The following is a 57,671-nucleotide window of genomic DNA, read 5'->3' as shown; positions in this document are numbered from 1 at the left end:
TTTGACGATTTTATCTATCACGATATTTAATTGCCCCCGCCAGCCATTCGCCACCTGTTGGCACTGACGGCGTGTGTTATTCATTTTTTTGATAACATCCCGGGCTTCTTTGATGAAAACCACCCCAGCCTGAGTCAATTCGACATCGCGATGACGCCGCTCAAACAGAGGAACTGCCAGCCACTCTTCCAGTTGGCGCACGGTATAACTGACGGCAGACGGCACGCGGTGCAATTCTTGAGCAGCCGCACTGAAGCTCCCGGTGCGTGCCACTGCATCAACCACATCCAATGAGTATTCAGACCACATTATTTTCTGCCTCTTTATATTCAATTATTTGATATCAATTTTTTTGATAGCTTCTCGCAAATATTACTGTTTCACAACTGATTATCGCAGCGGATAGAATGCCCTCCGCTATAAACCCCTAATTATAAAGCTGTCTAAAGACAGCAAATTGCCTGCAAAATTATGATAAAGAGAAATAAAGTATGAAAACGTCAGCAAGTTTCATGTTCTATCTGGCGGGTTTGAGCATGTTGGGGTACTTGGCCACCGATATGTATTTACCCGCCTTTGGTGCCATGCAACAAGAATTACAAGCCTCCGCCGGTTCCATTAGTGCCAGTCTCAGCATCTTCCTCGCCGGTTTCGCTATCGCCCAGCTTATTTGGGGGCCAGTCTCCGACAAGCTGGGCCGCAAACCAGTGCTATTAGCTGGATTGGGATTATTTGCCATCGGCTGTTTGGGGGTGTTGTGGGTTGAGACAGCAACACAACTCTTGGTGCTGCGCTTTATTCAAGCTGTGGGGGTCTGCTCAGCAGCAGTGAGTTGGCAAGCATTAGTGGTAGACCGCTACCGTGACGGTAAAGCCAACCGGGTCTTTGCCACAATTATGCCGTTAGTGGCGTTATCTCCGGCACTCGCCCCATTATTGGGTGCCTGGCTATTGAACCACTTCAGCTGGCGCTCAATTTTCGTCGTACTGTTGGCCGTGACACTGTTACTTTTGATCCCCACTGCACTACTGAAAGAGCGGAAAAATGCCCCATCAGATAATACGGTGCAAAATAAAAGCGCCATTAGTTTCTGGCAGCTCCTAAAATCGCCAGTATTTAGCGGCAACGTGATGATATTTGCGGCATGCAGCGCGGGGTTCTTCGCCTGGTTAACCGGCTCGCCTTTCATTCTGGGTGAGATGGGATATAGCCCCAATGCCATTGGTTTGAGTTATGTTCCACAAACTTTGGCCTTCCTGCTGGGGGGGTTTGGTTGCCGCAGCGCACTGACTCGGATTAAAGGCAATACCCTGCTGCCTTGGCTGTTGAGCGGCTATGCCATCAGCATGGTTGCGCTCTATTTGATCGCAACATTGACCACGCCAACGCTGATAACTTTACTTATTCCATTCTGCTTAATGGCGCTTGTGAATGGTGCCTGCTACCCTATTATCGTAGCAAATGCATTAACCCCATTTCCGGCTAATACGGGTAAAGCCGCAGCACTACAAAATACGTTGCAGCTCGGTTTGTGTTTTGTCGCCAGCATGGCGGTTTCGGCTTATATCAGCCAGCCCTTGTTGGCCACAGTCACAGTGATGTTATCGACCGTTATTTTGGCATTTCTGGGTTATGGCATTCATTGCTACGCTTTGCGCAAAGAAAAAAGCCACACTGACAGTACTGGCTATAATTGCACTGAGTCATAATTACCAATAAAAATAGTCACTAACGAACATGCTGGCCGGGAACGATTTATTATTGAGAAAGCGTCCCGGCAAGCCTATACTCGATTTAACCGATAACGATATCATTAAAAAAAAGCATTATCTTAAGCATTTTCTGTGCGCGTGGATTGCGTCACATTTACTCTTATGGATGAGTCGCCCTAACTCCAAGAGTCATTAGGGTTTCTTCTTAATCTTCCTCTTTACCTGAAGTAATGGGAGCTGCAACAACACTGCAACTTCAAATACCAAGGGTATGTCCGTAAAGGACATCAGACACCAAGGTCACGACAACCTATTTGGTATGTATTCGCGTATATCGACAGTGGCGCGGGTCATAAGTCAGAAGAAAGTGATGGAGAAGCTATGAGTTCATCCTGTATTGAAGACCAGAGTATTCAAGAAAATCCGTGGTTCCGCATTGTGCAAGAAATGCTGACTCGGGCTGATATTGAAATCAATGGCTCACGCCCCTTCGACATTAGAGTTAATAACCCAGACTTTTTTAAGCGGGTATTACAAGAAGGATCTTTGGCATTAGGTGAGAGTTATATGGATGGCTGGTGGGAGTGCGACCGCCTGGATATTTTCTTCCAGCGAGTACTCAGAGCCGGCTTGGAAAAACAACTGCCACATCATCTCAAAGATACTTTACGTATTGCCGCTGCTCGCATTATCAATTTGCAATCAAAGAAAAGAGCCTGGATTGTCGGTAAAGAACATTATGACTTGGGTAATGACTTATTCAGCTTAATGCTCGATCCCAATATGCAATATTCTTGTGGCTACTGGAAAGATGCCACCACACTTGAGCAAGCGCAGGAAAATAAATTGCAGATGATCTGCGAGAAACTGCAATTAGCTCCGGGTATGAAGCTGCTGGATATTGGTTGTGGTTGGGGTGGGCTTGCCGCTTATGCCGCCCGTCACTTCGGGGTGTCTGTCACCGGTGTCACCATTTCTGCTGAACAGCAAAAATTGGCGCAAAAACGCTGCGAAGGGTTGGATGTCACGATTTTGCTGCAAGATTATCGTGACTTAAATGAACAATTCGACCGCATCGTTTCTGTTGGGATGTTCGAGCACGTCGGGCCGAAGAATTATCACACCTATTTTGATGTGGTAAATCGCAATCTAAAACCTGATGGTTTATTCCTGTTACATACCATTGGCGCCAATCGTACTGATCTCAGTATTGATCCGTGGATTAATAAGTATATTTTCCCCAATGGCTGCCTACCGTCAGTGAAGCATATTGCCAACGCCAGCGAACCTTATTTCATCATGGAAGACTGGCATAATTTCGGTGCAGACTATGACCGAACACTGATGGCATGGTATGAACGTTTTCAAGCTGCATGGCCAAGTCTGGCAGAAAACTATTCACCACGATTTCAGCGGATGTTTAGCTATTATCTGAATGCCTGTGCGGGTGCATTCCGCGCCAGAGACATTCAATTGTGGCAAGTATTATTCAGCCCAAATGGTGTCGAAGGCGGTATTCGGGTTGCTCGTTAATCTCTTCTCTTAAGTTAGCAAGGCAGCGGGCCATTAGCCCCCTGCTTTGCTCTCTGTTAGCTAGCTCCGCACAGTTTTTTCTACTGCTGCTGCCGCAGTAGCAATATCGCGCTGTGCCAAAACTCGCTCGACAGTGTCAACTACCGCTTGGGTCTGTGGATCTATTTCGATATTAACCCGATGCCCTAAGCGCTTTTTACCTAATGTGGTCCGCGCCAGTGTTTCGGGGATCAAATGCACACAGAAACGATTCCCCACGACTTCACCGATAGTCAGGCTAATACCATCAATACCAATGAAACCTTTATGCAGTACATATTTCATTAAATCATCACTGGGCATGCGGAACCAGATCTGGCGGTTATTTTCTGAGGTGTATATCTTGGCAATTTCAGCAGTACAAATAATATGCCCGGACATAAGATGCCCACCAATTTCATCACTGAATTTAGCGGCCCGCTCCAGATTAACCACGTCACCAACCTTAATATCCCCCAGATTAGTAATACGCAGCGTTTCTTTCATTAAATCAAAACTGACCCGATTCCCATTCACTTCAGTCACTGTCAGACAGCAGCCATTGTGGGCCACAGAAGCGCCTAAAGCTAATTCAGGCAATAGCTCACTCGGCATTTCCACCACATGGGTGCGGAAGTTGGATTTTTCCTCGATTGCAACCACTGGCGCGGTGCCTTGCACAATACCTGTAAACATACGCCATGCCTCTTATCTGTTATCTATAGAAAGAAAAATGCTATGTCTTGATTTTGCCTCAGAAGATAAGGAAAACCAAACCACTTAGACGAAAAAGGCACTTCCGTGGTATTTCATTGATTAAGCTTGGCGAGTAGGTACAATCTTTATACCCTTTGTACTTGAAGTTACAGGGGTGTTAGCTACGCTCACTCCCCCGAATCACTTACTTGAGTAAGCTCCATCGGGATTCGTTCGCTTGCTGTCTACCTGTAACTCCAATTACTTTGGCTATATTTATTTCCCATTGCTTTATTTGTCGTAAATCGCACGATAAATAATCACTATTAAAATGATAAAAGGTGCATACGTGCAGAAGTATATTGTAGAAGCGCGTAGCTTATTGGCTCTCGCTATTCCCGTTGTCATCGCGCAATTATCGCAAACAGCCATGGGCGTGGTTGACACAATTATGGCCGGCTCTGTCAGTGCAACGGATATGGCCGCCGTGGCTGTTGGTACCTCAATTTGGTTACCCGCTATTTTATTTGGCCACGGACTATTATTGGCGCTGACCCCGACGGTTGCTCAACTCAATGGCTCCGGACGGCGGAATCAGATTGCGCATCAAGTCAGACAAGGTTTTTGGCTGGCATTGTGTGTTTCGCTGCTCATTATGGTGGTGCTCTATAATAGCGACCACGTTATTAAGCAGATGCATAATATTGATCCGGTGCTGGCCGATAAAGCCGTGGGTTTCTTGCATGCCATTATGTGGGGTGCGCCCGGCTACCTATTTTTCCAGGTTCTGCGCAATCAGTGCGAAGGATTATCCAAAACCAAACCCGGCATGGTGATTGGCTTTGTTGGGTTATTGGTGAATATTCCGGTTAACTATATCTTCATCTACGGCAAGTTTGGTGCGCCAGCCCTAGGAGGCGTGGGTTGCGGGGTGGCAACCGGCACCGTTTACTGGGTGATGTTCCTGATGATGCGTTGGTACGTCAACCGCGCCCGCTCTCAGCAAGATATCAAGCTAGAAAAAGGTTTTGCCATGCCCGACTGGCAGGTGATGAAACGCTTGGGTGGTTTGGGGCTGCCGGTTGCATTAGCACTGTTTTTCGAAGTCACACTGTTTGCCGTCGTCGCCTTATTGGTGTCCCCACTGGGTATCGTCGCGGTGGCTGGGCACCAAATCGCCCTCAACTTCAGCTCACTCATGTTCATGCTGCCGATGTCACTGAGTGTAGCGGCGACAATTCGAGTCGGCTTCCGTCTTGGGCAAGGGTCGGTTGAGCAAGCTAAAGTTGCATCTTATACCGGCATCGCGGTCGGCTTAATGCTGGCGTGCGTTACCGCGATATTTACCGTGACTTTCCGTGAACACATTGCTCTGCTGTATAACAAAAATCCTGCCGTGGTAATGATGGCCTCCCACTTAATGCTGCTGGCGGCTATCTATCAACTATCTGATGCAGTTCAGGTTATCGGCAGTGGCGTGTTGCGTGGTTATAAAGATACTCGCTCAATCTTCTTTATTACTTTTACTGCATATTGGTTGCTGGGATTACCAAGTGGCTATCTGCTGGGGCTGACTGACTATATTGTTCCCGCCATGGGGCCAAGTGGTTTCTGGATAGGGTTTGTTATTGGTCTCACATCGGCGGCTATTTTGATGGCGCTGCGTATTCGTTGGCTACAAAAACAGCCGCCCGCTTTTATCCTGCAAAAAGCGGCCCACTAACGGCTTAAAGTCTCTGGCGCTAATTGTTGCTATCGCCGCTAACAATTAGCGCCAACCAAAGCAAAAAGATGGAGAAAAAAACAGCGCAATGGATAAAAGCACAGCAATTACGTGAGTTTGCGGTGAATATTATGTTTTTCCCCTTGCCAGCAGACGGGCAGCTCGTTAATATTCGTCCCCGCTGTCAGCATTGATGGCAAGTAATAAAGGATGCGTCCGTAGCTCAGTTGGTTAGAGCACCACCTTGACATGGTGGGGGTCGATGGTTCGAGTCCATTCGGACGCACCAACATTACTTTTGGCACTACCCGCAGTATGATTAATGAAGAGTATAATGTGCGTCCGTAGCTCAGTTGGTTAGAGCACCACCTTGACATGGTGGGGGTCGATGGTTCGAGTCCATTCGGACGCACCAACATTACTTTTGGCACTACCCGCAGTATGATTAATGAAGAGTATAATGTGCGTCCGTAGCTCAGTTGGTTAGAGCACCACCTTGACATGGTGGGGGTCGATGGTTCGAGTCCATTAGAACGCACCACTCTGCAACCTCCCGACGTTATCATCTCTCGCAACCTGTCTATATTTTGACCACGACACTTTCGCTATTTATTATAAAAAGTTCGTAAAAAATGTTAAAACACACAGCAGTTGCGCAACAAACTAGGCATTATTCTCGGTGTTTGCGCGACGAATCGCCCCTTTTTATAAAAAACGGCAATGAGTTTCTGTTTTCTATTTCATTTCCGGCTACTTACCGCCTATAATACGAACCGTCGTTTCAGTTGAATGGTTTCAGCATCTTGATCTGTAGATACGCTAAAAAAATACAACTCGCATTTACGCCATCGTACTCCGATCATGCGTTTAGCCTCGTGCTAAAGTTTTCCGCTCAACTTCCGCAACTGTCATCTATTCTTAGTAATGTTTTGCTTCTTGGTAACGTTTCGCTACACCAGACACTAATCAGATCCCACTCCGTTGCCGTACGTAACGGAACTTTCGCTTTTTATCCATCACAACTTGTAGAAAAAATCCGTCATGAAAAAGACTAAAATTGTTTGTACTATCGGTCCAAAAACCGAATCTAAAGAAATGCTGACGAAGCTGCTGAATGCTGGCATGAACGTTATGCGTTTAAACTTCTCCCACGGTGACTATGAAGAACATGGTCAACGTATCAAGAATATTCGTGCTGTTATGGCAGAAACTGGCCTGAAAGCCGGTATCTTGCTGGACACCAAAGGTCCTGAAATCCGCACCATGAAACTGGATGGCGGCAAAGATGCTGCACTGGTTGCAGGTCAGACTTTCACTTTCACCACTGATCAAAGCGTTATTGGCAACAACACCATCGTTGCTGTGACCTACCCTGGCTTCGCTGCTGACCTGAAAATTGGCAACACTGTGCTGGTTGACGATGGTCTAATCGGTATGGAAGTGACTGAAGTCACCGAAAGCACTGTGGTATGTAAAGTGCTGAACAACGGTGATTTGGGCGAAAACAAAGGCGTTAACCTGCCAGGCGTGTCTATCCAACTGCCAGCGTTGGCTGAAAAAGATAAAGCTGACCTGATCTTCGGTTGTGAGCAAGGCGTAGATTTCGTTGCGGCATCCTTTATCCGTAAACGTTCTGATGTATTGGAAATCCGCGAACACCTGAAAGCACATGGTGGCGAGCACATCCAGATCATCTCTAAAATTGAAAACCAGGAAGGTCTGAATAACTTCGACGAAATCCTGGAAGCCTCTGACGGTATCATGGTTGCCCGTGGTGACTTGGGTGTTGAGATCCCAGTAGAAGAAGTTATCTTCGCGCAGAAGATGATGATTGAGAAATGTAACCGCGCCCGCAAAGTTGTTATCACTGCAACTCAAATGCTCGATTCCATGATCAAGAACCCACGCCCTACCCGCGCAGAAGCAGGCGACGTTGCTAACGCCATTCTGGACGGTACAGATGCCGTGATGCTGTCTGGTGAGAGTGCTAAGGGTAAGTACCCATTAGAGTCTGTGACCATCATGGCGACCATCTGTGAGCGTACAGACCGTATCATGCCTAGCCGCATCGAAACGCTGAATGACAATCGCAAAATGCGTATCACTGAAGCTGTTTGCCGTGGTGCTGTAGAAACCGCCGAAAAACTGGAAGCCAAAGTGATTGTTGTGGCAACTGGCGGCGGTAAATCTGCTAAATCAGTACGCAAATACTTCCCTACAGCCACTATTCTGGCGCTGACCACCAATGAAACCACTGCCCGTCAGTTAATTCTGACCAAAGGTGTTGTCACTCAGTTGGTCAACGAGATTGCTTCAACGGATGATTTCTATCGCATCGGTAAAGAAGCAGCTCTGGCTAGCGGTCTGGCACAGAAAGGCGACGTTGTCGTTATGGTTTCTGGTGCTTTGGTTCCAAGTGGTACAACCAACACCTCTTCCGTGCACGTCTTATAATCCCGAACCGCACGCTAGAGCACTAATTAAAAACGCCGCTTTCAATAGCGGCGTTTTCTTTTTAAACCACTGCAAAATAAACTTTCTGAAAAATCCACTTTATCCTAAGAGCGCTAAAGTTTTTTTCTCAGTAAGACTTATCTGAAAGAATCCGGCTGTTTTGCCTCGTTTTTTTAACTTTTTTTTAAAACAAGATGCTTCTTTGAGCGAACGATCAAAATAAACCCCTCTAATACTAAAAATTTATTCTCTTTCGAAAAAACTTTGTGTAATACTTGTAACGCTACATGGAGATTAACTTAATCTAGAGGGTGTTAATAATGAATCGTACTAAACTTGTACTGGGCGCGGTAATTCTGGCTTCTACTATGCTGGCTGGTTGTTCAAGCAATGCTAAAATCGATCAACTGTCTTCTGACGTTCAGACTCTGAACGCTAAAGTTGACCAACTGAGCAACGACGTGAACGCAATCCGTTCTGACGTTCAAGCAGCTAAAGACGATGCAGCACGTGCTAACCAACGTCTGGACAACCAAGCTCACGCTTACAAGAAGTAATATTACTTCCTGAATGAAAAATGGCGCACATTGTGCGCCATTTTTTTTGCTTCGCTGAAACCCGTTTCTGACAGTGACCTTCCTTGATGTCCCCTTCCCTTTTACTACTCACTCATCAACACATTTCACAATACGACTGCGCTATAAACTTTGCCATGGCAAACATCTGGCTGCCATGGCAAAGGTGCGGCTAAGACTTAATTGGCGGCGGAGTAAACCGGGCCTGGCTGAACCAGCTTAGGAGCGGCTTCTTCAGTCGGTTGCTGCTCTTCGTTCTGTGGTTGTGCCTGAGGCTCGCTCTGAGGCGCTACAGCAGCCGGAGCTTGCACAGGGGCAGTCTCACCTACAGTGACGATAACTGGCATGCCAGCGCGGCGTACAATTGCATCCTGAACCACTTGTGCATCAGTCTGGCTGTCGTTGATAAACTTCTGCAAGCTACTGCTGATAGCAATTGGCATGGTTTGCGGGTCATCACTGTCTACACGAGACAACGGCTGATGAACTTCCACATAACGTTTGCCATCGGGCTCTACAGAATATTTAACCGGCTCATTGATAATCTGGACGCGAGTACCTTTAGGTACGGATTTGAACAGCGCTTCAATATCATCTGGGCGTAAACGAATACAACCCGAGCTAACACGCATGCCGATACCAAAGTTGGCGTTGGTACCATGAATCAGGTACTCACCACCACCCGCAGCCAAACGCATGGCAAACAGACCCATAGGGTTTTCCGGACCCGCAGGAACTACCGCTGGCAAGGTAACACCCTCAGCCAAGTAGTGCTTACGGATATTCGCTGTTGGTGTCCAGGTTGGGTTCGGGATTTTCTGGCTGACAGACGTTGTCATAGTTGGGGTATTACGCCCTAACTGGCCGATACCGATAGGGTACACAATCACTTTGTTCTGGCCTTTAGGGTAATAATAAAGACGCAGCTCAGCCAGGTTGATGACGATACCTTCACGTGGGGTATCTGGCAGCAACATCTGGGTCGGGATTGTTAATACTGAGCCCGGTAATGGCAAATACGGGTCAGCACCTGGGTTAGCTTCCAGCATCCCCAACAAACCGATTTTATAATCGGCAGCAATAGCCTCAAGCGGACGGCCATCATTTGGAACGGTATAAGTAGTATTTTCACCAATCAGACGGCTATTGGCTGGAGGTAGAGGATACTCGGTCGCATTGGCAGCGGTGATACTTCCCGCCATACAAGTTGCGAATAACATACCAATCAAAGTTAATGCACGTTTCATGCTTAGTTCCTACATCACTTCTTAAAATTCGGTTTACACGGCTATCTACGTTAATTTTAGCAGCCAATAATAAGGCCACCATATAGTAACAGCCCTTATTATAAAGGCAATTTATATCTCTAAAAATCAAGGTGTTACAAAGTAATTTATTATGCTTCTTCCAGCAGGGAGGACGATTTAACCTGCTGAAATTTCACCATTTTAATACTGTGACTCATGACGCAAAATTGCTCAGTCACCTATGAATAAAGCACAAAATGTTGGTGCGGATCAGCCGACGTTTAGGGCCGCAGCTTTAGTACGAATAGCGCGGATCATCGCTTCAAGCCCTTGAGAGCGCGAAGGCGTTAGGTGCTGACTCAAGGCTAAATCTGCAAAAAATGGCCGAACATCCAAATCCACGATCTGTTGCGGGGTCAAACCCTGATAGAGAATAAACACCACGGCGACCAAACCTTTGACGATTGCGGCATCACTGTCACCGGCAAAAGTCACCTGCCCCGTTGGTGAAAGGGTCATGGCGATCCAAACCTGGCTCTGGCAACCAGAAATAAGATTCTCTGGCTGGCGCTGTTGCTCAGTTAGCGGCGGCAACTGTGCGCCCAGTTCGATCACATACAGGTATTTCTCTTCCCAATTTAAACAGCGGGAAAAGTTGCGAATCAATTTATCTTTATCTGGCAAACCCGCCATAACATGCTTCCTATTACTGAAGTTACCCGTCATCTTTCAAGCCGCAGCGGTGTTGGCTGCCATCATTTACTCAAGTCGCTGAGTTCATTTTGTTACCGCCTCCCGGCAGCTCAAAATCGATTGGGTATAAAAACTAAAATAAAAGCCGACTGCTTAAAATGATAGTCGGCTTTAGGGGGCATTGTCGCGAACTGTCTGCGCTTAGCCCAGCAATTTTTCGATGCGTTGTAACCCACTCACCAGTCTATCGACTTCTTCCGGGGTATTATAAAGCGCCAGTGATGCACGGCACATACTAGGCACCTGATAGAATGACATCAGCGGCATCGCGCAATGATGCCCGGTGCGAATAGCAATGCCGTATTGATCAAGGAAGCTCCCCACATCATAAGCATGATGTGGGCCAAGGTTGAAGGCAATCACCCCGGCCCGTTTTGCCGGACCATAGATTTTCAGGCTCGGGATCTGCCCCAACTGCTGCAATGCATACTGCATGAGTGATTGCTCATATTGCTGGATAGAGGCAAGCCCCAACTGATTCACATAACTGATTGCCGCGCCAAGCCCCATAATTCCCGCGGTATTGGGAGAGCCAGCTTCAAAGCGCCATGGCGCATCGGCAAACGTGGTGCCTTGAGTCAGACTCACGGTTTTGATCATCGAGCCGCCGCCTTCCCAAGGTGGCATTTGTTGTAACAGAGCACTCTTGCCATACAAGATGCCAATGCCCGACGGCCCATACAGCTTGTGCCCAGAGAAGACATAAAAATCACAACCCAAATCCTGCACATCGACACTCTGATGCATGATAGCTTGCGCGCCATCCACCAGCACCACCAAGCCAGCCGCTTTGGCCTGCGCGACCATCTGTTTGATAGGATTAACCGTTCCCAGCACATTGGAAACCTGGGTAATCGCCAGTAGCCGCGTAGTGTCATCAATCAAGCCTGCCAACGCACTTAACGCCAGCTCACCTGTTGCGGTTAACGGCCATACCCGAATTTCGACGCCCAGATCGGTTGCCAGCATCTGCCAGGGCACAATATTAGCGTGATGCTCCATTTCGGTGATGATAATGCTGTCGCCCGCTTTCAGACTATGGCGGCCATAGCTGTTAGCCACCAGATTGATGGCCTCAGTCGTGCCCTTAACAAACACAATTTCTTCGGCAGATGCGGCATTAATAAAGTCGGCAACCTGACTACGTACCGCTTCCATCTGTTCCGTTGCTTGCGCGCTCAGCGTGTGAATGCCCCGATGAACGGCTGCATAACCCTCACGATAGAAATTAAGTTCCCGGTCGATCACCACTTGTGGCTTCTGCGCACTGGCGGCACTGTCCAGATACACCAAAGGCTGCCCATTAACCTGACGACTCAGCAGCGGGAAATCAGCTCTTATTTGTTCAATAGGGAATGGTTCAGTAGGAAATGGTTCTATAGAAAATGATTCACTAGGGAACTGTTCAGTAGGAATACTCATAGCGATGCCTCAGCCAGGCGCTCAGCAATGCGCGCTAAGACTATTTTGCGGATAGTTTCGTCATGGATGGCTTCGGTTAATTCAGCCGCAAAGGCAAAAATAATCATTTGCTGTGCATCAGCTTGATTGATACCGCGTGATTGCAGATAAAATAGCTGCTCGGCATCAATTCGCCCCACTGTGGCACCATGACTGCATTTCACATCATCAGCATAGATTTCCAACTGTGGCTTGGTATCCACTTCCGCCAGCTTGCTCAGCAGCAAGTTATTATTGGTCATCTGGCCGTCAGTTTTCAGAGCATGCTGAGCCACTTTAATCATGCCATTAAAGATAGCTTTGCCCCGCTCGCGAACAATGGTTTTGTGCAACTGGCGGCTTTCACAGTAGCCTTTGTTATGCTCCAGATAAGTGCGGGTGTCGCAAATCTCACGCCCTATCGGTAACAACAGACTATTAATGGAGAGCGTCGCACCCTCGCCATTCAACTGAGCGCTGGTGTTATGGCGGGACAGCCCGGCACCGAGCAAGAAACTATAACTCCGCGCTCGCGCATCGCGCCCTAGCACTAAATCATTATGAGCAAAGTGGTAACTTTGTGCGGTTTCAAATGCCAGTTTGCAATGGCTCAATTCGGCATTATCACCGACAGCGATGGTCAGCCGTGCACCGGTAAAATGCGGCTGCTCATCAAGACTGACAAAATGCTCAATCACTTCAGCCTGTGCATTGGCTTCAATGGTCAGATGATGGCGATAGTGGCTGGTGTTCACTACATCGGAATCATTACCTGAGCTGATATGCAGCAAATAAAGTGGTTTATCACTCTGTTTCCCTGCTGGCAGACGAAGGTGCCAGCCCTCTTGAGCCAGACTTTCGGTCAAATGCAAAAAGACTTCCGGCTGGATGGCGGCGGGAAACTGTGCATTCTCTGTCATCGAGGTCAGTTGGTACGGGCCGCACTCACTGTCACTTAATTGCGGAGAATACCGCCCATCAATGAAGACTAACCGATGAGCATCTTGCACCAATGACAGGGCATCGCGCTGGGCGAGTGTTACCGCCGGGGCGCGGGCAAAATCAAAGTCATGGGCCAAGAGGCGCTCGAGTGGCGTGTATTTCCAGTCTTCATGTTTAGCCGTAGGAAAACCTAATTGCAGCACCTGTTGCCAATGGCCGGCGGCCGCAGCGGAATAACCATTCTGGCGCTGTTTAAATAGCTGACCGAAGTGCTTTAATGCATCAATACGCTGTTGCTCCAGAATACGTTGTTGTTCCGAAAGGGTTTGCTGTTCCTGCATTTTACTGTTGGTCGGTAAGCCAGCCATAACCTTGCTCCTCCAACTGTTTTACCAGTGTAAAATCACCCGATTTGATGATTTTCCCCTGATACAGCACATGGACAAAGTCAGGTTTGACGTAGTCAAGGATGCGCTGATAGTGAGTCACAATAATAAATGCGCGGTTTTCATCACGCAGCGAGTTAACACCGTTTGCCACGATTTTAAGTGCATCGATATCCAGACCTGAGTCCGTTTCATCCAGAATGCATAAAGAGGGCTCCAGTGCCGCCATCTGCAAGATGTCGTTGCGTTTCTTTTCACCGCCGGAAAAACCTACGTTAACCGAACGGGTCAGCAGATCGGCTGGCATTTTGAGCAACTCAATTTTCTCTTCAATAAAGTCGGCAAAATCAAAGCGATCCAAAGGTTCCTGTTGGCGATATTTACGCACGGCATTAACCGCCGTTTGCAGGAAGAAATGGTTACTCACCCCGGGAATTTCCACCGGATATTGGAACGCCAGAAACACACCTTCGCCGGCGCGATCTTCTGGGTCCAACTCGAGTAAATCTTTGCCTTTGAACGTCACACTGCCCTCGGTGACTTCATACTCTTCACGCCCAGCCAACGCCGCTGACAAGGTACTTTTCCCTGAGCCATTCGGCCCCATGATGGCATGCACTTCACCGGGTTTGATCTCCAGATCTAACCCTTTAAGGATTTCGTTACCTTCAACACTGACTTTTAAATTCTTGATGCTTAACATAGGTTTCCTTGGTGCGCCTGAGCGCAAAACTTTACTTATGCAGCGAACGCTTAGCCGACACTGTGTTCCAGGCTGATAGCGAGCAATTTCTGTGCTTCGACGGCAAACTCCAGCGGCAACTCAGAGAACACATCCTTACAGAAGCCGTTCACAATCATTGAGATGGCATCATCTTCACTGATACCGCGCTGCAAGCAATAAAACAGTTGGTCATCGCCAATTTTTGAAGTGGTCGCTTCATGCTCCAATTGCGCCGAGCTATTACGCACTTCCACATAGGGGAAAGTGTGCGCGCCGGAGTCTGGGCCAATCAGCATTGAGTCGCATTGGGTGAAATTACGGGCGTTATCCGCTCCGGGTAGAATTTTAACCAAACCACGATAGGTATTTTGGCTATGACCGGCAGAGATCCCTTTGGCAATAATGGTTGATTTGGTGTTTTTGCCGATATGGATCATTTTGGTGCCAGTATCTGCCTGCTGATGACCATTGGTCAGCGCTACCGAGAAGAACTCGCCAATTGAGTTATCCCCTTGCAGAATCACACTGGGGTATTTCCAGGTAATGGCTGAGCCTGTTTCAGATTGAGTCCAGGACATTTTCGACCCTGCCCCTTCACACAAGGCGCGCTTGGTGACAAAGTTGAGAATACCCCCGGTGCTGTCGGCTCCGGCAAACCAGTTCTGCACGGTTGAATATTTCACTTCTGCATTTTTATGCAGAATAACCTCGACCACCGCCGCATGCAGCTGATAGCTATCACGAACCGGTGCCGAGCACCCTTCGATGTAGCTCACGTAGCTGTCTTCGTCAGCAATCAGGATGGTGCGTTCAAACTGGCCCGTTTTCGCGGCATTAATCCGGAAGTAAGTCGATAACTCCATCGGGCAGCGCACCCCTTTAGGGACATAAACAAAGGTACCGTCAGAGGCCACCGCCGCATTGAGTGCGGCAAAAAAGTTATCTTTTGCCGGAACCACCGAACCCAGATACTTACGCACCAGATCCGGATACTCCTGAATTGCTTCACCGAATGAGCAGAAAATAATGCCCTGCTCGGCCAGCTTGCCACGATAGGTGGTGGCAACAGAAACTGAGTCAAAAATAGCATCGACCGCCACTTCTGCCCCTTCACGTACCGGAACACCTAACTGAGCAAAAGCAGATTCGACCTCGGCAGTGAGGTACTCGTTAATATTGTGCTGCGACATATCCTGCGAGGTGGTGCCATCCGCTGACGATTGTTGCACCGCTCCAGGTTGCGAATCACAGCTATCATCACAACTGCCGCAGGATGGCGCGGAGTAATAGCTATAATCCTGATAATCCAGGCTCTTATAATGTGCTTTCAGCCAGTGCGGCTCTTCCATTTGTAACCAACTTCGATAAGCACCCAAACGAAACTCCAGCATCCATTCAGGTTCATTACGTTTCGCTGAAATGGCGCGAATGACATCTTCATTGATGCCTTTCGCCAACTCATCAGTAGCAAGCTGAGTAAAGAAGCCCTCTTTATAGCGACCGTCGCTGACCCAAGCCTGCACATCATCTGGAACTTCTACATTGCTTCGTGTCATTTCGTTTACATCGCTCAAACGCCAAAACTCTCGCCACACCCGCAGGAATGCTGAGCTTTAGGGTTATTAAATTTGAAAATTTGATTGAGCCCTTCACGGACGTAATCCACCTCAGTGCCATCGATAAATGGCATCGCTTTGAGGGGGACGTAAAGTCTGGCGCGGCCATGCTCGAAAACCAAAGCATCGCTGGCTGGCTCTTTCGCCATATCCATAACATAGGCAAACCCGGCGCAACCGGATTGCTTGACCCCAAGCTGTAACCCTTTGACTTCCGGGTCCTGCTCCATGAGACGGGTAATTTGCGCAGCAGCGCTGTCGGTTATCGTTACGCCTTGCCAAACGTTGTCATCGAGTGAGAATGTCCCGACGGATTCCTGTTGCATATGCCCTACCTTTTTCTCGCTGATAATTGATAAATCAACACAGATTGATCACAATGGTAGTGATAATAATTATCACTTCAACCGTTTGTTTTGCAGGGATATTAAGAAAAGTGTCGTTTAAACCCCGAATGAGGCGGCAACGAAGAGAACATGCTGCGATGGCCGAAGAAGTCGGGAGGAACAAGTACACTTTTATCACTATGAAATAACACGATAATTTCCACAGTGACACTCGAATTCCTTGCTGTCTCAGAGGCTAATCGCAGTCAGTCTCCGAGTTTTTTAAACATTCATAAAAAATACCTATTTCTCCATTAACTTTAGCTGAAAACCTCCGCAGGGGAAACCTATCGTAGAGATTCGCCGCATTTATCGGATAAACAAAATTGTCAGTCGATTGAGAGAAAAAGTAAGTGGCTGGAAGTTGAATTGCTCAAGGCCGCTGAATCGCCCTGAGCAAAGTAATGACTTGTATTTTGTAGGGTTATTTATTGTTAGCGGGTTAATACTGCGGTGGTTAAGCGGGAAGTGCAACACAGGTTATCCTGCTCGTCATAGATTTCAATCTGCCAAACCTGATGGCTGCGGCCAACATGAATCGCCCGACAACAACCACGGACTTTGCCAGATCGCACCGCCTTAAGATGGTTGGCATTGATTTCCAACCCCACCACTTGTTGCCCCTCGACAGTACACAGGTAACCGGCCATAGAACCCAATGACTCCGCCAACACCACCGACGCGCCGCCATGCAGCAGACCAAAAGGCTGAGTTGTGCGGTTATCTACCGGCATAGTCGCTTCCAGTTCGTCATCTGAGAATCGGGTAAACTCGATGCCCAAATGCCCTACCATGCAGTTTTGGCTTTGCTGATTTAGTTGTTCTAGTGTCGCGGTGCGTTTCCACAGCATTCTGTCTCCCCTTTAGCCTTCGTTCTTGAAATTGCAGCGTTGTTAGCTGCTCTCGTTACTCGGCCCATCCATGGGCCTCGCCTCTGCGAGGCCGCTGCAAGCAGCGTTCAAATCTGCTCCCGGCAGATTTGTCACTTGAACCCACGAGTTAAACCAGCTCAAGCAAAGCCTGTAATGGATGGCGCAAGCCACTGCCTTCAACCCGCTTAACTTGGCTACGGCAAGAATAGCCGGTGGCTAAGCAACGTTTTCCTGGCAGTTTTTGCAATGCTTGCTGCCAGGATAGTGCATAGATACCCAATGAATTATCGATGTTTTTGGCTTCATGACCATATGTTCCGGCCATACCGCAGCATCCTACACTGACGCTTTCCAGTTTGGCACCGTAACGGGAGAATATCGATATCCAATGCTGGCTACTGGCTGGCAGTGCGGTGGTTTCAGTGCAATGACCAAACAGATACCAGGATTCGCCACTCATTTGCTGTTCTGGACACTCCGGCTGCTCCGCCAGTGCCACCTGCAACCACTCATGCACCAGTTGCACATTGAAGTCACCGCGGCTCTCACCCAGAATCTCTTTATATTCATCGCGATAACAGAGCACCAGCGCCGGATCAACCCCCACCATTGGCATGCCCAATTGTGCGATGCGATTCAGGAAATCCGCTGTTTTGCGCGCGGTTTTCGCAAATCGTTGTAGGAATCCTTTGATATGCTGAGCTTTACCATTCGGCGAGAATGGCAGTAATACCGGATTAAAGCCCAGTTTTTCCACCAGCCGGACAAAATCAGCCACCACCTGAGCATCATAGTAGCTAGTGAAAGGATCCTGCACGACTAACACATGTTGGCGTCGCTCCGCCTCCGGCAGTTTTTCCAACTGCTCCAGTGTCATGGTGCTGGCATAATGCCCCGACAGCGACTGCTTTAACGTGGGGCTGGAAAGCAGGGGTAAATCCACCATTCCAATGCTTTTACGGCTTAATTCACTGACCCAAGGTTGCTTCAAGAAGAAGTTAAACAGTTTCGGCGTTTTCGCCATCAACGGAGCATAACTTTCAACCCCGGCAACCACATAATCGCGCAGTGGCCGATGATAACGAGTGTGATACAGCTGTAGGAAACGGGAGCGGAAGCCCGGCACATCAATTTTTATCGGGCACTGGGTCGAGCAAGCTTTACATGCCAGACAGCCCGACATCGCCTCTTTAACTTCATGCGAGAAATCATAATCGCCTTGACGGGCGGCCCAGCTATTGCGGGTCTTTTCAATCAAACCACGCAGACTTGGGCGCTGGGTTGCCAGCCCTTTCTCCAATGCCACGGGATCAACACCTTGGTCGGACAGTAGCCGTAACCACTCACGCACCAACGTTGCCCGGCCTTTGGGGGAATGAATTCGGTCGCCCGTTATCTTCATGGATGGGCACATTGGGCTGCGAGCATCAAAATTGAAGCATAATCCGTTGCCATTACATTCCATCGCCCCACGGAATGAGGTTCTGACTGCCAATGGAATACGTCGGTCCAGTGTCCCGCGCTTATCCGAGGTATCCACTTTCATCATCGGGGCATCACTGCCCAATGGCGAACAAATTTTCCCCGGATTCAACCGATTATCTGGGTCGAACGCGGACTTAATACGGCGCAGTTCGCTGTACAGCACTTCACCGAAAAACTCCGGGCTGTATTCTGCGCGGAAGCCTTTGCCGTGCTCGCCCCACAGCAGGCCGCCATAGCGCGCCGTCAGTTGCACCACTTGATCAGAAATCTGCTTCATCAGCATCTCTTGCTGAGGATCGCACATGTCCAGCGCCGGACGCACATGCAACACCCCGGCATCCACATGGCCAAACATGCCATAAGCCAGATTATGGCTATCCAGCAGTTGGCGGAACTCAACAATATAATCAGCCAAATGCTGCGGCGGCACACAAGTGTCTTCGGCGAAGGGGATCGGCTTGGCCTGCCCTTTACTGTTACCGAGCAAACCCACCGCTTTTTTGCGCATACCATAAATACGCTCAATACCGGCTAATTCGCTGCAAATCTGATAACCAATAACCCCCCCCTCTTGGCTGGACATCAAATCGTCCAAACGTTGGCAAAGCGCCTCCATTTGGCTATCGATGAGTGCCTTATCATCACCAGCGAACTCAACAATATTCAGCCCCAGCATCTCTTTATTGGGAACATCAGTAATGAGTTCTTTGACCGAGTGCCAGACAATATCTTCTTTCGCCAGATTAAGGACTTTTGAGTCCACCGTCTCGACGGACAGCGCTTTGGCTTCCACCATAAAAGGCGCATTGCGCAGTGCTGAATTAAAAGAGTCATACTTTACATTCACCACACGGCGAACTTTGGGCAATGGCGTGATATCCAGCGTGGCTTCGGTGATAAATGCCAAAGTCCCTTCGGCCCCGGTTAAAATCCGCGTGAGGTCAAACGTTTGCAAGTCATCACTGAAAACATGGCGCAGGTCATAACCGGTGAGAAAACGGTTTAATTTAGGGAATTTCTCTAGGATCAGCGCTCGTTGGTCGCGACAGCGATTCAATACCGTCTGGTAGATTCGACCGATGACCGAATCCTCCTGCGCAATCGTTTCCGCCAGTGCCGTCGGCATAGCGCGGGTATCTAGCATCTCACCGCCGAGTAAAATGGCACGTAACCCCAGCACGTGGTCAGAGGTTTTGCCATAGACCAACGAACCCTGACCGGAGGCATCAGTGTTGATCATGCCGCCCAATGTGGCGCGGTTACTGGTTGATAATTCTGGCGCGAAGAAATAGCCAAATGGCCGCAGATATTCATTCAGTTGGTCTTTAATCACCCCGGCTTCAACCCGCACCCAACCTTGCTCGGGGTTAATTTCCAAGATGCGATTCATATGGCGCGACATGTCCACCACAATACCGGTGTTCAGCGCCTGACCATTGGTCCCTGTCCCGCCGCCACGTGGCGTAAAGACTAAGGTTTTAAAATTATCCTGCCCAGCCAGACGGCCAATCAGTGCCACATCTGCCGTCGAGCGCGGAAAAACCACCGCATCGGGCAACAGCTGATAAATACTGTTGTCCGTCGCCATGGTCAGGCGGTCAGCATAGTTAGTGGCGGTATCGCCGGTGAATCCGTGTTGCTTCAAAGCATCCAAAAAATCCAGCACCAACTGAACAACACCGGGTGCCTGAGAAATCTGTGGGATCATTAGTGTGACCCTATCTATATGTGTGTTTGTTTTAAGAACTGTTCCTTGAGAGATTATCTGGTCGCGACAACCTTTGTCGAATAATTTATGCCAATTCAGAATGATGGGAAAGTGATGGCTATCGACCAAGGATAAATACGGCTATAAACTCTTGAGTATCAAAATTTTATATTGTGCAAATAATGTTCAAGCCCTGTCGGGAGCTGATTATTTCGGCACATTTATGACTATCGGATTTTTATTATTCCAGGGACGTTGACCTTTTTTGATAAAATCGCGGCAGTAAAAACGTCAGCTTATCTGTTAAAAGCTGAAGAAATACACCATGATTACTGTTGATACTTAATTAGATTGTGCAAATACCTCATTAGCACAAACTCTAATGAGTTACAGTGCGATGGCCACCTTGCCATGATTTCCGAAGTGAGAACCCACTGATGAATTACCCGCAGCTACGTCGTTTCGATTTACCTAAACTGATGTTTGGGGTGATATTCATTATGATAATGATTGTCGCCAGTTTTTGGGTGGTGCAGCCCTTCGTGATGGGATTTGCCTGGGCTGGCATGGTGGTTATTGCCACCTGGCCGCTGCTGATTAGACTGCAAAAACTGCTCTGGGGTAAGCGCTGGCTGGCGGTGATTGTGATGACCCTACTGCTGATCTTGCTGTTCGTTATCCCCATTGCGTTGCTGGTCAGCAGTCTGGTTGAGAATAGTGGGCCACTTATTCAGTGGGCCTCCAGCCCTTCTAATTTGCACATGCCGGATGTCACCTGGCTGAAAACAATCCCCATGGTCGGCAATAAACTGTATAGCGGCTGGCATACATTAATAGCTGGTGGTGGCAATGCCATCATTGCCAAAGTTCAGCCCTATATTGGTGCGTCCGTAACTTGGCTGGTGGCACAAGCTGCACATGTTGGCTATTTCTTGATTCATCTGGCATTGATGTTGTTGTTCAGTGTGCTGCTTTATTTCCATGGCGAGCAAGTCGGTTTAGCTATTCGACATTTTGCGGTGCGGGCGGCGGATAAACGCGGTGATGCCGTGGTGGTATTGGCCGCTAAAGCTATTCGTGCCGTGGCGTTAGGGGTGGTGGTGACCGCGCTGGTTCAGGCGGTGTTGGGTGGGATTGGCCTGGCGGTTTCCGGGGTACAATATGCCACATTATTTACAGTATTAATGTTTGTCTGCTGTGTCGCCCAGCTCGGGCCACTGCTGATACTCATTCCTGCGGTCATTTGGCTCTACTGGACGGGGGATTCAACTTGGGGCACCATTTTATTGGTGTGGAGTTGTATCGTCGGGACAATGGACAACGTATTGCGCCCTTATCTGATTCGCATGGAAGCCGACATGCCCATGATTCTCATTCTCTCTGGGGTTATTGGCGGCTTGCTGTCATTTGGAATGATTGGGTTATTTATCGGCCCAGTGGTGTTGGCTATTTCCTACCGCCTGACTGCGGCTTGGGTCAGCGAAGCACCGGAGCCAGAAGAGAGCATTACCGAAGTTGCTAAACATTTAGAAGAACTTTAACAGTTATACCCGCTAAACTTTAAAATGACGGCGACAGGGGTTTGGTAGTTATGCTACTGAACCCCTATTATCCAGCAACATCCGCTATTATAAATAAACAATAGCCGTTTAAATTCCCACATTCATATTCTTGACGACCAATTATATCAGGTATTAAATAAGATAATTATTAATAACCGAATGAAATCACTTCTGCCGTAAGTATTTATTTAATCTATTTTATTCAGACAATTCTCAATGACTAACTCACGGAATTTATTTACTATTATGCTGTAGTAATGATTTCCCCTGAGACATTTAAATAAATCATCTCGTAATGGCTTATTTAAATATCTGTAATCGAATACACGTATTGCTGTGTGTAGTCTTTGCCTGTCACCTAAGACGGGCTTTTTTTTTATTATATCCTTTCTGCATGCGCGTTGGCTGCACTCAATCACCCGAATCGCTTACTCAAGTAAACTCATCGTGATTCATTCTCTTGCCGCCTTCCTGCAATTCGAATTATTTTGGCTATATTAGCTTTAATGACTATTTGCTCTTTTTTTAATTTATCTTCTCTGTGTCCTAAATTAAACCATTGCATGACTTTATCTTGCTAATGCAATTAATTGTCATTTAAAAATGATAAAAAAAATCCGCAACCTGAGCTGCGGATTAATTCAATATATTGGAGAATTAGTGCTGAGTATGTTGCGCCAGACTTAACCAGGTTTTCACGACAGTATCAGGATTAAGAGACAAACTATCGATCCCTTGCTCCATCAACCACAAAGCAAAATCTTCATGGTCTGAAGGGCCCTGACCACAAATACCCACGTATTTCCCCTGCCGTTTAGCCGCTGTAATCGCCATTGATAACAATGCTTTTACTGCTTCATTGCGCTCATCAAACAATTCAGACACTACACCAGAGTCACGATCCAGCCCCAACGTTAGCTGAGTCATATCGTTAGAACCAATGGAGAAACCATCAAAATGCGCCAAGAACTGGTCAGCTAGCAGCGCATTCGATGGGATTTCACACATCATAATGATCTTTAAGCCATTCTCACCGCGTTTAAGGCCTTGTTTCGCCAACTCGGCAACCACTGCCTCAGCCTGAACCACTGTGCGTACGAAAGGCACCATCACCTCAACGTTAGTCAGCCCCATCACATTACGCACCCGTTTCACCGCCTCACACTCCAGAGCGAAGCAATCACGGAAGCTATCAGCGACATAGCGGCCCGCCCCACGGAAGCCCAGCATTGGGTTCTCTTCGTGTAGCTCATAAGCTTCGCCACCGACCAAATTGGCATACTCGTTAGATTTAAAATCTGACAAACGCACAATTACACGTTTTGGCCAAAATGCCGCGCCCAGGGTAGAAATCCCTTCGGTTAAGCGACCAACATAAAACTCGACGGGATCGTCATAGCCGTTCATCAGTGCTTTGATCTCGGCTTGAATGGCCGGTGGCTGAATATCGAACTCCAGCAGTGCTTTTGGATGCACGCCAATCATGCGGTTGATGATAAATTCCAGCCGAGCCAACCCGACACCTTCATTGGGCAGACGAGCAAAGTCGAAAGCCCGGTCTGGGTTACCGACATTCATCATGATTTTCAACGGCAAGTCGGGTAATTCTGTCACTTGTGAACTTTGAATCGAGAAATCGAGCAGTTCATGATAAACGTAGCCAGTATCCCCCTCCGCGCAGGAAACCGTGACGTTTTGCCCCTCATGCAAAATATCGGTGGCATTACCACAACCCACTACCGCAGGTATCCCCAACTCACGCGCAATAATGGCCGCATGACAGGTTCGTCCCCCCCGGTTGGTTACAATGGCGGAAGCCTTTTTCATGATAGGTTCCCAATCAGGGTCAGTCATGTCTGTTACCAGTACATCACCAGCCTGAATGCGATCCATCTCGCTGATATCATGAATCACCTTAACCGGCCCTGACCCAATGCGATGCCCAATAGCACGGCCTTCAACCAGCACATTGCTTTGAGTATTCAATTGGTAGCGTTCCATCACCTGCTCGTTGGAGCGCACGGTTTCTGGACGTGCTTGCACGATATACAGCTTGCCGCTATGACCATCTTTTGCCCACTCAATATCCATCGGGCGGCCATAATGCTCTTCAATCAATAAAGCTTGGTGGGCCAGCGCTTCAACTTCATCATCACTTAGAGCGAAACGATTGCGTTGCAGCTCTGGCACATCTTCAATTTGCACTTGTTTGCCATGGTCTTGGCTATTGGCATAAACCATACGAATCTTTTTCGAACCCATATTACGCCGCACAATAGCCGGTTTGCCATTACGCAGAGTGGGCTTATGCACATAGAACTCATCTGGGTTGACCGCGCCCTGCACCACCATTTCCCCCAAACCATGGGCGGCGGTGATGAAGACCACCTGATCAAAGCCCGACTCGGTATCAATAGTGAACATCACACCGGAAGAGGCCAAGTCTGAGCGCACCATGCGCTGCACCCCGGCAGACAGAGCAACACCGCGGTGGTCATAGCCCTGATGTACCCGATAAGAAATGGCCCGATCGTTAAACAGGGAAGCAAAGACATGTTTGATGGCGATCATTACCGCATCAATGCCTTGTACATTAAGGAATGTTTCCTGCTGACCAGCAAAGGAAGCATCGGGCATATCTTCAGCGGTTGCAGAAGATCGAACCGCAAAAGAAGCCTCTGGCTCGCCCTCTGCCAACTGCTTATAAGCCTCGTGGATTGATTGTTCGAACTCAGGGTGGAATGGTGTCTCAATGACCCATTGACGAATCTGCGCACCGGCTTTGGCTAACGCGGCAATATCATCCACATTGGTTTGATCCAATAATTGATAGATACGCTGGTTAACGCCGCTTTGCTCCAGAAAGTCGTTAAACGCCTGAGCTGTGGTGGCGAAGCCGTTAGGCACCGAAACACCCAGTTCAGAGAGATTGGTTATCATTTCACCCAGGGAGGCATTCTTGCCGCCAACCCGATCAACATCGTGCATGCCAAGCTGGTTGTACCAAAGCACATTACACAGATTTAGGCCATTGTTGGACATCGAAACAATCCTTTTACATTATCGTTAATGACGGACTTATCGTTAATTACGAACATTCAGTAGGGTATAGCGAGAGATTATTGGGGCTGACGAATCAGCAACACCAGTGTCAGACTAGCACAATGCTCCATAGCCCATGGACAGGTGAATCGATCAAGCCAACAAGAAAAGTTTTTTTCAGGCTATTCTGACAGTGAACGCTTTACCACTATGCCGAATAAGGCACACTGGCTGCGCTACACTTATGGCATTCAGCAGTAAGTCACTAGCATGGTTCAATCAGCAAATACTCAGGAGTTAGCGTGGAAAGAAGTGTGTTTTATATTTCAGATGGCACAGCAATTACTGCAGAAGTCCTCGGCCATGCCGTTTTATCCCAGTTTCCGATTAAAGCCACTACCTTCACGCTGCCCTTTGTGGAAAGTGCAGCCCGCGCCCAAGAAGTCTGTGAGAAAATCAATGAAATATATCGGGAAACCGGCGTCAGACCACTGGTTTTCTATTCGATAATCAGTCCTGAAGTACGGGAACTCATCCAGCACAGTGAAGGATTTTGCCAAGATATCGTGCAGGCGTTGGTTGCGCCACTGCAAGGTGAGCTGGGGGTGTCACCCCAACCGGTACTCAACCGTACACACGGTCTAACTGAAAGCAATCTGGGCAAATATGATGCGCGCATCGCCGCTATCGACTATGCGCTGGCCCATGATGACGGTATTTCTCTGCGCAATCTGGACCAGGCGCAGGTGATTTTATTAGGCGTTTCCCGCTGCGGTAAAACTCCCACCAGCCTCTATCTGGCGATGCAATTTGGTATCCGGGCAGCAAACTACCCTTTTATTGCCGACGATATGGATAATTTACAGCTCCCTGCGGCATTAAAACCCTTCCAGCATAAGCTGTTCGGGTTAACCATTAATCCAGAACGACTGGCCGCGATTCGTGAGGAACGACGTGAAAACAGCCGTTATGCTTCCTTGCGTCAATGCCGCATGGAGGTGGGAGAAGTCGAGGCACTGTTCCGTAAAAACCAGATTCGCTATCTGAATTCCACCAACTACTCGGTTGAAGAGATCTCAACCAAAATTCTGGATATTTTAGGGATGAGTCGTCGGATGTTCTGACTCGAAATATTCACCAAGAATATTATTTATGGTTTATTTCATCAGAATTTCTATGAATCATGACTGTGGCGGTTGAATTCATTTAATTTTGGTTTATTGTGATCGCCATCACTTCCCGGTATTCCTGCCGTAGAGAAGAACAGATTTAGAGAATCTTCATGCACAAAACAGATGAACTGCGGACCGCGCGCATCGATAGCTTAGTCACGCCGCAACAACTGGCGGAGAAGTTACCGATTTCAGAAGCGGTAGCAGACAACGTGACAGCGTCACGTAAGCGAATTGAAAAAATATTGACCGGTGAAGACTCCCGCCTACTGGTGGTCGTTGGCCCTTGCTCTATTCACGACCTTGATGCTGCAATTGATTATGCCACGCGGCTGAATGTATTACGTGAGCGCTATCAAGACCGTCTTGAAATCGTGATGCGCACCTACTTCGAGAAACCTCGCACCGTGGTGGGCTGGAAAGGATTAATTTCTGACCCAGCACTCGATGGCTCGTGTCAGGTCAATCTGGGTATTGAGATGGCTCGTAGATTGCTGTTAGCAGTCAATGAGTTAGGACTACCAACCGCCACTGAATTCCTGGATATGGTGACCGGCCAATATATTGCCGATCTGATTAGCTGGGGTGCCATTGGGGCGCGAACCACCGAAAGTCAAATTCATCGCGAAATGGCATCGGCTCTATCCTGCCCAGTCGGTTTCAAAAATGGTACCGACGGCAATACCCGCATTGCCATTGATGCAATCCGGGCGGCACAAGCCAGCCATATGTTTTTATCGCCGGACAAAACCGGCCAGATGACCATTTATCAAACTCGCGGCAATCCATACGGGCACATTATTATGCGCGGTGGGAAAACGCCCAACTATGGTGCGTCAGATATTGCCGCGGCCTGTGATAGCCTGCGTGAATTCGATTTGCCGGAACATCTGGTGGTAGATTTTAGCCACGGCAATTGCCAGAAAATGCATCGCCGCCAGTTAGAAGTCGCCGCTGATATTGGTCAGCAGATCCGCGCCGGATCAACCGCCATTGTCGGAGTCATGGCCGAGAGCTTCTTGGTTGAAGGCACGCAGAAAATTGTTGCCGGGGTTCCTTTGACTTATGGGCAGTCCATTACTGACCCTTGCCTGAACTGGGCAGATACCGAGCAACTATTAAGCTTGCTGGCCGATGCTGTTAGCAGCCGTTTTAATTAATTCCTGTTTTGCTTAAAATAAACACAGTGGTTGAATGGTATTTGATTGCCATTCAATCATTGAATTAATCCTCCTATCGCCTGCCGACTCTTTGTCTTATCAATTCCTCTCAGATCCTTAATAGCGCCTGTGATTAATGAAAAATAAGGCTTTGGAATAACCACTAATAGCGATTAGCTTGAAGTCACACATAAACGCAGATGATAATCATTATCAAATAACTAATGACATGAACTGCAAAAAACCTTATGCATAATGCTACGTATCAAACTCAAGCGCTAAACACTGCGACAGACCCAATACACTCGCTGGCGAAATCCCCATGTATTAATAGCCAACAACTTTTAGGGCAACATGATGTGGTGGCGATCAATCACCGAGGCCAGCTCTACTATTTACGCCAAACCAGAGCTGGAAAACTCATACTGACTAAATAATTTTTAGTCATCTTTTATTATCAACAAAACACCCCGCCAGCCACCTAATACTTAGCATTACGGCAGCCAGCAATCCATTGATTATATTAAACAATATATGGAGAGTTGCTTATGCCGCGTTTCTTTCGTTTATCCTCCTGCTGTCTGGCGGTCACCTTTGCTCTATCTTCGGTGGCAACGGCCAGTCTGGGAGCAAAACCTAAAAACGACACTTTAGTGGTTAAGGGCGCCCAAGTGGCCACAGACAGCTTTAATACCCCCGGCACTTTGACGGTCATTGATGCCTCACAGCCCCAAAAACAAACCGCCACCACCGCGGTGGAGATGTTCAAGAATCTCCCGGGGGTCAATGTTACCGGTGTCGGGCGCACCAATGGACAGAATGTCAATATCAGAGGTTATGATCAATATGGTGTTTTGGTGTTGGTTGATGGCATCCGCCAAGGGATCAATGGCACACATTTTAATGGCACCTTCCTTGACCCGGTTTTAATCAAACAAATTAAGGTCATTCGTAGCCCATCGACCTCATTATTTGGCAGTGGCGCTATGGGTGGCGTGATTGCCTATCAGACCATAGATCCTGCCGATTTACTGGCTAAGGATCAAAATTTCGGTTTCCGCGTCAGTAGCTATGGCGCGAGTGCTTATCATAGCCAAGGTATCGGAATGTCTGCTTTTGGTCGTACTGACAGTCTGGACGGAATCATTGCCTTGAATACACGTAAGGTTGGCAATATAAGTCAAAGTAATGGTTATGAGGCACCGAATCATGAAAACATTAATAACCTGATGATTAAGAGCACCGCCTACCTTTCTGACAGCCAATCATTAACCGCGGCCCTGCGCTATTACAATAATCGTGCCTTAGAACCAAGGATGGCTCATAAGAGTGTGCCAGACCTAATGATAAGTCCGATGATGAAACGCTCAACTATTCAACGCGACGCCGAACTCACTTACCGCCTGCAACCGCAGCAACTTAATTGGCTGGATGCTACCACTCAACTTTACGTTTCCGAGATTAATGTTAACGACGACGTACGCAGCGAGGGGTACGGCAGCCGGAAACAAATCACTCGCGGTTTAAAACTGGAAAATCGCAGCCGGTTATTGGCCTCAAGTCCGGCGGGGCACTTATTCACATACGGCGCTGAAACCTATCACCAACAGCAGATTCCCGCTGGGGTTACCCGCAGTTTTCCTCCGGCTGAAATTAAGTTTGCTTCGGGTTGGTTACAAGATGAAATCACTTTGCGTGACCTGCCAGTCACCTTGCTGGCGGGTACCCGCTTTGATCACTATGAAAATAGCCGCGCAGGCTTTGCTGATAAAGAAGCCAAAAGTTGGTCAACACGTGGGGCAATGACCGTCAATCCCACCGACTGGCTGATGATGTTTGGTGCATACAGTCAGGCTTTCCGCACCCCGACACTGGCAGAGCTTTATAATGACTCACGGCATTTCGCGATCAACTATTGGCGGCCTAACCCCAACTTAAAACCGGAAAGCAATGTCACCCGAGAAGCCGGTTTGGGTGTGCATTTTGATGATTTGCTGACTGATAACGACTCAATTAAGTTTAAAGCCAGCTATTTCCATATTGATGCCAAAGAGCGTATTACCAGTAAAGTCAGCTGGTTTTCTTCGACTTATATCAATATTCCCCGCAGCAAAACCTGGGGTTGGGATGCCACACTAGATTACCAAAACAACTGGTTCGACTGGCATCTGGCTTATAACCGCACCCGCGGCATTAATCTCGATACTCGCCAATTTATTAACAGCATCAACCCGGATACCGTCACCAGCAGTTTGAATATCCCTATTGCTAACAGTGGGTTTAGTGCCGGTTGGGTCATGACCATGGTCGAAAATACCAAGTTCATGAAAAATAATGATGCCCCAAAAGCACCCCATAAGCCGCAAGCCGGTTATGCCTTACATGATTTTTATCTAAGTTATCGTGGGCAAGGCGCATTCAAAGGCGTTACCACCACGGCGGTACTGAGTAATGCTTTTGGTAAAGAATATTACTCCCCACAGGCGATCCCCCAAGACGGACGTAATGCCAAATTCCTGGTCAGCTATCAGTGGTGATATATCACTCTTTTTGTCTATAGCCCCACAGTTATAAGCTAGCCATACTCAAATGAATTAATGGAACTCTGCCGCTAACGGCCGCACCGGTTAAGGCACAATACTAAAGGAACAAATATATGGAAATACCATTGTATCAACGCTATCTATCAATGAAGCAAGAAAACCCAGCGCTTCTCGCGGCTGATCTCGCACAGAAGATGAATATCAGTGAGGCCGAACTGGCCTATGCTCGTGTCGGCAAAGATACAGAACGCCTAGATATCAATGCCAGCACATTGCTTACCGAGTTAGCGAGTGTCGGTGTGACCCGCTCTGTCACTGCCAACCACTCTGCAGTACACGAGCACACGGGCCAATATCAGAACTTACGTTTACATGGGCATTTGGGCTTAATCCTCAACCCGCGCGCGCTGGACTTAAGGCTGTTTTTTCGTCAATGGGGTGCGATTTTCAGTTTGCGCGAAACCACCGCGCAAGGTGAACAACTGAGTATTCAATGCTTTGATCTTCAGGGGCATTTAATCCATCAGATTTATTATACCCATGAGACCGACCACCATGCCTGGCACGCATTGGTGGCAAAATATCGCACCCTGAACAATGCGCCTCTGGTGCTACCACCGGCAGATGAGGAGTCCAGTCCCGAATTGCCCATCGACAATGCCGCCATTGATAGCGAATGGCGTAAAATGAGTGATATTCACCAATTTTTTATGCTACTGAAACGCAATAAAATCACGCGGAAACAAGCCTTCCAGGCAGTTGGGGATGATTTGGCCTATCAGGTTGATAACCAGTCAATACAGCAAATACTCGACGCCGCACAAACTTGTCAGAATGAAATTATGCTCTTCGTCGGCAACAGTGGCTGCATGCAAATATTCACCGGGGTTATTGAGCAATTTACCCGGATTCAAGATAAACAGCCCTCTGATAATCATTGGATAAATGTTCTGAATCAGCGTTTTAGTTTGCGTTTAGACCTGAAAGGCATCGCTGAAAGTTGGGTGACGCGTAAGCCAACTAAAGACGGTTTTGTCTCCAGCCTGGAATTGCTCGATAGCCGAGGAAAACATATTTTGCAGGTCTTTGGTCAACGCGCTGAAGGTCAACCAGAGCAAAACCAATGGCATCAGCAATTGGCTCAGTTGACCGCGATAGGCACTCACTAGATGAATAAATGGGTCGCAGCATTCATCTTCCTAATTTCAATGAGTAGTCTTGCCAGCCAACGTATCGTGACCATTGGTGGCGATGTCTCTGAAATTACCTATGCACTCGGCGCAGGTAACCACATTGTGGCGCGAGACAGCACCAGTTTGAATCCCGCAGCGCTGAGAGCCCTACCCGATATCGGCTATATGCGCCTACTTAATGCGGAAGGGATTCTGGCCATCAAGCCCACCTTGATTTTGAGTACCGAGCGCGCGGTGCCGTCAAGGGCGTTGCAGCAGGCGGCCAACCTTGGGATTAAGCTTATTTATGTTCCCGCCGATAAATCTGCGGAAAAGGTGGCGGACAAAATACGCGTGATTGCCGCGGCCCTGAATCAACCAGAAAAAGGCCAACAGCTGATACAGCATTACCAACAGCAGTTAGCTACAGTAGTCTCGAGCCCCTTGCCGGTGAAAGCCCTGTTCATCATGAATCACGCAGGAATTCCCCCGCTAGCGGCCGGCTTGAATACCGCCGCCGACAGGATGTTCAGGGCCTCTGGACTGCAAAATGCACTACAGGAATTTAGTGGTTACCGCCCACTATCACAAGAAGGAATTATTGCCAGCGCCCCGGATTTACTGATTGTCACCACCCACGGGGTGAAATCACTTAATGGCGTGGAGAATGTTTGGCGTTTACCCGGTATAGCACTGACACCAGCAGGTAAGCAAAAACGGCTGCTGGTGCTTGATGATATTGCCTTGCTGGGTTTTGGCCTGCAAACACCCGATATTCTAAAGCAACTGCGCGCGGCGGCAGAATCAAGTTGAGAGGAAAGACATTTCAGAGAAAAACGGTGGCTAGGAGTTCCCTTGCCACCGCTATTGGGTTTGATTGAGGCTATTTTGTTAGAGCAGATTAACTGGAGCAGGATATTTCCAGATGTTTTCCCCAATCGGGCGGTAATTCAGCCAAATCATTAAATTCGGGTTGCTCAGCAAAAGGTTGCTGTAAAGCCTGATGCAGGCGTGTTAATGGCTCAATATCATCTTTTTCAGCATGATCAATGGCAAGCTGAGCCAAATAGTTCCGCAAGATATACTTAGGATTTGCTGCTTTCATTGCTTGCTGACGCTGAGCATCATCAACCGGCTCTTGTTGCAAACGCGCACGATAACGGCTGAACCAACTATCAAAAGCGGCTCTATCAATAAAATCATCCCGTAATGCTGAGTGCGTTGAGTGCATTTCCACTTCACTCAATAAGCGGAATGTTCGGGTATAATCCCGCCCTTCTTTAATCATCAAACTCAATAACCCAGTCAATAGGTCATTATCCTGACTGTCACTCTGCGAGAACCCTAATTTGGCGCGCATCTGCTGACCATAGGCCGCCATCAATTCCGGCTCATAAGCTTCCAGCGCCTGTTGTAATTGCGCCGTAGACATTAAACCAGACAGCGCTTGCCCCAACCGATGCAGATTCCATAGCGCCACGGCAGGTTGATTATCAAAAGCATATCGCCCCTGATGGTCGGAATGGTTACAAATATAACCTGGCACATAATCATCCAGAAAACCGAATGGGCCATAATCTATTGTGATACTCAATATCGACATATTGTCGGTATTCATCACACCATGAGCAAAACCCTTAGTCTGCCAATGAGCCATTAAACGGGCTGTCCGCTTAACCACATCAGTAAACCATAACAAATAGCACTCATCTTGCCCGACAAACTGCGGCCAGTGCCGGGCGATGACGTAGTCGGCTAACTGCTTAACTTGCGCAGGCTGCTGGCGATAGTAAAAATGCTCGAAGTGACCAAAGCGCACATGGCTTTCTGCCACTCGCAATAGCATGGCCCCACGCTCCGGTTGCTCACGATAAACCGGATGGTCACTGGTCACGATAGTCAGCGCTCGGCTGGTTGGAACCCCTAAATGGTGCAAGGCTTCGGAGGCCAAAAACTCTCGCACCACTGAACGCAATACCGCTCGTCCATCGCCCATACGAGAATAAGGGGTTAACCCGGCACCTTTCAAATGCCAATCCATGCTGCGACCATCACTGAGTTGCTGCTCCCCCAGTAAAATACCGCGGCCATCACCAAGCTGCCCCGCCCAAACACCAAACTGGTGACCACTGTAAACTTGCGCCAGCGGCTCCATACCGGGCAATAACTGCTCTCCGGCCCATACTGCTGATTTAGGTGCACTAAACCAGCTGGTATCCAGTTCAAGCTCCCGCGCCAGCGGCTCACTGTGGTAGAGCAGCCGGGCTCCTTTGAGCGGGGTTGGCTGTAAATGGGTATAAAAACCGCTCAATTGCTGCCCGTAGCTGTTATCAAATTGAGGAGCATTATCAAACTCAGGCGTATTATCAGCACCAGAACCTTGACCGGATTCAGCGGTATTTAAAGGGGACATTAACGTAATACCTCCGACAACCAGTGGCGAACTTGCAATAACTCCGCTTGTGACTCGGGAAAATCATCACTGAGCTGCTGGCAAACCGCATTAATGGCGGCGGTGCGATAAACTACACCTTGCAGTCGTTCAGCCAGCGCCTCCAGCGGAGCTGGATTTAAGCTATCGGTGAATATCTGACAGCGATCAATTGCACCCTGTAATACATCAAAATGTAGTTCAATTCCGCCCCAAACAAAACGGGTATCCACTAAATGGCTAAATGCCGGAGCCTGGCCAAAATTCCACTCCCAACTACTCTGCTTGGCAAATTGCTCCGTAAAACCCGGCAGATCAGGCAAAGCTTGTGGTGAGATAACTTCGGCGGACACTTTTTCATCATAATAGTCAAAAAAGGCCTGCTCAATGGCGGCGCAAACTTGCTGGTGGTCAATTCCAGGCAATAACTCCACCAGATTTGTCACCCGCGAACGTACCGAGGTGATGCCTTTGGCCTGCAACTTTTTGGGATCAGGATTAAGGTAGTCCGCCAGACGGTTTAGGTCAGCATTCAATAATAACGTGCCATGATGAAAACCGCGGTCTTTCGTTTCTTTATAAGCAGAGCCCGAAACCTTGCGCTCGCCATCCTCTTTAACCACCACTAAATCATTGCGACCTGAGGCCGTGGCTTGCACGCCAAGCGAGGCCAGAGCATTCAGAATAATTTGAGTAGATAGGGTTTTGTCGTATTCAGGTTTACCCGCCATAAAAGTGAAACAGGTATTGCCCAAGTCGTGAAATACTGCCCCGCCGCCACTGCTGCGCCGAGCCAACTTCACGCCGTCCTGTTCCATACGCCGGGTATTACACTCTTTCCACGGATTCTGAGCGCGGCCAATGACCACGGTATTGGCATTACGCCATAAAAATAGTACCCGCTGGTCTGGTGACATTTGGCGGAAAATACACTCTTCCACGGCCAGATTAAACCAGGGGTCATAAGAATCAGAAATGAGTAAGCGAAGGGATGACATAAACGCGGCTCCGAACCAAAATAAGCAGCCACTAAGATAACATAACCCGCAGAGATAACTTTAGCTTCGGCCTATCGATTCAATGCCATATTTAAATTCTGCGTGCTTGCCAATAAACGCGCTTCCAATAAACATTTTCCAGCGACGAGCGAATAACCCCTTTACTGGTGGAGGCATGGATAAATTCATCATTGGTATCATAAATACCGACATGTAACCCATTCTGACCACTGCCGGTTTTAAAGAAGAGCAAATCCCCAGGCATCAATTCATCACGCGAGACTTTAGTGCCTAGCGTGGTTTGCGCTACTGTCGTTCGGGGTAATTGCATATCAAAACGGTCGCGGAAGGTACGATATACAAAACCAGAGCAATCCACCCCACTTTGGTCTAGCCCACCATTACGATATGGCGTGCCTTCCCACTGGCGTAGCTGTTCATTCAGTTTCGCGACCACCACAATAGAATCAGACAAGTGACCACTTGGTGTCGGGGCATGGCTGCTACAACCCGCCAGGATCATACTGACCAGAAAGATCCAGAAACGTATCCGCATCGATAATTCACCAAAGGTAAGGCTTAGCCAATTCACCAGAAAATAAGCTAATGAAAGACATCAGTATGGCTAATTTAACTATCGAGTTTGGAAAAAACAAGTTATATGAATAAGATAATAGATTTAATCGCTTTTTTTCGGCTTTGAATGTATCAGCCATACACCTAATAGAATAAAACCTGACCCGATGGTTTTTAATAAAGTGACAGGTTCATGGTACCAAGGTAGTAATACTGCCGCTAAATAGACCAGCGCATAACTGAGGCTTAATAATGGATAAGCACGATTAAGCGGCAAATATCTTAGCGCAAAAAACCAACACAGCATGGATAAGGCATAACCAAATAACCCGCATATTACGGCAATTAATTGTGTTAGGTGGTTCATTAAAAATTGGCCATTAATATCAGCTAAAGACATTAATGGCGTATTCATCATGCCCCATTTCAGCATTAACTGGGCAATCGTCACCAACACCACACTGCCTACACCCCAGCCATAACCTTTCATAGATGCCAACTAATCAATAAGATACCAAACATAATAGCGGCGATACCCAGCCAATGGCGCGGCGTCGTCTCCTCGCCATAAAACAGTTGAGCCGCCAAGGTTACCAGGACGAAATTAAAACTGAGCATTGGATAAGCCACACTCAGCGGAAGATGTTGCAATAAGCGTAGCCACAGCAACATCCCCAACCCGAGGAGCAGCACCGCGAAAGCGAACCAGCGCAAGGTCGGAGCCAGCCGTGTTTCTGCTGGCCCCTCCCAACATTGCGCGGCTTGCTTCTGACATAATTGCCCCGCACAGGTCAATAAACTGACCATTATCAAGAGCACATAACTTATCATGGCGTTTTTTGATACCACAAAAGTGCCAAGCGATTCATCAAATTAACCTTATCTGCTGCCGGTAAATCAGCTGGAAGCTCTTCGTTGCGAGATAACTGAACCACCAGCGATACATCGCCTTGTTTCCTCGCCTGGGCGAGCCATTGGCTGAAATCTTTCTCACTGATATATTGATGTTCACTGTCGGCATAGTTCAACCCGTATGTTAGCTCACCTTTTTCACTGAACATCAGAATATCGCTACGTTTCAATTCCCACGCCAGCCCTGCCGCAACGCCAACACTATCAGCTAAAACATAACGGCTGTTATTAAGCTTATCAAAATTCTGCTGAATAAAGTTCTGCGGCTGTTTAGAGTCAATGACCTGCTGGGGAATTAAATAACCGACGAGTAATATAAACAGTAATGGGCACGCCGCCGCCCAGCGCCAATGACGGGCATTATTGCGTAAGGTTACAAAGCCCACCAGCCCCCATCCAGCAAAAGCAAGTGTCGCCAGAATGACTTTCAGATGCTCATGCGGTTCGTAGGCGACCAGATGTGCTACCAGCCCCATACCAATAACCAGCACCGCCAATGCGCAGACCAGACCAAAAATAAGATTTATTGCACCATTAATCTTCAGAGCGCGCATGCGCATATTATTGGCGCAATCTGTTGCATAGGCAGCCATCAGTAGGGATAGCGGAGCCATGCAAGGCAAGATATAAGTCGGTAGCTTCCCTTTCGCCACACTGAAAAAGATCAATGGCATTAATACCCAACTGAGTAAAAAGAATAACTCAGGTCTTGCCACCCGTTCGCGCCACCCTTTCAGTAAGGCTCCGGGTAATAATCCCAGCCAAGGTAAAACACCCAAACATAGCACCGGCAAGTAATACCACATAGGGGCTTTGTGCTGAGCATCTTTTTCTGCAAACCGCTGAATATGTTCAACCCAGAAGAAGTAATGCCAGAAATCCGGCTCCCGCTGAGCAATGGCTAATGCCCAGGGTAAACTTATTATCACCGCACTCACTATCGCGAGCGGGCCAAAAATAATAAGTTCTTTTACTCTTTTCTGCTGTATGACAATCGGCAATACCGCAATAACCGGCACGGCCAAAGCCAGAAAACCTTTGGTCATAAAGCCCATACCGCACGCTAAACCAAGCAACAGGTAAGCCACTATTTTCTGTTTCGCGGTTTCAGCTCGCAGAGTGAGATAGAAACAGAACATCGACGCGGTGAGCCACAATGAAATCATCGGATCTAGCACAGCATAAGAGCCAATACTAAATACCAACAACATCGAGAGATAAATTAAGGTCGCCAACACCGATGTTGAGCGGTTACGCCATAATAAAGTTGCTAGCCAATAAACTAATACGGCACTCAACGCCGTACTAAAAATTGAGCCAAATCGTACGGCGAAATTAGTATCACCGAATATCCACTGACTAATATTATTAAACCAATATCCCGCAATAGGTTTTTCAAAATAGCGGATACCCAATAGATGGGGCACAATCCAGTCGCCACGTTGCAGCATTTCCCGGCTAATTTCCGCATAGCGCGTTTCATCCGGCTGCCACAATAGGCGGCTATTAACAGGTAATAAATAGACCAATGCAAAGAACAACGCCAGTAGGGCTGCCCCACTTCCTTTTAACAGCCTCATTGCGCATCCTTTATATCTGACTGACACCCTAACCAGCCTTCTCGCCCCGGGAAAGCAGCGCGAATAACTTTACCCACCGGCAGTGAATCTGGATTTTCAGGTAATAGAGCCCCAAGGGGACAAAACTGAATGTCGTATTTTTTTGCCATGACCAATAATTGTTCAAACATTACGGCTTGCGACATCCCTTCAACCTCGGCATGGATGGTATAAACCGGTGTTCCGCTGTCATGCAATATGGCATTCATAATAAAATCATTAAAATCTTCAGCACGGACTTCGCTGCCGACCACTTCATCATAAGTGGGTAAAGTCACTGGAATTTGTACCGTACCCAGGTTGCCATCAGGTAATAATGGGCGGAAAGGATGAGTACCACGGCAGTCACTGTTATAGCGGAAAGAGAACGGCTGCTTTATGGCTAAAACACGCTCATCAGCCCGCCAGCCCGCTGCTGCCGAGCAGGTAACAGGTTGCTGAATGCTATGCTGCAATGCATCAACTCCCAATTGCACCTGTTCAGCCAGTTGCTGTTTTGACCATGATGCGACTTTCGCTTGCCAGCCCTGATGATCCCAAGCATGCAAGCCAACTTCATGCCCCGCCTGCAAAGTCTCTTTCATCAATGGGCCAAAATCTTTCGCAATCTTTTTCCCTGGCCAGGCCGTGCCCGCCAGCAAAATATCCCAGCCATACAGTGAGGCGGCATTCGAGCGCAGCATTTTCCATAAGAAGCGGGGACGGAAAAGGCGCCACAAATGGCGCCCCATGTTATCCGGTCCGACACTGAAGAAAAAGCTGGCACTCACATCATACTTTTCAAGCACTGCAAGTAACGATGGCACACCTTCCTTGGTTCCACGGTAGGTGTCCACATCGATTCTTAAACCAACCTGCTTCATACGTGAGCGTCATCCTTTGAGCTTTCATTCTGTTCCTGGACAACCCCACGTAGGAAGAAATCCAATGTTTCAGTAACCGTCTGTTGCAACGCAATTTCCGGCTGCCAATGCAAAATACGGCGCGCATTCTTGATACTTGGCGTGCGATATTCCACATCCTGATACCCTTTGCCGTAATATGCACTGCTTTCAATATCTTTAAAGCCAGCAAACGGTGGGAAATGGTCACGTAATTCATGCTGTTCAAAACTGCTCAGCAGTATTTCTGCCAGTTCACGAATACTGGCTTCATTGGTCGGGTTACCAATATTGATGATTTGACCGTCACAAGCACCATCACGGTTTTCAATAATACGGAACAACGCTTCAATACCATCATGAATATCAGTGAAGCAGCGTTTTTGCGCACCGCCATCAACTAATTTAATTGGCGAACCTTCAACCAAGTTTAAAATAAGCTGCGTGATGGCACGAGAACTACCAATACGCGCGGCATCAAGGTTATCCAATCGTGGCCCCATCCAGTTAAATGGACGGAACAAAGTAAACTTGAGGTTTTCTTTTGCGCCGTAGGCCCAAATAACTCGGTCCAGTAATTGCTTAGATACCGAGTAAATCCAGCGCTGTTTATTAATTGGCCCAACAATTAGGCGCGAGCTGTCTTCATCAAACTCTTTATCATCACACATGCCATAAACTTCGGACGTGGATGGGAAGACAATGCGCTTATTGTATTTTACGCAATCTCGGACAATCTTGAGGTTCTCTTCAAAATCCAATTCAAAGACACGCAGCGGGTTGCGGGTATATTCAATTGGAGTCGCAATAGCAACCAATGGCAGGATAACGTCACATTTCTTAATATGATATTCAATCCATTCGGAATGAATACTGATATCACCCTCGACGAAATGGAAATAAGGATTATCCAAGAAACGACTGATGGCATCAGAACCAATATCTAAACCATAAACTTCGTAGCGGTCATCACGTAGCAAGCGCTCAGTTAAATGATTACCAATGAAACCATTAACACCAAGGATCAATACGCGCGTACGTCTTTTCTGGGCTTTGCTAGGTTTATTACCTAAACGGACATCGGTGACAATGCCCATATCTTGTGCCAAACGGCTGCCCTGAACATATAAGCCGGCCTCACCCTGCCCGGCAACAACCTCCAGCGCCCCTTCGCCACAAGCAATAACCAGTGGAGAGGTCGATAACACAGTACCAGGAGCCTTACCGTGTGTGATATCCAATGGACGTGAACGCCAGATAATGAGTTGGCGCTGCCCAAGGTAACTGAAAGCACCTGGGTAAGGCTCAGTTACCGCCCGCACCAGGTTATTAATTGCTGATGCGGATTTTTGCCAATGTATTTCACCATCAGCGGCAGTACGACGGCCAAAATAACTCGCATCGGCTTCTTTTTGTGGCACTAAATGCAATGATGCATTATTCATTTTAGGCAATAAGTCACGCAGCAACTCTTGGGCCGCATCGCGCATTTTTGCATGTAATGTTAAGGCGGTGTCGGCATCACTGATAATAACTTTATGTTGCCCAGCAATCGGGCCTGCATCGGCTTTTTTGACCATTTTATGGAGAGTAACACCGGTTTCTTTCTCGCCATTGACTAGCGCCCAATTAATAGGTGCGCGCCCACGGTACTTCGGTAATAAAGAGCCGTGCAGATTGAAGCCACCGCGTGGGGCTGATGACAAAATCTCGTCGCAAATCATATTGCGATAATAGAAAGAGAAAATGATATCAGGCTGCATTTGCTGAATCCGTTCAATCCACAGCGGATGATTAACATCTTCTGGCGCAAATACCGGGAGTTCTAGATCAGCAGCGACTCTAGCAACTGAAGAGAAAAAGCGATTCTCATTAGGGGAATCAGTATGGGTAAATACTGCCTGAATATCATACCCAGCTTCGACCAGTGCTTTCAGTCCAACACAGCCAATATCGTGATAGGCAAATACAATCGCTTTCATTTCTCTACTTCCTGATTATTTTCGGTCTGCTCAGCGCCGACCACTTTCTGTATGAAATAACGTGGACGCGCGCGTACATCGTTATAAATACGACCGATATATTCACCGAGTAGCCCCATACCAACAAATTGGGCACCAATGAACATGAACAACACGGCGAATAGTGTAAAGACGCCGCCGCCAGCCCATTCAGGGCCAAATACCAAACGTAAAACCACCAGCAGCACTGCCAGAGTGAAACCCGAAAGTGCAATGACACTGCCAACCAGACTTAATAAACGTAACGGAGTTGTCGTCAGGCAAGTAATCAGGTCATACATCAGATTGATGAGCTTCATCAGGCTGTATTTCGAATCGCCAAACTCACGCTCTGCATGATGAACGGTAATTTCTGTTGTGCGGCGGGCAAAGGTATTTGCCAGGATAGGAATAAATGTACTGCGTTCGTGACAGTGTAACATCGCTTCAACAATGTGACGACGATAGGCACGAAGCATGCAGCCATAGTCACCCATTGATTTCCCAGTAGCGCGCTGAATCATCATGTTGATCATGCGAGAGGCTGTTTTGCGGAACAGCGAGTCTTGCCGGTTGGCACGAACAGTCCCAACAACGTCATAACCCTCTTCTGCAACACTGACCAGCCGTGGGATTTCTTCTGGCGGATTCTGCAAGTCAGCATCCAGAGTAATAACCAAATCACCACTAACCTGATTGAATCCCGCCATAATGGCTGAATGTTGACCATAATTTCGATTAAGCAAAACAGCAATAATGCAACTGTCTGGTTCGTTAGCGGCTGCCGTCAAAAGTTCGGCTGAACTATCGCTACTGCCATCATCTACAAGAATAATCTCGTATGGTTGGCTGAGTAACTTACAAGCAGCCGATGTTCGTTGTATTAATGCAGGCAGGCTTTCTTGCTCGTTATAAACAGGAATAACGACTGAGACTTTCTTTATTTGTTCATTCTGTAACACGGCGCGGCCCTATAATAGTTGCTAATGCATCAACCACCCGATCAACATCACTATTCAGCATGTCGGGGAAAAGGGGCAATGTGCATAATCTGGCGGAATTCCATTCGGTATTAGGTAAATGCAAAGAAGGGTAGCGTTCGCGGTAGTACTTTTGGGTATGCGCCGCACGAAAATGCAGACCAGTACCAATCCCGAACTCTTTCAGGCGAGCCATCAATGTGTCCCGGTCAATACCACAGCGCGCTTCATCAACACGCACCATAAAAAGATGCCATGCATGCTGATGGGAATAATCAGGAACAGCTAATGGTTGTAAGGGAGAGTCGGCTAATGCCAGATGATAGCGGGCCACCAATTCTTGCCGACGGGCATTGATTTCAGACAGGCGACCGAGTTGAACCACTGCGATAGCGGCATGAATATCAGATAAATTATATTTATAACCGGGTTCAACAACCTCAGCTTGCGGACTACGCCCTTGAATTTGGCGGTCAAAGGCATCGACACCTAAACCATGGAACTTGAGACGACGAACTCTGGCGGCTAATTCATCATCATCCGTTGCAATTAAACCGCCCTCAGCGCAAGTTATATTCTTAATTGCGTGGAAAGAGAAAATTGCGGTACCTTCCTCACCAATCCATTTATCACCATAACGGGTGCCGACAGCATGGGCTGCATCTTCAATCAATGGAATGCCGTGTCGTTGGGCAATTGCACGTAAGGCATCAAGCTCGCAAGGCGCGCCAGCATAATGAACCGGAATGATAGCTTTGGTTTTCGGCGTAATTGCGGCTTCAACATCAGCTGCGCGGACCATCAAGGTATCGCGATCAACATCAATCATGACGGGTTCTGCGCCCAGCAACACAATCATATTTAGTGTTGAAACCCAGGTTTGGGACGGTGTAATCACTTCATCGCCGGGGCCAATTCCTAGCGCCATCAGCGTAATATGCATCCCTGCGGTGGCAGAACAGACAGCGATGGCATGTTTGCATCCAAATGCCGCGCAAAAGTCAGTTTCTAACTGCTGATTCTGCGGGCCTGTAGTAATCCAACCGGAACCTAGCACATTTACTACCGCATTAATTTCGTCCGAACCAATTGCTGGACGAGAAAAAGGCAAAAAATTCTGCATTGATAAAAATCCCTAGGACACTTTGAGCTTTGGGCAACTATATGCCCACATAAGTTAACGGAAACTAAACGCTAATCAGATAGACTCTTCATTTACTAGGAATAACTTTAGCCCACAAACCTTAAATAAACCTTAAGATAGGTGTTTTTTGTAAATATATTTTTAGTAATTAATTCATATTGAAATTATTTTTTTTGCATGAAAAATCAAGCAATTGGCACAAACTGATATCGGTGACTATAATGGGGGGTTGCGCTATTTTAGCGTTTAAGACATGCAGCGGCAGGAACTATAATAATTAGTGTGAAAATCATAATTAAAGGATATTAATTCGACCAACCGAACTCAGATAAATAGGTAAATGTAAGCTTTAACCGTTTTTTGTAATAATCCAATTCTGTTGATTAAAACTATGAATTTGGAAATCGACTTCGAATACTTCAGACAACATATTCGCTTCCATCACGTGCTTAGTCTCTCCTTGCGCCAACACCTTCCCACTGGCCATTAACCAAACTTGGTCAGCCTGTTGCAAAGTATGATTGAGGTCGTGTGCACTGATTATTGCACTGCGCCCAGCAGAGCAAAACTCACGCAACAAGCCGTCCAATGCAACCTTCTGTGCTACATCTAAGCCAGTGTAAGGCTCATCAAGTAATAGCAATTTGCTGTCTGGATTAATATCCGGCCAAACCTGCAAAAATACGGCAGCAAGACGAACACGTTGCCACTCACCACCGGAAAGTTGTGACAGCATTCGTGATAATTTATCCGTTAATCGTAGCTTTTGACACAGGTAGCCAATCGTCTCTGCTACAGCTTCCACAGCGACGCCCGCGGGCTGATAGAGAGAAAGATATTGGAAAACTGGCATCATTGTCAGCGCCGATTGCTGCTGAGATAAATATGCGCGCAGCCGGGCCAATTCATGCCCTGAATAGAGTGGTAACGATTTTCCTACCAGAACAATATCGCCCCTTGCAGGTAACAGGCCAGCCAGTGAAGCCAGCAAAGTGCTTTTCCCTGCCCCATTTGGGCCGATCAAATGAATTTGCAACCCAGCTTTTACCTGAGATGAAAAAGGTGCCAGGCGAGTTTCTACATTGACATCGCTGAGTTGCAATAGCATCAGAATAATTTTTCCATCAGTATTAGTGAGCGGCCAATGCCCGAGTCACCGCACTAATCAAAATAGGATCTTCTGGCGTCATATCCGGAGCAAAGCGTTCAAGTACTACACCATCCCGGCCAATTAAGAATTTTTCAAAATTCCACAGAATATCACCTGCCTGTTTCGGCTCACGGCCCTTACTCGCCAACCGCTGATAAAACTCACTGCCTTCCGGTTTTACTGCCGCCGGTTTTGCTGCAATCAATTGCTGATATAAAGGATGACGTTGCGGGCCATTAACTTCAATTTTGCTAAACATTGGGAAGTCAACGCCGAACGTACCACGGCAGAATGCCTGAATTTCTTCATCGCTACCCGGCTCTTGCCCGGCGAATTCGTTACTTGGGAAACCCAACACTTCAAACCCTTGCTGCTTGTATGTCTTATACAGATTTTCCAAGCCTTCATATTGTTTGGTTAGACCGCACTGCGAGGCCACATTAACCACCAACAAAACCGAACCTTTATACTGTTCCAGTTTAACTGATTGGCCTTCAATGGTTTTTACCGGAATGGAATAAATTGTATGACTCATCGGGAAGAATCCTTATTCAGCAATAATAAACAGATGAACCCACAGGCGTATAAATCTGCGCTAGGCAGATCACTTTACACGGTTCACTCTGGTCAGCAACCAGATAAATAGTGGCGAACCTAATGTAGCAGTCACAACACCAATAGGTAATTCAGCGGAGAATAACGCGATACGCGCGACGACATCAGCCAGCAACAATATCCCTCCTCCCGCCAATGCACATCCGACCAATAATCGGCGTTGATCAGTTAAGCCTGTTAACCGCAAGATATGCGGGATAACCAGACCGATAAAACTGATAACGCCAGCCAAAGCAACACTGATACCAACGAGTAGGCCAATTGCCAACACTAATAAATTGCGCCACAGATGAAGAGGAATACCTAATTGCCTTGCTTGCTGCTCACCAAGAGACATGAAATTAAGTACCCGCCCCTGGCAGCACAGCCATACCACAATAGGTAATAGTGCTAGTACCAATCCTTGCTGTCGCCAGTCAATACCACTAAATCCGCCCATCATCCAATACATTAACTGGCGTAAATCCAGACTGGTACTGAAATAGACGGCCCAAGTCATAATGGCGCTACACACAATTCCCAATGCAACGCCAACCAATAGCAGGCGAGCATTGGTTAATAAACGTCGCCGGGCAAAACCCAGTAGCAGCGCCGTCATTAATAAAGCCCCGGCAATAGCACAAGCGCTCAGAAACCAGATAGGCAGCAATCCATGGCCCAATAATACGGCCATAACCAGCGCGACACCGGCGCCATTTGCCACCCCTAACAAGCCCGGTTCTGCCAACGGATTTTCAAATAAAGCCTGCATAACCGCACCAGAGACAGCAAGGCTGGCCCCCACCATCATGACAGCCAAAGCTCTGGGCATGCGCAACTGCCAGACAAATAATTGCCCGTATTCACTAAACCACTGTGTTGGCCAAAGCCAAATGTCACCGGCACACAAGCTGATGGCCAGCGCTAAGACCAATGTAACCACTAATCCTTTGATATAACGGTGATCACGCTGTTGTTGCCGCTGTTGAAGTGCGGTAAATAACTGACTGGTCTGCATTACATCCTCGGCCATTACCTCAGAATTTACCTGAAGATATCAGATTTCTATTAGGCACTGAGATACCCAATAGACCTCAATATGTAGGAAGGCGGCAAACAAGAAAATTTCAATGAATTTACTCAAGTCAGTGACTTGGGTGTTTGTCTACGGCCAACACACCTGCAACTTGAAAGATGAAGGGTATATTAGGGGGTTAATGTAAGAAGGGGAAGATTTGCATGAAAAATATGACTTTTTTTGATAGAAAGCGCTAATCTTGCCCCTGATTTTTAGAGGCAAAATTAGCGCTCATCTATTATTGGCGATGCCCACTATATTTCGCGCTGCCGCTCTGTCGCAAACCTCCGCCAGCATCTCGCAAAAAGTCAGGGATATCAGCGATTACCATTATTCTGTGGCGGGTAAACCTGCTGACCTCCACGGCCACCACCATTATTTGGGCTGCCATGACTATTTGAACCACCTTGCGGGCCATTGTTGCCCTGCCCGCCATGATTACCCGGTTGCCCGTGCCCGTTATTTTCATTATGTCTTGGCTGATTACCATGGTCATCGTGGTCATTATGCCGTTGCTCCCCATGTTCTTGCCCACGGAACGGGTTGCGGCCATCATGCTCAGGTGGACGCTGCCAGCGACCTCCATCCCAATAATAGCCTCGCTCATTACGATCACCAATATGAGCACCTCGGTGTTCATGCCACCATTGTGGCGGACGCCAATCATAGCCATCCCAGTAATAACCACGGTTATCTTGATCGCCTAAGTGCAAACTGACACCGGGCATATTGATATCAAGTGACACATCTGCCTGCACGGCCAGCGGCATTAACGACAGAACACCCAGTAGCAAGAGATATTTTTTCATATAAGTCCGAATGTATTATGAGCAGTTGATAAATATATATCAGCGTAAATATCTTCCTTCTATGAGATAACTTCCCATTTTCTATTTCATTGCATAATTCTTACGATATCCATACAATTATTTCATAGCTGATATTATTGCTCACGACTGTTTCTAACACATCTTAACACTGAACTGACAGTGGCTACTTTTATATTGAATTACAATTGTCGCTCGTATTTACCCACATAATTTAACGATGAGATAAATAGAATGCGACGTGTAACACTAATGCTAAGTGTGCTCTTACTGAGTTCAGTATTATCCGCTTGCTGTATCTTCCCACCTCCAGGTGGCGGGCATGGCGGCGGTCATGGTGGTGGTCCAGGCATGCATTATAATAACCCGTCACTTTAGGCTAAATGTGCCCGAGGTGTATTAAGTTATTTTCAATAAGAAAAATCTAATTTATATTTTATTGATATTAAATGATTTATCATCTCGGGTACTTTAATCAAACTCTCTTATTATTGTGATAATGCATCAGCCCTAATTAATTACGTGTTTACTCTATTAGAAATTAAGATTAATCCTTAATATTTTTATCGATAAGTGATGTGTTCCATCACACTAATGACATTATCTGCCCTCTTTTCCACTGCGAAAACAGTTAAAGCGCATCAGGTAGTGTTCAAATAGCACTTCCTCGTATTAGACCTCGAATGTTTGCTGATAGATAGCATCCGCGCCAGTAACAATAAATACCGCTCCTTCCTAGGGAGTATAGCTGAAAAAGAAAAAGGCCGCTTACGCGGCCTTTTGTTCTGAAAATACTCACTCTTTTGGAGTGGCACTCTCTACCCGGCTTTTTAGCTTTTGTCCTGGACGGAAAGTCACCACACGGCGCGCCGTAATAGGAATGTCCTCACCCGTCTTCGGATTACGGCCCGGACGTTGGTTCTTGTCTCGCAGATCAAAATTGCCAAAGCCAGACAGTTTGACCTGTTCGCCATTCTCAAGAGCACGACGTACCTCTTCAAAGAATAACTCAACCAGATCTTTGGCATCTCGTTTGCTAAGCCCTAGCTTTTCAAATAGATGTTCTGACATTTCAGCTTTAGTAAGCGCCATAGGTTCAATCCCTCAAGGATGCTTGGAATCGCTGTTTTAACGCCTCTACACATCTTGCGACAGTAGCGGCGATCTCCTCTTCTTCCAGTGTACGGGCGGTATCCTGCAACACCAGACTAATAGCCAGACTCTTATAACCTTCTGCTACGCCCTTGCCACGGTACACATCAAACAAGTTTACGCCAACTGCCTGATTTGCGCCAACTTTCTTACACTCCGCCAAAATATCTTCTGCGGGAACGTTTTCAGCCACTACAACGGCAATATCACGACGGTTTGCCGGGAAGCGCGAAATCTCGCTGGCCTGAGGCACGGCGCGGTCTGCGAGCTTGTTCCACTGCACTTCAAACACCACAGTGCGACCATTTAGATCGAGCTTACGTTCCAGTTCAGGATGAACTACACCAATGAAACCAATGTGTTCCCCTGATAAATAAATTGCAGCACTCTGCCCAGGATGCAGTGCAGGATGAGCTTCTGCACGGAATTGAACATCAGATAATTTGCCGGTAAGTTCCAGAATTGCTTCCAAATCGCCCTTCAAATCATAGAAGTCGATCGGCTGGCGCGCCAGATCCCAATGTTCATCATAACGATGGCCGGCAATCACACCGGCTAGCATGAGATCCTGTCTAACCCCGAGATCTGCTGTACTATCAGGTACAAAGCGTAAGCCACTTTCAAATAAACGCAAGCGAGATTGCTGACGATTCTGGTTATACACTACCGCCGACAGTAAACCTGTCAACAATGACAACCGCATTGCAGACATATCAACAGAGATCGGACTTGGCAAGATTAAGGCTTCTTGCTGCGGGTGCAGTAACGCTTGCACTTTAGGGTCAACAAAACTGTAAGTAATTGCTTCCTGGTAGCCGCGATCGACTAAAGCGGTCTTCACTCGCTTGAGTGATAACTTAGCTTCACGATGTTTCGTCATGATCAGATCAGCTTTAATTGGCACATCTGGAATATTGTTATAGCCATAGATGCGGGCAACTTCTTCCACCAAATCTTCTTCGATTTCCATATCGAAACGCCAGCTTGGTGCTACTGCCTGCCAGTCAGAACCCAGTTCTGTTACCTGACAACCAAGACGGCGCAGAATGTCACTAACTTGCTCTGACGGGACGTGGTGACCAATCAGGCGGTCCAGTTTTTCACGACGCAACGTAATAGTGGCGCGTTTTGGCAATTCAGCCGTTGCGGTCACATCAATAACCGGGCCGGCTTCTCCGCCGCAGATATCAAGCAACAAACGTGTAGCGCGTTCAATGGCTTTATGTTGCAACGCAGGATCCACACCACGCTCATAACGATGAGAAGCATCAGTATGCAGACCATGTCGGCGCGCACGCCCGGTAATTGACAGTGGGCTAAAGAATGCCGATTCCAGCAATACATTGCGGGTCTCTTCATTAACACCAGAATGTTCACCACCAAAAATACCAGCCATCGCCAGCGGTTTTTGCTGATCAGCAATAACCAGAGTGTCGGCATTCAGTTTGGCTTTCGTACCATCCAGTAGTGTCAGCTCTTCACCTTCCGCCGCCAGACGGACAATAATCCCACCGTCGATACGGTCAAGATCAAACGCATGCATCGGCTGACCTAACTCCAACAAGACGAAGTTGGTGACGTCAACAACCGGATCAATTGAACGAATTCCGCAGCGACGCAGCTTCTCGCGCATCCACAGTGGCGTCGCAGCTTTGACATTAATCCCTTTAACTACGCGCCCCAGATAGCGTGGACACGCTTGTGGAGCATCTACGCGGATAGGGAAAGTATCAGTAATGGCGGCTGCAACCGGGCTCATGTCTGGCTCGGTTAATGGCAATTGGTTTACTACCGCCACATCGCGCGCTACGCCGATAATACCTAAGCAATCGGCCCGGTTTGGCGTAACACTGATTTCGATGGTTTTATCGTTCAGATGCAGATATTCGCGCAGGTCAACACCAATTGGCGCATCAGCAGGCAACTCAATAATACCATCGTGATCTTCTGAAATAGCCAGTTCAGAGAAAGAGCACAGCATGCCCTCAGATGGCTCGCCGCGCAGTTTTGCGGCTTTAATTTTGAAATCGCCCGGCAAAACGGCACCCACAGTGGCAACAGCAACTTTCAAGCCCTGACGGCAGTTAGGTGCACCACAAACGATGTCCAATAAACGGTCACCGCCTACATCAATTTTGGTGACTCGCAATTTATCTGCATTTGGATGCTGGCCGCATTCAACTACGTGGCCGACAACCACACCATTAAATTCGCCGGCGACTGGCTCTACACCATCAACTTCTAAACCGGCCATAGTTATTTGATGGGCTAGATCATCACTGCTAATGGCTGGGTTTACCCATTCGCGTAACCAAAGTTCACTGAATTTCATGAGATATTCCCGCCTTACTTAAACTGTTTGAGGAAACGCAGATCATTTTCGAAGAAGGCACGCAGATCGGTGACGCCGTAACGCAGCATCGTTAAGCGCTCCATCCCCATACCGAATGCGAAGCCTGAATAAACCTCAGGGTCGATGCCGACGTTTCGCAACACATTTGGATGCACCATGCCGCAGCCCAGCACTTCGAGCCATTTGCCATTTTTACCCATCACATCCACTTCAGCGGACGGTTCAGTAAATGGGAAATAAGACGGGCGGAAGCGAATTTGCAGGTCTTCCTCAAAGAAGTTACGCAAGAAGTCGTGCAAAGTGCCTTTCAAATTGGTGAAGCTGATGTCACGGTCAACAATTAGCCCTTCCATTTGATGGAACATCGGTGTGTGTGTTTGGTCATAATCATTACGATAAACACGGCCCGGCACGATAATACGAATCGGTGGCTGTTGGCCTTGCATGGTACGAATCTGCACACCTGAAGTCTGCGTGCGCAGCAATCGGGTCGCATCAAACCAGAAAGTATCGTGATCTGCACGAGCTGGGTGATGAGCCGGAATATTTAATGCATCGAAGTTATGATAGTCATCTTCGATTTCAGGGCCGGATTCCACCGAAAAGCCCAATTCACCAAAGAAGGTTTCAATACGATCGATAGTGCGGGTTACTGGATGTAACCCACCGTTTTCCATACGACGCCCTGGTAAAGAGACATCAATAGTTTCAGCTGCCAATCGAGCATTCAGAACGGCTGATTCCAGCTTATCTTTGCGAGCATTAAGTGCTTCTTGTACTTCTTGTTTCGCCTGATTAATGATTGCGCCTGCCGCTGGGCGCTCTTCAGCTGGCAGCTCACGTAGCGATGTCATTTGCAGGGTCAAATGGCCTTTTTTGCCTAAATATTCGACGCGTACCAAATCCAACGCGGCAACATCCTGGGCATCTTCTATGGCTGCTTTAGCTTTGGCAACCAGCTCTGCGAGATGTGGCATTGTTTCCTCTTCCTCTGGCCGGTATGGCCCGCTTGTAGTTATCCCCTTAGAACTTGAAGCCACCAGCTTGTTAGCAGCAACTACGCACTCTTTGGGTATATAAATTAATGTTATATAAATTGTTAACTATATAGAAATACAGCCATCTAAAGCCGCGCATGCAGGCTCAATAACTGAAAATCTAATATTCAACACTCTTATAAAAATCTACAGGTTTACCTAAAAATGCCGGACTTAATCAAAACCCGCAAGTAGTGCCTACTCAGAGGCTCTAATAAACCTCTGAAATACAAACAAAAAAGCCTCCACGATGGGAGGCTTAGGCGCTATTTTTCGTTTCTATTCTTACGCGCAAGCCTCCTGGAATCAGGCGCTAAAGTAAAAAAAGAAGCGAAAAGTAACTGCATGCATCATAACAACGACCTTCTTTCCAAGAAGATAAAGATTAAAAGAGGGAGACAAGCTCCCTCTTCAATTCTGACTTACGCCAGAGCTACTTTCGCTTTTTCGACCAGTGCAGAGAATGCCACTTTATCGAATACTGCGATGTCAGCCAGGATCTTACGGTCGATTTCAACAGAAGCCTTTTTCAGACCATTGATGAAACGGCTGTAAGACAGACCATTCTGACGAGCAGCTGCGTTGATACGTGCAATCCACAGTTGGCGGAATTGACGCTTCCGTTGACGGCGGTCACGGTAGGCGTATTGGCCTGCCTTGATTACTGCCTGGAAAGCAACACGATAAACGCGCGAACGGGCACCGTAGTAACCTTTCGCCTGCTTTAAGATTTTTTTGTGACGTGCACGTGCTACCACACCACGTTTTACGCGAGCCATTTACTTCTCCTATCGTCTTAATTCAAACCAAAATTACTTATGCGTACGGCAGACATGCCACGACCAGACCCAGATCGTTCTTAGATACCAGGCCTTTTGGACGTAAATGACGTTTACGCTTAGTAGCTTTTTTGGTCAGAATATGACGCAGGTTAGCATGCTTACGCTTAAAACCACCATTGGCGGTCTTTTTGAAGCGCTTAGCGGCGCCGCGTACTGTCTTAATTTTTGGCATTGAATATATCCACTTCGCATTGTTAATTACAACGAGCTAGCTAGGCGAACAGACTTCTTACTGCGCAAGCGCAGAGAAGCCTGTTACTTGTATGCCTTACTGTCTCTTCTTAGGTGCGAGCACCATGATCATCTGACGACCTTCGATACGAGTCGGGAAAGACTCCACAACGGCCAGATCAGAATCTTCAGTCAGATCTTTTTTGACACGGTTAAGAACTTCCATGCCGATCTGTTGGTGCGCCATTTCACGCCCACGGAAACGCAGGGTGATTTTGGCTTTATCGCCATCTTCCAGAAAGCGAATCAGGTTGCGTAGTTTGACCTGATAGTCGCCATCATCGGTACCAGGACGGAATTTGATTTCCTTGACCTGAATGACTTTTTGCTTCTTCTTCTGTTCTTTTGTCGACTTGCTCTTCTCATAGAGGAATTTGCCGTAATCCATAATACGGCAAACCGGCGGCTCGGCATTCGGACTGATTTCTACTAAATCAACACCAGCTTCCTCAGCTTTTTCAAGAGCTTCATTCAGACTGACAATACCAATCTGCTCACCATCGACGCCTGTTAAGCGAACTTCTGTGGCGCGAATCTCTTTGTTGATGCGATTAGGACGCGCCGGTTGAACTCGTTTTCCGCCTTTAATACTTTATTCCTCCAGTTGATGAAGACTACGGCTGCGAATTTCTGCTAGCAGCTGGTCTACGACCACGTTGACGTCCAAGCTTCCTAAGTCTTTCCCGCGGCGGGTACGAACGGCAATCTTGCCTGATTCGACCTCTTTATCGCCACAGACCAACATATATGGAACCCGACGCAACGTATGTTCACGAATTTTAAAGCCAATCTTCTCATTTCTCAAGTCCGCTTTTGCCCGAATTCCTGCATCTTGCAGTTTTTTGGTCACTTGTTGGACATAATCAGACTGGCTATCGGTGATATTCATCACCACGACTTGTACCGGAGCTAACCAAGTTGGGAAGAAGCCTGCATATTCTTCGGTTAAAATCCCGATGAAGCGCTCCATTGACCCCAAAATAGCCCGGTGAATCATTACTGGCACCTGGCGATCGTTATTTTCGCCGATGTAAGACGCACTTAAGCGGCCCGGTAATGAGAAATCGAGCTGTACGGTACCACACTGCCACGCACGATCCAAACAATCATGCAAGGTAAATTCAATTTTCGGACCATAGAAGGCACCTTCACCCGGCTGATAATCAAATGGAATACCATTTTCAGTCAGCGCAGCCGCTAAATCGTCTTCAGCGCGAGTCCATAAATCGTCACTGCCAATGCGTTTCTCAGGACGAGTAGACAATTTGACCACAATCTTTTCGAAGCCAAAGGTGCTGTACATGTCGTACACCATCTTAATGCAGCTGTTCACTTCATCGCGAACCTGCTCTTCAGTACAAAAGATGTGAGCATCATCCTGTGTAAAGCCACGGACGCGCATTAGGCCGTGTAGTGCGCCTGATGGCTCATTACGATGGCAGCTACCGAATTCTGCCATACGTAATGGCAGGTCGCGGTATGACTTCAACCCTTGGTTGAAAATCTGCACGTGTCCTGGGCAGTTCATTGGCTTGATGCAGTACTCGCGGTTTTCCGACGATGTAGTGAACATATGCTCAGCATAGTTCTCCCAATGCCCGGTTTTTTCCCACAGTACGCGGTCCATCATAAACGGCCCTTTGACTTCCTGATACTGGTACTCTTTGAGCTTGGTGCGCACAAAAGTTTCCAGTTCACGGAAAATAGTCCAGCCGTCGTTATGCCAAAACACCATGCCAGGTGCTTCTTCCTGCATGTGGTAAAGGTCCAATTGCTTACCAATCTTACGATGGTCGCGTTTGGCCGCTTCTTCCAGACGTTGCAGATAAGCATTCAGTTGCTTCTTATCACCCCAAGCCGTGCCGTAAATACGTTGCAGCATTTTATTTTTGCTGTCGCCACGCCAGTAGGCACCGGATGTTTTCTGCAATTTAAAATGATGGCAGAAACGCATATTGGGCACATGTGGGCCACGGCACATATCAACGTATTCTTCATGGTGATACAAACCAGGGCGATCATCGCGGCTGATATTCTCATCCAGAATAGCCACTTTATAATCTTCACCACGAGCAGCAAAAATATCGCGAGCTTCTTGCCAGCTCACTTTTTTCTTGATGACGTCGTAATCTTTATCGGCCAGCTCGTGCATCCGCTTTTCCAGCAGATCCAAATCTTCCTGCGTCAGAGTACGGTCGATATCAACATCGTAATAGAAGCCGTTGTCGATAACCGGGCCGATAGCCATTTTAGTATCAGGCCAAAGTTGCTTAATAGCGTGCCCCAATAAGTGTGCACACGAGTGGCGGAGAATCTCCAGGCCTTCAGCATCTTTGGTGGTGATAATGGCCAGTTGCGCGTCAGATTCGATCAAGTCACTGGCATCCACCAGCTCGCCATTTACGCGGCCAGCAATACAGGCTTTTGCCAGACCGGGGCCGATGTCTAAAGCAACATCAAGCACAGAAACGGCGTGATCGTATTGACGTTGACTGCCGTCAGGGAGGGTAATAACAGGCATTCTAATTCCTTATCTACAGTGGTGACCCACACGACAGATCACATGCAAGACGTAATTATTGTTTAATTTCAAAAAGTTGCGACATCAATTTAACCCACGTTTGTTATATTGGTCCGCAACTATGTATACAGTTTACTTTGTGACAGAGATCATGCCGCAAAGGAAATTCATATTATCACTACTCAATACAATGACAAACACTATCACTGTTATCCACCACAGTGATTTATCTATTGCCTGGTATCGGTTAGAGAATAAAATGGAGTGCTTCATGAAAATACATCAGCGATATTTTCACTAAACAGTGATAATGATCGCCGACAAAGTTATCATGCTAAAAATGCTTTATGATCACCATAATATCAACACCGTATAACTGAGGGTCAACTATTGCAGCGACAACCTGTTACATCCTCCAGAATCTTGTCGATTGGTTATGATCCTGAAAATCGCATGCTGGAGATACAGTTCCGTGAACAAGGGATTTATCAATATCTTGGTGTCCCTGAACGTGTTCATCAGAATTTTATGTCTGTAGTTTCAAAAGGGCGTTTTTTTGATGGCGTGATTAAAGGTAAGTTTTTGTGCCGGAAAATTGGTTAAATAAAAAATAATCAAATAAAAACATATCATTAGACCATACTGAAACGGTTACTTCGATGACAAGTTTTCGCCAAGAAGTTCACCGTTTCAGAAACTGCTAGTACCATTTCCTAAAATTCTTATGCCATAAAATAACGCCATAAATAAGATATTGGCACGACGAAAAGTAAGGCTGGTAGGAAATTCACCACAGCGAATATCTTAATTTGAGCAATTCGTAACCCCACCGCAATCATAATAATCCCACCGCAGGCCGAAAAGTCAGCAAAGGCGATATTATCCATATAAGGCATAATGAGTTTTGCCAGCAAAACCAACGCGATTTGAATGAGCAATTGCGGAATAGCAATAGCCACCAGCGCAATGCCCAGCGAAATGGAAAATATTAGTGCGGTGAAAAAATCCATCAGCGCTTTAACAAATAACAGCTGAAAATCGCCTGTAATACCTTCAGTCAAAGAACCGACGACGCCTAACCCACTGGCACAAAACAACACAATCATGGCAGTAAAACTTTGCGCAAATTCCTGCGGCGGCAAGGTACTGCGTGTTGGGATTACTCGCTCCAGCAAACCGCGGGTTTTATTTGCCCCCCATTTTACGCCTTGCTCAAGTGATAATAACTCCCCCACTGCGGTTCCAATAATTAATGCCAAAATCACCGCCGGCATAAAGTGCACTTTCACCACCATCACAATACCGATGGAGATTGAGGCCAGAGCAAATGTAGCCGGTAAACCCTCTTGTAAGCGTTTGGGAACATGGCGAGCAAGTAATACGCCAACAATACCACCGAGAATTATCCCTGCGCTGTTAATAAACGGGCCGACCATAACATGCTCCCAATCGCTAAAACGCGTTCTGAAGGGTTAAAATGTGTCTGTTTTAGAATTAGGAATTTGCCAATAATAGCTAAACACAAACAACTGAATCGCCGGGGTAATTTTTGCCGGCGAAGTGGTGCGGATTTTATCATACATACCGCGGGTGTCAGTTGTGTAAAGGTGTCTATCATCACCAACAATGATTTACATTATGATCTATTGCTTTTGAGTAGTACTGGGTGTATTGCTATTTCTACAGGAAGTGCCCATAATAAATTTCCGTTTCCGTGTAGCAATGGTTACTGGAACGCCGCCCCGATTGTTTACGCAATCGGGGCGTTTTATTTGGTCATTCCTTCTACTTCTCCGCAGATGAGTCACCCAACTTTCTCCCCGAAACTGTTGCTATACATCGATAGCACCTAGCTACTGATAAATACTGAACAATAAAATAGATTCCATCCGTTTTTCTTCCGCATTTTGTTGCTTATGATTTGCTCACTGGTCAACAAGGGGAGATATATGATGAAAAGGATCGCCGAGGTTCTGTCAGGTCTCGAACTTTACTTTCGCCAAACGCATCAGCAATGCACCGAAGAAACCTCATGGCTTACACGCTGGCTGTATATTCCTGTAGAGGAAAGAATGCAGATATTAGATGATTTACTGATGCCCTATCCCGCTAAGCCACCAGAAAAGAGACCGGCTGCACGAGATAAGACAAATAGTTAAAGACGAGAAACTGCGGTAGATGATCATAATGGCTGAGACGTATTTATTCAGGTGAATGCGTTTTAGCCAAATCTATTGCCGCCTGAATTGCCGAGCGCGCTTGCGGGCTATTTTTCCAACAGGTAGATCCCACCATAGCGGCAGCGCTGCTAACAATCTCATTCATATCAGCCTGACTCAGTTGAGCCAATGAAGTAAAACCGAGTTGCTCCAGGCGCGTAATAACTGTTGGCCCAACCCCTTTTACCGCCAATAATTCGCTACGCTCAAGGTCAGAAAATGCCATGCTGGTCTCCCATTAAAACCATGCTATCGCGAATAAAAAGACGATTTATTTAAAGTAGAACCATGCGGTATCAATCAACCCGTCGTTAACTTCGAATACAGCCATGCTCTCTATGGGTTCATCACTTAACCCATGAATTCGTTCCAAATCAAATACTTTATTTCCCAGTACGGTACGTGAAATAAGTTCTGCTCTTAGCGCTGGAATATTAAAACGTTGTGTCCGATAAAACTCGGTAAGTTGCTGCTTTCCCATCAACGATGGTGTGGTGGAGGGCATTCTGTAAGCAATAAATGAATCACTGAAGTTTGCTACGAATGCAGTTAGATCGTGTTGATTATAAGCATAAAACTGTTTTTCAACGGGTAATAATGAATTTGACACAACATACCTCAGATGAATTTAAATTCACAAAAAATGAAAGTAAATTCATTTTAATTCACTGTCAAACAAAACCGAATACCCACAAGTTGTGTGGGTATTATTCAGAGCCGTTTCCGCGACGCGTTTTCCGCACTAAAAAACCAGAGCTCAGGCAAACGATTAGGATAAAAGCGAATTTCGTAAGTATCTTTGAGTGGCGCTAAGCGCCAGCGCGGGCGAGCTTCACGTTTCGGTTTTAAAAAGCGCAAACGGCCACGGGCACGCGCTGCTTGTGCATCTAACACCCATGCTGCTGAAGCCGATAAGGGCTGGCGAGTATATTCATCTTCAACGCTGATATCACAAATGCACAAAGCTATGTTCCTTGCAGAAATTAATGCTGACATGATTATTCTGGATCTGCGGTATTGAACCAACTGTTGCCCACCAGAGATTTGATCTGCATCACATTTCCCCTTCTCCCCTGACGTCACCACGCTGCTAGCTATTTTAACTCAGCCAAATTACTGACTGTTGTCAACTCATCAGGATGAATGAGTTCACCGCCCTGCTGTAACGCCAGTGGCTTTGGCTATGGCCTTTTGCCCAGCGTATC

53 protein-coding genes, 3 tRNA genes, 1 other RNA gene and 1 other annotated feature (1 of these 58 only partly in view) are annotated in these 57,671 nt (G+C 47.3%); of the genes, 19 read left to right on the top strand and 38 right to left on the bottom strand.

Annotated features, from left to right (window positions below; all coding sequences use genetic code 11):
- On the bottom strand, window positions 1-309 hold the start of the coding sequence (gene punR, locus FTA96_RS10010; protein WP_050134521.1) for a DNA-binding transcriptional activator PunR. The gene continues 630 nt to the left of window position 1, outside the view; the window shows 309 of its 939 coding nt (coding positions 1-309); the start codon lies at window positions 307-309; its stop codon lies beyond the left edge, outside the window.
- 182 nt (window positions 310-491) lie between these two features.
- Between punR and punC the strand changes: the two genes are divergently transcribed.
- The gene (gene punC / locus FTA96_RS10005; protein WP_145573720.1) at window positions 492-1,709 is read left to right on the top strand and encodes a purine nucleoside transporter PunC; all 1,218 of its coding nucleotides are present in this window, start codon (window positions 492-494) and stop codon (window positions 1,707-1,709) included.
- A gap of 384 nt (window positions 1,710-2,093) precedes the next feature.
- A complete protein-coding gene (cfa, locus tag FTA96_RS10000; RefSeq protein ID WP_050107154.1) occupies window positions 2,094-3,245 on the top strand; it encodes a cyclopropane fatty acyl phospholipid synthase in 1,152 nt (383 codons plus the stop codon).
- 60 nt (window positions 3,246-3,305) lie between these two features.
- Here cfa and FTA96_RS09995 read toward each other — a convergent pair whose 3' ends face one another.
- The gene (locus FTA96_RS09995; RefSeq protein ID WP_050107155.1) at window positions 3,306-3,959 is read right to left on the bottom strand and encodes a riboflavin synthase; all 654 of its coding nucleotides are present in this window, start codon (window positions 3,957-3,959) and stop codon (window positions 3,306-3,308) included.
- Between the two features lie 349 nt (window positions 3,960-4,308).
- On the opposite strand from FTA96_RS09995, the gene FTA96_RS09990 reads away from it, so the two are divergent.
- From FTA96_RS09990 to FTA96_RS09965, 7 genes are all read left to right on the top strand, one after another.
- Entirely contained in the window at window positions 4,309-5,682 is a 1,374-nt protein-coding gene (locus tag FTA96_RS09990; RefSeq protein ID WP_050107156.1) for an MATE family efflux transporter, read from the top strand.
- Window positions 5,683-5,750: 68 nt separating this feature from the next.
- Window positions 5,751-5,876, top strand: a complete 126-nt coding sequence (locus FTA96_RS23690) for a hypothetical protein (protein ID WP_259705556.1) — start codon at window positions 5,751-5,753, stop codon at window positions 5,874-5,876.
- A gap of 18 nt (window positions 5,877-5,894) precedes the next feature.
- Window positions 5,895-5,971 (top strand) — tRNA-Val (locus tag FTA96_RS09985).
- 49 nt (window positions 5,972-6,020) lie between these two features.
- Window positions 6,021-6,097 (top strand) — tRNA-Val (locus tag FTA96_RS09980).
- A 49-nt stretch (window positions 6,098-6,146) separates the two neighbouring features.
- Window positions 6,147-6,223, top strand: a tRNA-Val gene (locus tag FTA96_RS09975).
- Window positions 6,224-6,723: 500 nt separating this feature from the next.
- Window positions 6,724-8,136 (top strand): pyruvate kinase PykF, encoded by a 1,413-nt coding sequence (gene pykF / locus FTA96_RS09970; protein WP_050107157.1) that lies wholly within the window; start codon window positions 6,724-6,726, stop codon window positions 8,134-8,136.
- 320 nt (window positions 8,137-8,456) lie between these two features.
- Window positions 8,457-8,693 carry a major outer membrane lipoprotein gene (locus FTA96_RS09965; RefSeq protein WP_005165631.1) on the top strand — a complete coding sequence of 79 codons (237 nt, stop codon included), beginning with the start codon at window positions 8,457-8,459 and terminating at the stop codon, window positions 8,691-8,693.
- Between the two features lie 197 nt (window positions 8,694-8,890).
- Here the strand turns inward: FTA96_RS09965 and FTA96_RS09960 are convergent, their stop codons facing one another.
- The 9 genes from FTA96_RS09960 to ydiJ form a co-directional block, all read right to left on the bottom strand.
- Window positions 8,891-9,958: a L,D-transpeptidase family protein gene (locus FTA96_RS09960; protein ID WP_050107158.1), complete on the bottom strand. Its 1,068-nt coding sequence runs from the start codon at window positions 9,956-9,958 to the stop codon at window positions 8,891-8,893.
- 270 nt (window positions 9,959-10,228) lie between these two features.
- A complete protein-coding gene (sufE, locus tag FTA96_RS09955) occupies window positions 10,229-10,651 on the bottom strand; it encodes a cysteine desulfuration protein SufE (protein ID WP_050121263.1) in 423 nt (140 codons plus the stop codon).
- 201 nt (window positions 10,652-10,852) lie between these two features.
- Entirely contained in the window at window positions 10,853-12,133 is a 1,281-nt protein-coding gene (sufS, locus tag FTA96_RS09950) for a cysteine desulfurase SufS (protein WP_235897471.1), read from the bottom strand.
- Window positions 12,130-13,461: a Fe-S cluster assembly protein SufD gene (sufD, locus tag FTA96_RS09945; RefSeq protein WP_145573719.1), complete on the bottom strand. Its 1,332-nt coding sequence runs from the start codon at window positions 13,459-13,461 to the stop codon at window positions 12,130-12,132. Before sufD ends, sufS begins: the two co-directional genes overlap by 4 nt.
- A complete protein-coding gene (sufC, locus tag FTA96_RS09940; protein ID WP_004706586.1) occupies window positions 13,436-14,182 on the bottom strand; it encodes a Fe-S cluster assembly ATPase SufC in 747 nt (248 codons plus the stop codon). The genes sufD and sufC overlap by 26 nt, the downstream gene beginning before the upstream one ends.
- Before the next feature lie 50 nt (window positions 14,183-14,232).
- Window positions 14,233-15,759, bottom strand: a complete 1,527-nt coding sequence (gene sufB / locus FTA96_RS09935) for a Fe-S cluster assembly protein SufB (RefSeq protein WP_050107161.1) — start codon at window positions 15,757-15,759, stop codon at window positions 14,233-14,235.
- Between the two features lie 14 nt (window positions 15,760-15,773).
- Window positions 15,774-16,145 (bottom strand): Fe-S cluster assembly scaffold SufA, encoded by a 372-nt coding sequence (gene sufA / locus FTA96_RS09930; protein ID WP_050107162.1) that lies wholly within the window; start codon window positions 16,143-16,145, stop codon window positions 15,774-15,776.
- A 494-nt stretch (window positions 16,146-16,639) separates the two neighbouring features.
- A complete protein-coding gene (locus tag FTA96_RS09920) occupies window positions 16,640-17,056 on the bottom strand; it encodes a hotdog fold thioesterase (protein ID WP_050107163.1) in 417 nt (138 codons plus the stop codon).
- A 148-nt stretch (window positions 17,057-17,204) separates the two neighbouring features.
- A complete protein-coding gene (gene ydiJ, locus FTA96_RS09915) occupies window positions 17,205-20,270 on the bottom strand; it encodes a D-2-hydroxyglutarate dehydrogenase YdiJ (protein WP_145573717.1) in 3,066 nt (1,021 codons plus the stop codon).
- A gap of 437 nt (window positions 20,271-20,707) precedes the next feature.
- Between ydiJ and ydiK the strand changes: the two genes are divergently transcribed.
- Window positions 20,708-21,811, top strand: coding sequence for an AI-2E family transporter YdiK (ydiK, locus tag FTA96_RS09910; RefSeq protein ID WP_050107203.1), 1,104 nt, complete (start codon window positions 20,708-20,710; stop codon window positions 21,809-21,811).
- 291 nt (window positions 21,812-22,102) lie between these two features.
- Window positions 22,103-22,211, top strand: an RNA gene (rprA, locus tag FTA96_RS09905) — antisense sRNA RprA.
- Between the two features lie 278 nt (window positions 22,212-22,489).
- On the opposite strand, the gene ppsA is transcribed toward rprA, so the two are convergent.
- A complete protein-coding gene (gene ppsA / locus FTA96_RS09900; RefSeq protein ID WP_145573714.1) occupies window positions 22,490-24,874 on the bottom strand; it encodes a phosphoenolpyruvate synthase in 2,385 nt (794 codons plus the stop codon).
- Window positions 24,875-25,176: 302 nt separating this feature from the next.
- Here ppsA and ppsR point away from each other — a divergent pair, with 302 nt between their 5' ends.
- The 6 genes from ppsR (at window position 25,177) to FTA96_RS09865 (ending at window position 31,734) form a co-directional block, all read left to right on the top strand.
- Window positions 25,177-25,998 (top strand): posphoenolpyruvate synthetase regulatory kinase/phosphorylase PpsR, encoded by an 822-nt coding sequence (gene ppsR, locus FTA96_RS09890; protein ID WP_050107166.1) that lies wholly within the window; start codon window positions 25,177-25,179, stop codon window positions 25,996-25,998.
- A gap of 158 nt (window positions 25,999-26,156) precedes the next feature.
- A complete protein-coding gene (locus FTA96_RS09885) occupies window positions 26,157-27,206 on the top strand; it encodes a 3-deoxy-7-phosphoheptulonate synthase (protein ID WP_050107167.1) in 1,050 nt (349 codons plus the stop codon).
- Window positions 27,207-27,454: 248 nt separating this feature from the next.
- On the top strand, window positions 27,455-27,643 hold the full coding sequence (gene hemP / locus FTA96_RS09880) for a hemin uptake protein HemP (RefSeq protein WP_072077496.1): 189 nt from the start codon (window positions 27,455-27,457) through the stop codon (window positions 27,641-27,643).
- A gap of 111 nt (window positions 27,644-27,754) precedes the next feature.
- The gene (locus FTA96_RS09875) at window positions 27,755-29,743 is read left to right on the top strand and encodes a TonB-dependent hemoglobin/transferrin/lactoferrin family receptor (RefSeq protein WP_145573712.1); all 1,989 of its coding nucleotides are present in this window, start codon (window positions 27,755-27,757) and stop codon (window positions 29,741-29,743) included.
- Window positions 29,744-29,862: 119 nt separating this feature from the next.
- A complete protein-coding gene (locus FTA96_RS09870; protein ID WP_050107169.1) occupies window positions 29,863-30,918 on the top strand; it encodes a hemin-degrading factor in 1,056 nt (351 codons plus the stop codon).
- Complete coding sequence (locus FTA96_RS09865; RefSeq protein WP_050107170.1) at window positions 30,919-31,734, top strand: heme/hemin ABC transporter substrate-binding protein; 816 nt, start codon at window positions 30,919-30,921, stop codon at window positions 31,732-31,734.
- A gap of 88 nt (window positions 31,735-31,822) precedes the next feature.
- On the opposite strand, the gene FTA96_RS09860 is transcribed toward FTA96_RS09865, so the two are convergent.
- The 22 genes from FTA96_RS09860 to thrS form a co-directional block, all read right to left on the bottom strand.
- Window positions 31,823-33,334: a protein adenylyltransferase SelO gene (locus FTA96_RS09860; RefSeq protein WP_050107171.1), complete on the bottom strand. Its 1,512-nt coding sequence runs from the start codon at window positions 33,332-33,334 to the stop codon at window positions 31,823-31,825.
- Complete coding sequence (locus FTA96_RS09855; protein WP_050107172.1) at window positions 33,334-34,350, bottom strand: lipoate--protein ligase A; 1,017 nt, start codon at window positions 34,348-34,350, stop codon at window positions 33,334-33,336. The genes FTA96_RS09860 and FTA96_RS09855 overlap by 1 nt, the downstream gene beginning before the upstream one ends.
- Window positions 34,351-34,441: 91 nt before the next feature.
- Entirely contained in the window at window positions 34,442-34,906 is a 465-nt protein-coding gene (locus tag FTA96_RS09850; RefSeq protein ID WP_050107173.1) for an NlpC/P60 family protein, read from the bottom strand.
- A gap of 123 nt (window positions 34,907-35,029) precedes the next feature.
- A complete protein-coding gene (gene arnF / locus FTA96_RS09845) occupies window positions 35,030-35,416 on the bottom strand; it encodes a 4-amino-4-deoxy-L-arabinose-phosphoundecaprenol flippase subunit ArnF (RefSeq protein WP_050107174.1) in 387 nt (128 codons plus the stop codon).
- Window positions 35,413-35,757 carry a 4-amino-4-deoxy-L-arabinose-phosphoundecaprenol flippase subunit ArnE gene (arnE, locus tag FTA96_RS09840; RefSeq protein ID WP_050107175.1) on the bottom strand — a complete coding sequence of 115 codons (345 nt, stop codon included), beginning with the start codon at window positions 35,755-35,757 and terminating at the stop codon, window positions 35,413-35,415. The genes arnF and arnE overlap by 4 nt, the downstream gene beginning before the upstream one ends.
- On the bottom strand, window positions 35,754-37,418 hold the full coding sequence (gene arnT / locus FTA96_RS09835; protein WP_145536580.1) for a lipid IV(A) 4-amino-4-deoxy-L-arabinosyltransferase: 1,665 nt from the start codon (window positions 37,416-37,418) through the stop codon (window positions 35,754-35,756). Before arnT ends, arnE begins: the two co-directional genes overlap by 4 nt.
- A complete protein-coding gene (arnD, locus tag FTA96_RS09830; protein WP_050107177.1) occupies window positions 37,415-38,320 on the bottom strand; it encodes a 4-deoxy-4-formamido-L-arabinose-phosphoundecaprenol deformylase in 906 nt (301 codons plus the stop codon). The genes arnT and arnD overlap by 4 nt, the downstream gene beginning before the upstream one ends.
- On the bottom strand, window positions 38,317-40,320 hold the full coding sequence (gene arnA, locus FTA96_RS09825; protein ID WP_050151151.1) for a bifunctional UDP-4-amino-4-deoxy-L-arabinose formyltransferase/UDP-glucuronic acid oxidase ArnA: 2,004 nt from the start codon (window positions 40,318-40,320) through the stop codon (window positions 38,317-38,319). The genes arnD and arnA overlap by 4 nt, the downstream gene beginning before the upstream one ends.
- Entirely contained in the window at window positions 40,317-41,300 is a 984-nt protein-coding gene (gene arnC, locus FTA96_RS09820; RefSeq protein WP_050107179.1) for an undecaprenyl-phosphate 4-deoxy-4-formamido-L-arabinose transferase, read from the bottom strand. The genes arnA and arnC overlap by 4 nt, the downstream gene beginning before the upstream one ends.
- Window positions 41,287-42,441, bottom strand: coding sequence for a UDP-4-amino-4-deoxy-L-arabinose aminotransferase (arnB, locus tag FTA96_RS09815; protein ID WP_050107180.1), 1,155 nt, complete (start codon window positions 42,439-42,441; stop codon window positions 41,287-41,289). Before arnB ends, arnC begins: the two co-directional genes overlap by 14 nt.
- A 370-nt stretch (window positions 42,442-42,811) precedes the next feature.
- Window positions 42,812-43,570: a vitamin B12 ABC transporter ATP-binding protein BtuD gene (gene btuD / locus FTA96_RS09810; RefSeq protein ID WP_186372869.1), complete on the bottom strand. Its 759-nt coding sequence runs from the start codon at window positions 43,568-43,570 to the stop codon at window positions 42,812-42,814.
- 22 nt (window positions 43,571-43,592) lie between these two features.
- Window positions 43,593-44,147, bottom strand: coding sequence for a glutathione peroxidase (locus tag FTA96_RS09805; RefSeq protein WP_050107182.1), 555 nt, complete (start codon window positions 44,145-44,147; stop codon window positions 43,593-43,595).
- 69 nt (window positions 44,148-44,216) lie between these two features.
- On the bottom strand, window positions 44,217-45,224 hold the full coding sequence (btuC, locus tag FTA96_RS09800) for a vitamin B12 ABC transporter permease BtuC (protein ID WP_050145959.1): 1,008 nt from the start codon (window positions 45,222-45,224) through the stop codon (window positions 44,217-44,219).
- 377 nt (window positions 45,225-45,601) lie between these two features.
- Window positions 45,602-46,093 carry a DUF2502 domain-containing protein gene (locus FTA96_RS09795; protein WP_050145934.1) on the bottom strand — a complete coding sequence of 164 codons (492 nt, stop codon included), beginning with the start codon at window positions 46,091-46,093 and terminating at the stop codon, window positions 45,602-45,604.
- 813 nt (window positions 46,094-46,906) lie between these two features.
- Window positions 46,907-47,203, bottom strand: a complete 297-nt coding sequence (gene ihfA / locus FTA96_RS09790; protein ID WP_002211830.1) for an integration host factor subunit alpha — start codon at window positions 47,201-47,203, stop codon at window positions 46,907-46,909.
- Window positions 47,204-47,207: 4 nt separating this feature from the next.
- A complete protein-coding gene (pheT, locus tag FTA96_RS09785; protein ID WP_050134545.1) occupies window positions 47,208-49,595 on the bottom strand; it encodes a phenylalanine--tRNA ligase subunit beta in 2,388 nt (795 codons plus the stop codon).
- 14 nt (window positions 49,596-49,609) lie between these two features.
- On the bottom strand, window positions 49,610-50,593 hold the full coding sequence (gene pheS / locus FTA96_RS09780; RefSeq protein WP_134957034.1) for a phenylalanine--tRNA ligase subunit alpha: 984 nt from the start codon (window positions 50,591-50,593) through the stop codon (window positions 49,610-49,612).
- A 292-nt stretch (window positions 50,594-50,885) separates the two neighbouring features.
- Window positions 50,886-51,008: a sequence feature (Phe leader region), on the bottom strand.
- Window positions 50,960-51,004, bottom strand: coding sequence for a pheST operon leader peptide PheM (pheM, locus tag FTA96_RS23765; RefSeq protein ID WP_223300610.1), 45 nt, complete (start codon window positions 51,002-51,004; stop codon window positions 50,960-50,962). It overlaps the preceding feature by 45 nt.
- Before the next feature lie 67 nt (window positions 51,009-51,075).
- Window positions 51,076-51,432, bottom strand: a complete 357-nt coding sequence (gene rplT / locus FTA96_RS09770) for a 50S ribosomal protein L20 (protein WP_004706556.1) — start codon at window positions 51,430-51,432, stop codon at window positions 51,076-51,078.
- A 37-nt stretch (window positions 51,433-51,469) separates the two neighbouring features.
- Window positions 51,470-51,667 (bottom strand): 50S ribosomal protein L35, encoded by a 198-nt coding sequence (gene rpmI, locus FTA96_RS09765; RefSeq protein ID WP_002211834.1) that lies wholly within the window; start codon window positions 51,665-51,667, stop codon window positions 51,470-51,472.
- Between the two features lie 96 nt (window positions 51,668-51,763).
- Window positions 51,764-52,315, bottom strand: coding sequence for a translation initiation factor IF-3 (gene infC, locus FTA96_RS09760; RefSeq protein ID WP_011816226.1), 552 nt, complete (start codon window positions 52,313-52,315; stop codon window positions 51,764-51,766).
- Window positions 52,316-52,318: 3 nt separating this feature from the next.
- A complete protein-coding gene (gene thrS, locus FTA96_RS09755; RefSeq protein ID WP_050151139.1) occupies window positions 52,319-54,247 on the bottom strand; it encodes a threonine--tRNA ligase in 1,929 nt (642 codons plus the stop codon).
- Window positions 54,248-54,637: 390 nt separating this feature from the next.
- Here thrS and FTA96_RS09750 point away from each other — a divergent pair, with 390 nt between their 5' ends.
- Window positions 54,638-54,850, top strand: a complete 213-nt coding sequence (locus tag FTA96_RS09750; RefSeq protein WP_005161573.1) for a KTSC domain-containing protein — start codon at window positions 54,638-54,640, stop codon at window positions 54,848-54,850.
- 119 nt (window positions 54,851-54,969) lie between these two features.
- Here the strand turns inward: FTA96_RS09750 and FTA96_RS09745 are convergent, their stop codons facing one another.
- Window positions 54,970-55,683, bottom strand: a complete 714-nt coding sequence (locus FTA96_RS09745) for a DUF554 domain-containing protein (RefSeq protein ID WP_050134546.1) — start codon at window positions 55,681-55,683, stop codon at window positions 54,970-54,972.
- A 513-nt stretch (window positions 55,684-56,196) separates the two neighbouring features.
- Here FTA96_RS09745 and FTA96_RS09735 point away from each other — a divergent pair.
- Entirely contained in the window at window positions 56,197-56,406 is a 210-nt protein-coding gene (locus tag FTA96_RS09735; RefSeq protein WP_235895497.1) for a hypothetical protein, read from the top strand.
- Window positions 56,407-56,449: 43 nt separating this feature from the next.
- On the opposite strand, the gene FTA96_RS09730 is transcribed toward FTA96_RS09735, so the two are convergent.
- The 3 genes from FTA96_RS09730 to FTA96_RS09720 all read right to left on the bottom strand — a co-directional run bounded on the left by FTA96_RS09730 (window position 56,450) and on the right by FTA96_RS09720 (window position 57,429).
- On the bottom strand, window positions 56,450-56,692 hold the full coding sequence (locus FTA96_RS09730) for a Pathogenicity locus (protein WP_050109592.1): 243 nt from the start codon (window positions 56,690-56,692) through the stop codon (window positions 56,450-56,452).
- A gap of 45 nt (window positions 56,693-56,737) precedes the next feature.
- On the bottom strand, window positions 56,738-57,076 hold the full coding sequence (locus tag FTA96_RS09725) for a nuclear transport factor 2 family protein (RefSeq protein ID WP_087818067.1): 339 nt from the start codon (window positions 57,074-57,076) through the stop codon (window positions 56,738-56,740).
- A gap of 101 nt (window positions 57,077-57,177) precedes the next feature.
- Entirely contained in the window at window positions 57,178-57,429 is a 252-nt protein-coding gene (locus FTA96_RS09720) for a hypothetical protein (protein WP_050109593.1), read from the bottom strand.
- Window positions 57,430-57,671: the final 242 nt, after the last annotated feature.

The sequence above is a fragment of the Yersinia alsatica genome, from assembly GCF_902170305.1.
GTDB lineage: Bacteria > Pseudomonadota > Gammaproteobacteria > Enterobacterales > Enterobacteriaceae > Yersinia > Yersinia alsatica.
The sequence above is the reverse complement of the archived record's forward strand: the minus strand, read 5'-3'. Positions and strand labels throughout refer to the sequence as shown.

Bases quoted from the DNA above. Each gene is read 5' to 3' on its own strand.
- punC (WP_145573720.1), top strand. From the start codon at position 492: ATGAAAACGTCAGCAAGTTTCATGTTCTATCTGGCGGGTTTGAGCATG.
- cfa (WP_050107154.1), top strand. From the start codon at position 2,094: ATGAGTTCATCCTGTATTGAAGACCAGAGTATTCAAGAAAATCCGTGG.
- FTA96_RS09995 (WP_050107155.1), bottom strand. From the start codon at position 3,959: ATGTTTACAGGTATTGTGCAAGGCACCGCGCCAGTGGTTGCAATCGAG.
- FTA96_RS23690 (WP_259705556.1), top strand. From the start codon at position 5,751: ATGGAGAAAAAAACAGCGCAATGGATAAAAGCACAGCAATTACGTGAG.
- pykF (WP_050107157.1), top strand. From the start codon at position 6,724: ATGAAAAAGACTAAAATTGTTTGTACTATCGGTCCAAAAACCGAATCT.
- FTA96_RS09965 (WP_005165631.1), top strand. From the start codon at position 8,457: ATGAATCGTACTAAACTTGTACTGGGCGCGGTAATTCTGGCTTCTACT.
- FTA96_RS09960 (WP_050107158.1), bottom strand. From the start codon at position 9,958: ATGAAACGTGCATTAACTTTGATTGGTATGTTATTCGCAACTTGTATG.
- sufE (WP_050121263.1), bottom strand. From the start codon at position 10,651: ATGGCGGGTTTGCCAGATAAAGATAAATTGATTCGCAACTTTTCCCGC.
- sufS (WP_235897471.1), bottom strand. From the start codon at position 12,133: ATGAGTATTCCTACTGAACAGTTCCCTAGTGAATCATTTTCTATAGAA.
- sufD (WP_145573719.1), bottom strand. From the start codon at position 13,461: ATGGCTGGCTTACCGACCAACAGTAAAATGCAGGAACAGCAAACCCTT.
- sufC (WP_004706586.1), bottom strand. From the start codon at position 14,182: ATGTTAAGCATCAAGAATTTAAAAGTCAGTGTTGAAGGTAACGAAATC.
- sufB (WP_050107161.1), bottom strand. From the start codon at position 15,759: ATGACACGAAGCAATGTAGAAGTTCCAGATGATGTGCAGGCTTGGGTC.
- sufA (WP_050107162.1), bottom strand. From the start codon at position 16,145: ATGCAACAGGAATCCGTCGGGACATTCTCACTCGATGACAACGTTTGG.
- FTA96_RS09920 (WP_050107163.1), bottom strand. From the start codon at position 17,056: ATGCTGTGGAAACGCACCGCGACACTAGAACAACTAAATCAGCAAAGC.
- ydiJ (WP_145573717.1), bottom strand. From the start codon at position 20,270: ATGATCCCACAGATTTCTCAGGCACCCGGTGTTGTTCAGTTGGTGCTG.
- ydiK (WP_050107203.1), top strand. From the start codon at position 20,708: ATGAATTACCCGCAGCTACGTCGTTTCGATTTACCTAAACTGATGTTT.
- ppsA (WP_145573714.1), bottom strand. From the start codon at position 24,874: ATGTCCAACAATGGCCTAAATCTGTGTAATGTGCTTTGGTACAACCAG.
- FTA96_RS09885 (WP_050107167.1), top strand. From the start codon at position 26,157: ATGCACAAAACAGATGAACTGCGGACCGCGCGCATCGATAGCTTAGTC.
- hemP (WP_072077496.1), top strand. From the start codon at position 27,455: ATGCATAATGCTACGTATCAAACTCAAGCGCTAAACACTGCGACAGAC.
- FTA96_RS09875 (WP_145573712.1), top strand. From the start codon at position 27,755: ATGCCGCGTTTCTTTCGTTTATCCTCCTGCTGTCTGGCGGTCACCTTT.
- FTA96_RS09870 (WP_050107169.1), top strand. From the start codon at position 29,863: ATGGAAATACCATTGTATCAACGCTATCTATCAATGAAGCAAGAAAAC.
- FTA96_RS09865 (WP_050107170.1), top strand. From the start codon at position 30,919: ATGAATAAATGGGTCGCAGCATTCATCTTCCTAATTTCAATGAGTAGT.
- FTA96_RS09860 (WP_050107171.1), bottom strand. From the start codon at position 33,334: ATGTCCCCTTTAAATACCGCTGAATCCGGTCAAGGTTCTGGTGCTGAT.
- FTA96_RS09855 (WP_050107172.1), bottom strand. From the start codon at position 34,350: ATGTCATCCCTTCGCTTACTCATTTCTGATTCTTATGACCCCTGGTTT.
- FTA96_RS09850 (WP_050107173.1), bottom strand. From the start codon at position 34,906: ATGCGGATACGTTTCTGGATCTTTCTGGTCAGTATGATCCTGGCGGGT.
- arnF (WP_050107174.1), bottom strand. From the start codon at position 35,416: ATGAAAGGTTATGGCTGGGGTGTAGGCAGTGTGGTGTTGGTGACGATT.
- arnE (WP_050107175.1), bottom strand. From the start codon at position 35,757: ATGATAAGTTATGTGCTCTTGATAATGGTCAGTTTATTGACCTGTGCG.
- arnT (WP_145536580.1), bottom strand. From the start codon at position 37,418: ATGAGGCTGTTAAAAGGAAGTGGGGCAGCCCTACTGGCGTTGTTCTTT.
- arnD (WP_050107177.1), bottom strand. From the start codon at position 38,320: ATGAAGCAGGTTGGTTTAAGAATCGATGTGGACACCTACCGTGGAACC.
- arnA (WP_050151151.1), bottom strand. From the start codon at position 40,320: ATGAAAGCGATTGTATTTGCCTATCACGATATTGGCTGTGTTGGACTG.
- arnB (WP_050107180.1), bottom strand. From the start codon at position 42,441: ATGCAGAATTTTTTGCCTTTTTCTCGTCCAGCAATTGGTTCGGACGAA.
- btuD (WP_186372869.1), bottom strand. From the start codon at position 43,570: ATGCTATTGCAACTCAGCGATGTCAATGTAGAAACTCGCCTGGCACCT.
- FTA96_RS09805 (WP_050107182.1), bottom strand. From the start codon at position 44,147: ATGAGTCATACAATTTATTCCATTCCGGTAAAAACCATTGAAGGCCAA.
- btuC (WP_050145959.1), bottom strand. From the start codon at position 45,224: ATGCAGACCAGTCAGTTATTTACCGCACTTCAACAGCGGCAACAACAG.
- FTA96_RS09795 (WP_050145934.1), bottom strand. From the start codon at position 46,093: ATGAAAAAATATCTCTTGCTACTGGGTGTTCTGTCGTTAATGCCGCTG.
- ihfA (WP_002211830.1), bottom strand. From the start codon at position 47,203: ATGGCGCTTACTAAAGCTGAAATGTCAGAACATCTATTTGAAAAGCTA.
- pheT (WP_050134545.1), bottom strand. From the start codon at position 49,595: ATGAAATTCAGTGAACTTTGGTTACGCGAATGGGTAAACCCAGCCATT.
- pheS (WP_134957034.1), bottom strand. From the start codon at position 50,593: ATGCCACATCTCGCAGAGCTGGTTGCCAAAGCTAAAGCAGCCATAGAA.
- rplT (WP_004706556.1), bottom strand. From the start codon at position 51,432: ATGGCTCGCGTAAAACGTGGTGTGGTAGCACGTGCACGTCACAAAAAA.
- rpmI (WP_002211834.1), bottom strand. From the start codon at position 51,667: ATGCCAAAAATTAAGACAGTACGCGGCGCCGCTAAGCGCTTCAAAAAG.
- thrS (WP_050151139.1), bottom strand. From the start codon at position 54,247: ATGCCTGTTATTACCCTCCCTGACGGCAGTCAACGTCAATACGATCAC.
- FTA96_RS09745 (WP_050134546.1), bottom strand. From the start codon at position 55,683: ATGGTCGGCCCGTTTATTAACAGCGCAGGGATAATTCTCGGTGGTATT.
- FTA96_RS09735 (WP_235895497.1), top strand. From the start codon at position 56,197: ATGATGAAAAGGATCGCCGAGGTTCTGTCAGGTCTCGAACTTTACTTT.
- FTA96_RS09730 (WP_050109592.1), bottom strand. From the start codon at position 56,692: ATGGCATTTTCTGACCTTGAGCGTAGCGAATTATTGGCGGTAAAAGGG.